This window comes from Rothia sp. 110740021-2, from assembly GCF_054263775.1.
In genome coordinates, this window is the sequence record NZ_JBSZFE010000001.1 from 1095761 (window position 1) to 1153431 (window position 57671).

Sequence of the window (57671 nt, forward strand, 5' to 3'; positions counted from 1 at the left end):
CCTTGCAGCGTGCTCAGGCAGCTTCTAGCGCGGCTGCTGCGCAGGCGAGCGCCTCGGCAACCGCTTCTGCGACCGCAACCCCGGCAGCTACCGCTTCGGCTACCGCGCAGTAGCCCGGTACCCACGTTTTACGTCACATTTTTATACCGCGCTCGCCGCTTATATGGCTTAGGCGGCGGGCGCACCCACTATTTCGATGTATTTCGAACCAATCAAAGGAGACACCCATGTCTTTCGGTCAGCGTAACCTCGACCGCGAAAAGCCTGAAATCGATTTCCCCGAGGGCGACGCGCCCACCGAGCTGGTCATCACCGACCTGATCGAGGGTGCAGGCGCTGAGGTTGTTGCCGGCTCCCGCGTGCTCACCCACTACGTTGGTGTGGCATTCTCCACCGGTGAAGAGTTTGACGCGTCCTGGAACCGCGGCGAGCCGCTGCCGTTCCAGGTGGGCGTTGGCCAGGTTATCCGTGGCTGGGATGAGGGTCTGCTCGGCATGAAGGTCGGCGGCCGTCGTCGCCTGGAGATTCCCGCCGACATGGCGTACGGTGACCGCGGCGCAGGTTCGGTCATTAAACCCGGTGAGTCCCTGATTTTCGTGGTGGACCTGCTGGACGTCCGCTAAGGACTAGCCAGGTTCTCGCATAAGAGACATCTAGCCCGGTGCTTTCTCCCGATTGTGGGAGGGGCACCGGGCTTTTGCCTGCCCGACTTTATGTACCGGGTTTTGTGTACCGTGGTTTTGGGCGTCGGGCTATCAGCGCATCCGCGAGATTTTATACCCGCGTGTTTCTGCCTCAGCCACCCCATACGCTACGTAAGTGCTGCGGAACACACAGGTTATGATGGAATCATGTCCACCGCAGCTCAGCTTTACATGACTCTTCACCGCCTCGCCACCGCCGCCGAGACACCCGACACCGCAACCCGAACCCAGGGCATCAGCCGCAACGAGCTACTGACCCTGCTCGGTATTAGCACACGCGCTAACGGCTCCCTCAACGAGGCCCAGGAACGCGCCTTTGAACGAGCCAAGCAGACCCTGCGTGATGCCGGCGCGCACATCACCCACGTGACCACGGATCTGGGGGAGCGCTACCGCCTCGAACCCAGCAACGCCGCAAAGCTGCCCGCCTGGAACCCCACTGCTGAGGAGTTCCGCCTCATCAACACCATCCTGCGAGGCTGGGAAGGCACCGAGCTACAAGATGATGCCTACCGCATCCTGCGTAAGATTGCGCTCACCAGCAAGAACCTCACTGACGAGGCACTCGCCGCAGCGAAGATCCAGGACCCGAAGACCGGCAAGCGTCAGCGCGCGAAGAACCTGCACACCTACCGTGAGCCCCTTCAGCGCATTTACTTTAGCGATAACCCCCACCTAAATGAACTGTTTACCGCCTACGCGGAGCGTAAGACGGTCACGTTCACCTATCAGACGGCTGCCGGTGCAACCCGTATGCAGGAGAAGGTCAGTGTTGCCGGTATTGGTTACCGTTACGGCACCTGGTACTTCGTCGGGTACTACACCGAGAGTGCGGAACGTAAGGAGTACACATTCCGTGCTAGCCGTATTCAGAAGCTCACGATGCTCTCGCGTATCGATTCGACCCCCATCAACACGACGTTCAACGCTAAGAACTGGCTAGAAGACATCAGGGGATACGAAGAGTACCTGTCCGTCGTGGAGGTCAGCGCCGATTCCACACTTTCGGAGCCTTTCACCGTGCCCTCGTACGGCACGATTGATAGCGCTGTGGCGGCAACCAGCTACAGCTGTGTGATTGAGCCGCCCGCTGAATCAGACTCTTCTGATTCGAGCTCCGATGCTGCCTCTACCCGCCAGCGTGACAGCTACGCCGCCCAGCAGCAGCTCTTGCGCACCCTCACCGACCTGCACAGCGGCGCAGTTGAAGACCCCGGCACCTGGGCAGATATCAACCAGCGCAACCGTAACAACTCCCTCGACGACCTTGTGGACCTGCTCCTGGGTCTGCACCGTGCCGACCGCTGGGCGAGCGCCCACGATGAGGCACCCATGCCGTTGAACCAGCTCAACGCCCTCTACAGCGTGGACACCGACAAGAACCGTGCCCTCGGCAAAACCATTGCCGAGATTTTCGCTCAGGTAGACACATCTCCTTTCAACACTGTTCCCTTCGAGTCTGACCCCAAGGACCCGGACGCCCTCAAGCCCACCTACATTAACCTGCTACCGGACTTTGGCGGCGCCACCCCGAACACGCTGCTGAACTACGCGCGCCTTACTGACACTGAGCTCGCGATTCTTATCTTTACCCTCTCGGCCGCAGATATTCTGCACCAGGCGGATGCGCGTCTGGGCACTATCCGTGTGGCGCTCGCCGCCGCGTACCCGAACGCGCCCGTTTATGCGCAGCACCTGTGTTTTGCCCCGGAGGACCCTTTGCTGCAGGAGGCGACTGCCGCCCTGAGCAGCGGCAACGCCGTGACTATTGGATACGGTACCTCTGAGCGTGCCGCGGATCGTCTGGTGGACCCGTATGCGTTGGTGTTGCACCGCGACCACATGTATCTGCATGCGTGGTGCCGTACCGCTGAGGAACGCTACTATACCGCGCGCGGTGAAGAGGTCCCTGAGTATGCACCTGAGGCTTTTGCTAACGCAGCCACCGGGGAGGTTGCAGGCAACGAGGCGGGGGAGAAGCCCCCTACTTTCTGGCGTAACTTCCGCCTCACCCGTATCAACCATATTCACGAGGCGGGTGAGGGTCGTACCCACCCGGTCACCGGTGACACTGTCCCTCATTGGCACGCACAACAGCACAACACTCAGAGCAACCCCTTTGCTGAGTTGCGGATTCATCCGACCGAACATATTCCCAGCGGTGAGCCGCTCGATACTCTCACCACAACGTACATGCGCCGAAGCACCCACCACGTGAAGAAGGCTTCACGCACCCAATACGTGCGCATCCACTACTACAACAATGCCCACGGCGCTGGCGATAAGAACATCCTCGACACCGTCATCGCGCACCGAGGTGCCCTCGAATTGGTCGGTCCTGCCCACCTGCGCGCGGCGCTGCTTGACCAGTTGCAAACCCTCAACGCGAGCAGCCGCAAGGGTGCGCCCACAGGTGCGCCCACAGAAAAATAGAACTTCACCCACTAGCAAAAACACCCTAAAAACCCTTTCAAGGAGCCAAAACATTAACCTAATACTTGTATAATGGTGCTCATGTCTTGGTGGTTCTGGATTTTGCTATGGGGCGCGCTCATCATCTGCTCGCTCCTCTATTTGGCATGGTTCACCTACAAAGCACTCACTCGCGGTTTCACACTCCTTGACGAAACCGTAACCTGGGTCGAGTCCATCGAGGGACAATTCGACGCAGCGCAAGCGAACGCAAGTCGAAAACTCCCACGAGACACCACCCTCGGGGTATTCACACCCATCACCGAGGCATACAATAACTACGAACAAGGTAAGCAGACACGCAGGTCTGAGCGGATCAAGCGACGGGTCTCCCGACGAGATCGACTCGGCCAACCTCAAAACATCGGAGACCTGCTTTAACTAGAAAGGCACACCATGGGCCAGATTTTCAGCCACCCCGCGACCATCATCGTCGTTATCCTCCTCATCGTCCTCCTCTTCGGCGCACCCAAGCTGCCCGGCATGGCACGTAGCCTCGGCCAGTCCATGCGCATCTTCAAGACCGAAGTTGAGGGCCTGAAGAACGACTCCAAGAAGGACCCCCGCGCGAAGGACGGCGAAGAGGTCGTCACCGCTGAGGTCGTAGACAACGGCAAGACCGAAACTAAGTAACGGTCTCGCCCCCGACGCACCAAACCCGTGCCAGCCCACCGGCCGGCACGGGTTTTGCGGCACCACCTCATAAACACCCCACCAGCCCCCTCAGCCGAATCATACACGGCACCGATACCCAGAGGACACCACGTGGCAACACCCGACCAGGACGTGCGCAACCGCAAACTCAACCCTGAAGCGCGCATGGAACTCAAGGAACACCTACGCGAATTCCGCGACCGCCTCATCAAAGCGGCTATCGCAACCATCATCGCAGCCATCATCGGTACGGTCTTCCTCTACCAGCCTTTCATTGAAATGATCTCTGCGCCCCTGCAACAGATCAATTCAGAAACCGGCCGCAACGCAAACCTGAACTACGGTAGCGTCGCATCTCCTTTCGACCAGCTGCTTAAGGTCGGTATGTACATTGGCCTGGTCATCGCTTCTCCCGTCTGGCTCTACCAGGCACTGCGATTCCTGCTGCCGGCACTGCACACCAAGGAAAAGAAGTACCTCTTCGGCTTCCTCACCGCATCTATTTTCGCGTTTGCCTGCGGTGTCGCCATCTCCTACTTCACCCTCCCCGGCGTGGTCTACGCACTGCTGAAGTTCACCCCCGTCAACGAAAGTAACTACATTGACGCGGGCGTGTACATCTCCTTCATCCTGAAGTTCGTTGTGACGTTCTCCTGCGCCTTCATCATCCCGGTGATTCTGGTTGGCGTTAACATGCTCGGCCTCATCCGAGGCAAGACCATCCTGAAGTCCTGGCGTTGGGTCGTCGTCCTCGTCGCAGTGATTGCAGCGCTGACCGCACCCGGTAGCGACATCATGATGATGTTCGTACTCATGGCGCCGCTGCTGATTTTCTTCTTCGCAGCAATCGGCATCTGCATGATCAACGACAAGCACCGCGACCGCAAGCTTGCCAAGCTGGCGCAGGGTTCAGATCAAGCAAGCCTAAACACCGCAACCAGCAGTCAAGACCTAGCGAAGATGGGTTACTTTGAGGAAGAGAAGACTTCCTAACTAAATAGAGTTTGCTTTGAGCAACGTCGCTGCAACGGGCGGGATACAGAGAACCTGTATCCCGCCCCTTTTCGCATGTTCCACAAAACCGCATCCCTCTCGCACGCCACCGATGCGCTCGCTGTTCGCCCATACCGGATTAGTACCCGTGCAGGATGCTTTCTGGAGACTCGCGGCAGGCGAACCGTTACACTGGACATACTATGAGCAAGCACCACGCACAGCACACATCCGACGCACACACTTCTAACGCACAGACTCCGGCGCAGCACACCGACTACGCTGCCGCCTACACCACATCCCGAGAGCGCGCCGCCTACGCAAAGACTACCCTCGGCGCTTTTGAGGCGTCCCTAGATTTTCCGCTGGATGATTTTCAGCGTCAGGCGTGTGCCGCCGTGGAGGCTGCCCGCTCCGTCCTCGTTGCCGCACCCACCGGTGCCGGTAAGACCATTGTGGGTGAATTCGGCATATACCTGGCGCTACGCCGCGGCATGAAAGCGTTCTATACGACCCCCATTAAGGCGCTGAGCAACCAGAAGTACCACGACTTTGTGCGCGCGTACGGTGAAGATTACGTGGGTCTGCTGACCGGCGATACGAGCATCAACACGGAAGCACCCGTGGTCGTGATGACCACCGAGGTCCTGCGCAACATGCTCTACGCCAACTCGACCACACTAACCGACCTAGGCTACGTGGTGATGGATGAGGTGCACTACCTCGCGGACCGTTTCCGCGGCGCAGTATGGGAAGAGGCAATTATTCACCTTCCCGAGCATGTAAACGTTATCTCTCTATCGGCGACGGTGTCGAACGTTGAGGAGTTCGGCGCGTGGCTGGATACGGTACGCGGCGGCACGGACATTATTGTTTCTGAGCACCGTCCGGTGCCCCTGTGGCAGCACATGATGGTCGGTCACCGTGTGGTGGACCTGTTCGTACCCGAAGACAACTCCGCACAGGGCAAGACCCAGGAGCCGGAGGAGAAGCTCTCACGCAAGCAGGCGAAGAAGGCACAGAAAGCTAAGCAGTGCGGAACAACCGTAGAGTCGGGCACCAACCCCCTGCTGGCCGGTCTGCGCCTAAACCCGCAGCTGAAAGCGCTACGCCCCGGCTTCCGTTCCGCACCGGGCCGTGGACGTTACGGTGGCAAGCGTGAACGTTTCCGTCACCGTCGTGAGGGCTGGCTGAATGAGACATTCAGCAGCGGCGGCTCGAACCGTCGCGATGGCTTCAATAATAATTATTTCAGTAACGACCGGGACTTTGATGCGCGCGGTGAGCAGAAGCCCCTGCGCCCGCAGCGCATCACCCGTCCCGAGATGGTGCGCGCCCTCGACAAGCAGGGACTGCTACCGGCCATTTGCTTTATCTTCTCCCGTGCCGGTTGCGACGGCGCAGTCAGCCACTGCGTATCCGCCGATATTACACTGACCACCCCTGAACAGCAGCAGACCATCCGCGCCTACATCGCGGAAGCAACATCCCACCTAGACACCCGCGACCTGAACACCCTCGGCTACTACGAGTGGCGTGACGGCCTCATTCGCGGTATCGCCGCACACCACGCCGGCTTACTGCCACTGTTCAAGGAGGTTGTAGAAACCCTCTTCGCACAAGGCCTCATCAAGCTGGTCTTCGCCACCGAAACCCTCGCACTGGGCATCAACATGCCTGCACGCACCGTCATCCTGGAGAAGCTCACCAAATACAACGGCGAATCCCACGTGGACATCACCCCCGGTGAATACACCCAACTAACCGGACGCGCCGGCCGCCGCAGCATCGACATCGAAGGCCACGCGGTTGTCATGTGGCGCCCCGGCATGTCCCCGGAACACGTGGCAACCCTTGCCTCAACCCGCACCTACCCGCTGAACTCCTCATTCCGCCCCACCTACAATATGGCGGCAAACCTCATCGCCTCCTACGGCGCCGAACGCACCCGCAAAATCCTGGAATCCTCCTTCGCACAGTTCCAGGCAGACAAATCGGTCGTGGGCGTCGCCTCCCGCGTACGCAAAAACGAAAACGCCCTCGAAGGCTACCGCGAAGCAATGGCATGCCACCTGGGCGACTTCACCGAGTACGTCCAGCTCAGCCGCCACATCGCCGAACTGGAAAAGAAGGCATCCAAGAGCAACGAACGCCACGCACGCGCGCAGGCACACCACAGCATCCAGCAGCTATTGCCGGGCGACATCATCTACATTCCACATGGCCGCTCCCGCGGCTACGCAGTCGTCGTCACCCGCTCCGATTCGCACGCCGACCCGCGCATCGGCATCGTTACCGAGGACGCGCACCAGCGCGCCGCCTCAACTCGCGACTTCGAAGGCGCCATCGAACCGGTCTCACGCATCAAAATCCCCAAGCGCCTGAGCCTCAAAACCGCCAAGGAACGCCGTGATACCGCAAGCCGCATGCGCCAGGCACTCTACGACGGCCGCGCCCCTCGAGCGCTCGCACAGCAGAACATCCCGGCTCGTCAGAACAGCGTTGACGCACAACTGGAGGCTCTGCAGGCTCAGCTGCGTAACCACCCGTGCCACGGCTGCTCCGACCGCGCGAACCACATGCGTTGGGCTGAGCGCTGGCAGAAGCTCAACTCTGAAACGGAAGGGTTGCGCCGTCAGATTGCCCGCCGCACCAACACGATCGCGCAGGTCTTCAACCGCATTGCGCGCCTGCTGGAAAGCTACGGCTACGTCGAGCGCACCGCGGATAACGAATTATCGCTAACTACCGGCGGCCAGGCTCTGCGCCGCATCTACGGCGAGCGCGACCTGCTGACCGCTCTGTGCCTAGACGCGCACTTCCTCGATGGACTGGAACCCGCCGCCATCGCGGCAACCGTTGCCGCACTGACCTACCAGGGTAAGCGCGACGCGGTGGAATACCTGGCTCACTACCCGCACCCGTCCCTGCGCGCACCCATTGCGACGATTACGCAGCGCCTTGCCGACCTGAACGCAGCTGAGGAACAGTTCAAGGTCACCCCGACCCCGACATGCGACTTCGGTCTGGTCGAACCCATGTACGCCTGGGCGAACGGCGCGCACCTCGCAAAGGCAATCGAGGACACCGGCCTTGCCGCCGGCGACTTCGTGCGCTGGGCAAAGCAGGTACTGGACGCACTGGACCAGATCGCGCACATCCGCTCACTGGACCCGGTGATTCGCGCCCGCTGTGAAGAGGCGATTGAGGCGGTCCGCCGCGGTGTGGTCGCCCTGGACGTCTAACCCGCACCTCAGTGCTACACCGTACCCAACCGGTTCGGGCTACCACCCCCGCCACTGTGCATTGTTCTGCATCATCTAAGTTCCCCCTCATCTAAGGACGAACGAACTACCGTAGGTAGCGGGGGTGCTTCTATACTCAAATGAGATGCTCAGCTGAGCTACGCGGGCACAACTGAAGTACCCGCCCTCGTGTGCGCTTTCGGCGCGCCTCAACGGTGAAAGGATTCTAATGTCTACCCGTATTTTTGTAGATGGTAGCGTGTACAGCCCGGTCGACCCGTACGCAACCGCAATGCTAGTCGAAGACGGATTCGTCCGCTGGGTTGGTTCCGATTCAGGCGCACGTTCAATTGCTGACGAGTCAGCTACCATCACCGAACTTGACGGCGCCTTACTAACCCCCGCCTTCGCGCGCGCACTGGCACCGGTCACAGGCAAGGAAGCACCCGAAATCCTCGACTACCTGCAGGCATACCGCGCAGCCGGCTACCACACGCACACCCTACTCGCCGGCATGGAGGACGTCCCCGACCTCGTCTCCGCTCTCAGCTACTACAGCGCCGAACACGGCACACCCGACATCCGCTTCATCCTCAACGCCACCGGCATTGAGACCGACGAACTAATCAGTGCCATCAAGGCACTACGCCCCCTCACCGAAGGCGAACGCGCCGTCAAGGGCCTGCAGCTGGTCGGCATCTTTGTCGCACCCACCGAGGCCCCCGCAACAGCGCAGGTAGCCGAAGACGCCGCACTCCTGCTCTCTATAGATGCATCCACCGGCTTCACCACCGCAGCCGATGCCGCACTCACCGTACGCAAAAACCACCCCTGGCTGTCCATACGCCTCGACGCAGCAATCAGCACCCCGCAAGACCCCGTCACCGACGAATACCTCACCAAACTGGCAGAAGCACGCATCAACCTCGGTCTGAGCGTCTGCGAACCCGAAGAAGATGAAGCAGCCAGCGACACCGTCCAGGCACTCCTCGCACACGCTGGGGGAGAGGCGCGTGAGTCGGTAGCCTCCGTAGCACGCCGCGCAAACGCAGTTGGCACCTCCATTGCGCTCGGCTCTGACACTCAGCTCTACGCACCCGGCACCTGGTCCCTCATCCGCGAACTCGTCAACGACGAACATGGCATCTCCGCCCGCAGCGCCTTCGCCGCCCTCACCCGCGGCGTATACCGCCTAGCACACGAAGAAAACCCCTTCACCGGCCAGCTAACCCCCGACACCCCCGCATACGTAGCACAGTGGCGCGTCGAAGCCCTCATGGTCCAGGCGCCCGACTCCCGCGTAGCATCGTGGAGTACTGACCCTCGCGCTCGCATTCCGCTGCTTCCGGTGCTGGATGAGCATGTGGAACTGCCCGTCCTGGAATCTATTTACACTGAAGGTAAATAATTTTTAGCTTGTCAACACTTTTTTAGGCGGTTTAGAGCAGTGGAGGCCCCCAATGGTTCAGTTGCTCAAATGTTTACCCGGTATAATAGATACCTAAACTGCCTGTTTTATATGCACCTGTGAGGGAGTAATATGCGCGTTCTAACTGTCATCCCAACGTATAACGAGAAGGAGAACCTGCCCATCGTGGTAGAGCGTCTTCGCAAGGCAGCACCCGAGGTGGATATTCTCGTGGTGGATGATAACAGCCCCGATGGTACCGGTCAGATTGCTGATGAGCTATCAGCTAAGGATTCCCAGATTCACGTTCTGCACCGCACCGTTAAGGACGGTCTGGGTGGCGCATACCTCGCTGGCTTCGACTGGGGTCTTGAGGCAGGCTACGACGTTCTGATTGAGATGGACGCTGACTGCTCGCACCAGCCTGAGCAGCTTCCTTCTCTGGTTCGTGCTGTGGAGGCAGGCGCTGACCTGGCTATTGGTTCGCGTTACGTTCCCGGCGGCAAGACCAAGAACTGGCCGGCTCACCGCCAGATTCTCTCTCGCGGCGCCAACCTGTACACCCGCCTGATTCTGGGTACCTCCATTAAGGACATCACCGCTGGTTTCCGTGCGTACCGTCGTGAGGCCCTGCAGCGTCTGAACCTTGAGGGTATCGACTCGAAGGGCTACGTATTCCAGGTTGATCTGGCGTGGCGTTCTGAGCAGGCTGGCCTGAACATTGTTGAGGTTCCGATTACTTTTGTTGAGCGTGAGATTGGCGCTTCGAAGATGGACGGCAACATTATCTTTGACTCTATGTCTAAGGTGACTCGCTGGGGCATGGCTAACCGCGTTCAGAAGCTGAAGAAGGCCCTGGGCAAGTAAGCCGGTAGCTTTTTGCGCAGATGCTTCTCGCGCCTAAGCTTTAAACGAAAGATAGAGGCGGATACGTAACGTATCCGCCTCTATCTTTTTACGCTTTGTGTAGCGCTCTTTCCTGGCTCATGTACCCACGGAGTCAGCGCTAAAACGGTAGAAGCCCGCTAAAGTGCGAGTTGCTCTTAGCGGGCTTCTACAGCGTTTCTACAGCATGTCTACGGTGCTTTTAGAGCGCGTAGTGCTTGCGGTAGTATTCCAAACGGCCTTCCAGAGTCTTTTCCAGCTCTTCGATGCTACGACGTTCCATGAGCATATCCCAGTGGGTACGTGCGGGCTTCCCCTCTTCGGCGTCTGCGGTGGAGTCGCCGTTGACGAGGTAGGCTTCCTTACCGGACTTTGCGGTCCATACCGAGGGGATTTCTGCTTCTGCCGCGAAGGTCACGAAAACGCGGTCACCGTCTGCGGTACGGTATTCGACGCGCTGGCGGGGCGCGGGCTGTACGTTCGATTCGGTTTCCATCGACTGGGAACCCAGGCGCATACCGCGCAGGCTACGATCGCTCATTTTTCCTCCAGTGTCGTCGGGTGCGCTCTTTGGCGCTTTAGGCGTAACGTTGGGCGGGGGAGAGCTATTCCCTCGAACGTTTACAAAACATCTATTATATCGGTAATAGTCTCCACCCGCCCAGCGTGGTGGTGTTTATTCGGCGTGATTTTTGGTAATTCACGCCTTTTTATGCGTTAGATTTCGCGTTTAGCTGTTGATGCCGTAGCTTCCGGATGCCTGCGGTGCGCTCTTGGGTGCCGCCGCTGCAGGCTTCTTCGGTGCGCCTGCCAGGTCGGATGCGGGCAGGGTGCCAAATGCGTTGCCCAGACCGCGCAGTGCATCGCCGAGTTCGGTCGGGATGAACCAGAGCTTGTTGGCGTCACCTTCGGCGAGCTTGGGCAGGGTCTGCAGGTACTGGTAGGTGAGCAACTGCTGGCTGGGGTTGGATTCGTGGATTGCCGCGAATACCTTCTGCACGGCTTCTGCTTCACCGTTTGCCCGCAGGATTGCGGACTGTGCGTCACCTTCTGCACGAAGGATCTGTGCCTGTTTTTCACCCTCTGCACGCAGGATGGCTGCGCGGGATTCGCCCTCTGCGGTCAGAATGTCGGACTGCTTCTGGCCTTCTGCGGTGAGGATTGCGGCGCGGCGGTCACGCTCTGCACGCATCTGCTTCTCCATGGAGTCCTGAATGGATGCCGGGGGCTGGATTTCCTTGATATCCACGCGGGAGACGCGCAGGCCCCAGCGTCCGGTGGTCGAGTCGAGTACCCCTCGCAGCTCCGCGTTGATCTGGTCGCGGGAGGTGAGGGTCTGCTCCAGGTTCAGGCCACCGACGACATTACGCAGAGTTGCGCTGGTCAGTTCATCCACGGCGCGAATGTAGTTGGTAATTTCGTAGGTCGCCGAGCGGGGGTCGGTGACCTGGAAGTACACGACGGTGTCGATGCCGACCACGAGGTTATCTTCGGTGATCACAGACTGCGAGGGGAAGGAAACGACCTGTTCACGCAGGTCAATCAGGGGCAGCACACGGTCAATCACGGGGATGACGATGTGCAGGCCGGGGTTGAGAACGGCGTGGAACTTACCCAGTCGTTCGACGATGCCGGCTCGTCCCTGCGGGATAACGCGCACGGTCTTTGCGAGCATCGTCAGTACAAAGAGAATGAGTAGGACTGTCAAAATAAGGCTGATAGGCATTGCTTCTCCTTATGGGTGAGTTATATGGTGTGTTTTTGTATCTGAACCTGCTTCTAGAGCCGGTATTCAGATGGGTCTTAAGCGTAGGGGAGAGGCTCTACGATTGCAGTAGCACCCTCGATGGCTCGCACCCTCGCGTGTGATCCTGCAACAAGCGTTCCGGAGGCGGTGCGCGCCGTCCAAGTGTCGCCCGATAGTACCACCAAGCCGGTTTCACTAGTCACGTCTTGAGTGACGCGCACCTCAGAACCAATGAGCGCTTCGGCATTAGTGACAGCTCCGGTGGCTGTTTTATTAAGTTTTTTCAGCAGCGGCGGGCGCAGACCAAGAACCAGAATCAGGCAGGTCACCACGAAAATAACGGTTCGAATCAACATGTTATCCACGAAGGGTGATATTGCTGCAGTGACGCCTGCGCTAATTGCCAGCATGAGAAAGAACAGGTCGAGGCTGAGCATTTCTATGACGGCGAAAACGAGTGCGAGTGCGACCCAGAGTGTCCAGGGTGTCTCAAAGAGCCAATCCACGAGTTTTCTCCTTTGATGTACATCAACCGGCGTGGTTGACACTGAATCTGTACACGAGGCAAGAACACCTTCGTGATGCGGGGTATATCCATTATTCCAGGTGGATTGAGTACTGTCGACGGTTCTGGTGACCGGGTGAGGTTAATACATGAACTGTTAAGACTTTATTTAGATACGGGGAATCTTGGGTTCATTCTAGACCTCCCTAAAAAGCCGATAATATACATTATGTAAAGTAAACCTATTTTTCACTACCCCACCGGCTGCCCACGGATGGTTTATACGTTCTAGCTGGCACGGACCAAACCGGGACTCCTGATAATGAAACTGTTGCGACTGCACTGTTCCATGCGGGAGCTCGGGATCCGCACCCCTCGCATCTTTCTCTGCGCTCAGCGCACCTCAGCTAGCCGTACACTCACATGCTCCGAACCTCTGACTCCTCAGTACGTCCCGTTAAACGACAAACACCCGAGACAAGCTCACACCATTCAGTGCGCCCCATCTCGGGTGCCTATCATCAGCTACTGAGCTTCTTTATTCTGCATGCTTATTCTGCGTGCTTAGAGCTGAACTCTACCCAGGCGTTAAGCACACGCTCTGCTGCACCGGATGCAATAGATTCGCGTGCATCAGCCAATGCCTGTGTGAAGCGAGCCTCAAAACTTTCGCCGTTGGTCGGGCGGTACGCGACCAGGCCTGCGGCAGCGTTCATCACCACAGCGTCGTGAATGGCACGCAGCGGGCTCTTCGGGGCCTCGCCCTCCCCCGCCAAAATTGCACGGAAAACGCCCGCGTTGTACTCGGCGTCGCCACCACGCAACTGCTCCAGCGGTGCGTTCTGCAGACCATACTCGGTCGGATCAAAACGGTACTCGGTCAGTTCACCGTCTACGGCCTCCCACAGGCAGCTCGTGGTGGCGATGGTCAGCTCATCCAGGCCGTCATTACCACGGAAAATCAGGGCGTGATCTCTGCGCTCCGCGAAGACGTGAGCCATCTTCTCAGCCATGACCGGGTTAGCAACACCGATAGCTGAGGACTTCACGCGAGCCGGGTTCGTCATGGGACCCAGGTAGTTGAAAGCGGTCGGAATGCCCAGCAGGCGGCGAGTCGGGCCCACGTGGCGCATTGCCGGGTGGAAGGTCATCGCAAACAGGAACGTGATGCCGGTCTCGCGAGCGCATTCGGCGACTGCGGGAATGGGCATGTCGAGGCGGATTCCGAGGGCTTCGAGGACGTCTGCGGAGCCGGATTTGGAGGTGGATGCACGGTTGCCGTGCTTGACGACGGTGGCGCCGGTGCCTGCGATGACGAGGGCTGCCATGGTGGAGATGTTGACGGTGTTTTGCTGGTCGCCGCCGGTGCCGACGATGTCTACGGCGTGGGGGTCGATGTCGACGGTTTCGGCTTTGGCGATCATGCCGGCTGCGAGTGCGCCGAGTTCTTCGGGGGTTTCGCCTTTGGAGTGGAGGGCGGTGAGGAAGGATGCGAGGATCGGCTGTTCGGTTTGGCCGGTCATGATTTGGTCCATTGCCCAGGCGACTTCGGTGTCGGTGAGGTTTTGGTGTTTGACGAGCTGGTTGAGGATGTATTTCCAGGTGATTTCGTGCGTAGTCATGTGTTAAGTGTAAAACCCCCGCCGCGTATCTGCATGGTTGGTTGCAGGATGCGAGACGGGGGTTTGTTAGGCGTGTTGCGCTTTAGTGGCGCGGGTGGGTGCCTTCGGTTTAGTGGAAGGAGTCACCGCATGCGCAGGAGCCTGCTGCGTTGGGGTTGTCGATGGAGAAGCCCTGCTTTTCGATGGTGTCTTCGAAGTCGATGGTGGAGCCGTCGAGGTAGGGTGCGCTCATCTTGTCGACGATGACTTCTACGCCGTCGAAGTTGCGGACTGCGTCGCCGTCGAGGACGCGCTCGTCGAAGTAGAGCTGGTAGATGAGGCCGGAGCAGCCGCCGGGCTGGACGGCGATGCGCAGGCGCAGATCGGTGCGGCCTTCCTGTTCGAGGAGGGTGCGGACCTTGGTCTGTGCTACTTCGGTGAGGTTGACGCCGTGGGTCGGCAGTTCGGTGGTGGTTTCACTCATTGGTGTTGTCCTTTTGTTTGGTTGGTTGCCCATGTGCGCCGCGTGTGGGTGCGTGTGGGCGTTTTAGCCTTCACGATACGCGCCCGGGTGTTTGATGTACAACCTAGGGTGTGCATAGTTCGCCGGGGGCGTGAGTGTTGGTGTGGGGGCTTGACATGTAATTCTGCTTCTAGAATACCGAAAAAGTGGGGGTTGGGGTTTGTGACCCTTCTCCCCCACTTTTTGTGGCTGTTTCTCCCCCGCGCTTCCTGAAACTTTCTATCCGAGTGGGTACAGGTTAGCAAGCGCGTTTAGCGGGCGCCGAGTGCGCTGAGCAGTAGCGCCTCCGCGAGGATTGCGTTCTTGAAGTCCGGGATGTAGAGGGACTCGTTGGCGCTGTGTGCGCGGGTATCGGGGTCTTCTACGCCGGTGACGAGGATTTGTGCCTGCGGGAAGATGTCCTTCAGGTCGGAGATGAACGGGATGGAGCCGCCCATGCCGGTCTGTACGGGTTCGACGTCCCAGGCGGCGTGCATTGCGTCGAGGGCGGTCTGTGCGCCGTCTGCGTCGACTTCGGTGGCGAAGGGCATGCCGGAGTCAACGGCGGTGTAGTTCGCCTGTGCGCCGTGGGGTGCGTGTGCTTTGATGTGTTCGGCGAGTGCGCGGTGTGCGTTTTCGGGGTTGTCGCCGGGTGCTAGGCGGGTGCTGATGCGTGCGCGGGATACGACGGCGAGGGTGTTGGAGGAGGTTGCGATGGAGGGGATGTCCATGCCGATGACGGAGATTGCAGGCTGGGTCCACAGTCGGGAGGCAACGCTACCGGTGCCTGCCAGGGGTACGGTGTCAAGGATTCCGGAGTCGTTGCGGAAGTCTGCTTCGGCGTATTCGAGTTCGGGTTCGGGGGCGCGGTGTAGGCCTTCGACGGCTACGGCGCCGGTGGCGTCGTGCAGTGTGGCGATGAGCTGTGCCATGAGGGTGTGGGCGTCGAGCATGGGGCCGCCGAACATGCCGGAGTGGATGGCGTGGCTACCGACGCGTACTTCGATGTCGCCGGATGCGACGCCGCGTAGGCTGGTGGTCAGTGCGGGTACGCCGGCGCGCCAGTTGGCGGAGTCTGCGACGACAATGTAGTCGGCGGACAGTTCCTCACGGTAAGTGTTGAGGAAGGCGACGAAGGAGGGTGAGCCTGCCTCTTCTTCACCCTCAATGAAGAGCTTCACGCCGAGCTTGAAGTCTTCGCCGAGAGTTTCGTTGAGGGCTGCGAGCGCGGCGAGGTGTACGAGGATGCCTGCTTTGTCGTCTGCTGCGCCGCGACCGTAGAGGCGGTCACCCTTGCGGGTTGCGACGAAGGGGTCGGTGTCCCACAGGTCGAGGTCGCCGGCGGGCTGCACGTCGTGGTGGGCGTAGAGCAGGATGGTCGGGTAGCCTTCTGCGGCGGGGCGGGAGGCGATGACGGCGGGCATGCCCTGCTTTTCGGTGCCGTCTGCGGTGGTGTAGGTGGCGCGTTCGATGCGTACGTTGTCGAAGCCTGCCTTGGTTGCGAGCGCGGCGACTGCTTCGGCGCTGCGGTCTACTTGGGTGAGGTCGTGCGATTCCCAGGCGATGGAGGGAATGGCGACGAGCTCGGTGAGGGTCTGCAGGTTTGCTTCGAAGTTTTTGGTGACGGTGTCGCTCAGGGCGCTGTGGTGGGTGAATTCAGTAGTCATATTTCTACCTTACCCCCACCTTGGCCCTGTCTTGGCCCCAACCGCCGGGTGGTTGGGTTCGTTTCAGTTGCTGGTGTGGGCTTGTGGGGGCGGGTTTGGTGTGTGCCGTTCGGGTATGATGGGAGGGTGTTTGGTCGTAAGAAAGAGAAGGCTGAAGCGGAAGCTGTTCAGCCGCAGGTTGTAGAGGAGCCTCAGGCTCCGGTTAATCCGAAGTTCACCCCGAAGAAGGGCCGTCCTACTCCTTCGCGTAAGGAGCAGCAGGCGGCTCGTCGTCAGCCTCTGGTTGTTAATGACCGTAAGGAGGCGAAGGCTCGTGAACGTGAGGCGATGGCGAAGGCTCGTGAGCGTCAGAATGATGCGTTGATGGGTGGCGATCAGCGTTACCTGCCCGCTGTGGACCGTGGTACGCAGCGCCGTTATATCCGTGATTATGTGGATGCGCGCCGTAACCTTGGCGATATTATGCTGGCTGTGCTGCTGGTCCTGCTCATTGGTGGCTGGATTGCTCAGGGCGTGGCGGGTACGTCTTCTGCGGCGGCGCCGATTTATTACGGTTCCGTGTACGCAATGTATGCGCTGATGATTCTGTGGGTTGTTGACTACTTCATTTTGTGGCGTGGCTTGAAGAAGAAGCTGATTGCGAAGTTCGGCGAGGTTCAGCGTGGTTCTGGTATGTACGCGTTTAACCGTGTGATGATGATTCGTCGTATGCGCCGCCCGGTTCCGATGGTGAAGTACGGTGAGTACCCGCACTAAGTCTTAGTGCCTTATAGGTACTTGGGGAGAGGTCCTGAAGGTTCAGGCCTCTCCCCTATTTTTGTGTTCTTATTTTTATGTTCTTACATGAGGAGCCACATATGCTCCGAGAAGCTACTTCTTTGAAGGTTTCCGTATAGTCTCCAGTTTGAATTGAGTAATTTTCATTCAAGACCCAAGCGCGAATCGTCTTCCAAGCCGAAAATCGACTTGTCTCGATATCCCTATTCCGGTGCCTCAGGCTTGGGGTCATTCTGGGCGGTCCCTTTGAATCAGTAGGGCGGTACTCCCCATCCGGTGCCTTTGAGCCGCCCGAGTAGCAGCGGACAGTAGACGGGGTGGCACTCGCCGAAGGCGGCTCAGATGCTGAAGCCGACTCACTAGGCACGGCGGAGGCGGTGGCTGCCGCCTCATTATTCGCCTTCTGGCCACACACCGCGAGCAAGGCGCCAAGGCCCACGAGTGCGCCGCTACCCAGCAGGCGCGACAATTCAATGCTTTATACGTCAAATAACTATGCGTGCTATCGGCGGAATAGAGGGCACACAAAAAGGGGGCACCGCCTCCACCCCAACGGGTAGAGAACGGTGCCCCCTTTCAGCACGCCGAATCAGCACACGGGGAGCAAAAAGCCCCCTGCCTGTAAACCTTTTAGCGGCGAGCGCGGCGCAGCTTCACCAGGCCACGGTTAATGTGTGCCGCCCAGAGCGGGCCCTCGTACAGGAAGGCGGTGTAGCCCTGCACCAGGTCAGCGCCAGCGTCCAGGCGCTCCTGCACATCCTCAGCGGTGGTCACACCGCCAACGGAGATGATGGCGAGGTCGTCGCCGATTTCACGCTTGAGCAGGCGCAGCACCTCCAGGGAGCGGGGCTTCAGCGGCGCACCGGAGAGGCCGCCGGCACCGATTTCCTTGACCTTGGTCATGTCGCTGGTCAGGCCCAGGCCGTCGCGGGCGATGGTGGTGTTGGTGGCGATGATGCCGTCCAGCTTCAGTTCCTTAGCCAGGGCTGCCACCTCGATAACGTCCTCATCGACCAGGTCCGGCGCGATCTTCACGGTCAGCGGTACGTGGCGGTTGGGGCATACGCGGTCTGCCTCTTCACGCACGGCGGCAAGCAGCGGGCGCAGCGACTCGATAGCCTGCAGGGTGCGCAGACCCGGAGTGTTCGGGGAGGAGACGTTGACGACCAGGTAGTCTGCCTGCGGTGCCAGGGTGCGGGTAGAAATCAGGTAGTCCTCGATAGCGTTATCGAGCTCGACGACCTTGGTCTTGCCGATGTTCACACCAATGACGGGGCGTACGGCGCCGCGGTATTCGGTTTCGAGGTCTGCGCGGGCGGCGGCTACGCGCGGGCCTGCCGCTGCGGCACCGTCGTTGTTGAAGCCCATGCGGTTGATGACCGCCTTATCTTCCACAAGGCGGAAGAGGCGCGGCTGCGGGTTGCCCGGCTGCGCCTGACCGGTGATGGTACCGATCTCGACGTGGCCGAAGCCGATACCAGCCAGCGCGGCAATGCCCTTACCGCCCTTGTCGAAGCCTGCAGCCAGACCAAACGGCGAGGGGAAAGTAATGCCCATGACGGTAGTTGCCAGTTCGGGTGCGGCCTGGAAGTACTTGCGCAGCGCGCGGGTGATGCCGACGTTACGCAGGGTCTGAACGCCCCAGAAGCCGACGTGGTGTGCCTTCTCGGGGTCCATGCCTTTGAAGAAGATGTTGAAGAAGGTCGGGTAGATGCGCATTTATTCTCCCTAGTGTTGGAGGGTGTGGGTGGTTTATGGGGCTATGAGCCGGGCGTGCCGGGTCTGTATGCCGGTTTGTATGCCTGGGGGTTACTTGTCGTTGGCGACGGCGTCAACAGCGCCACCGTAGCGGCGGTCGCGGCGCGCGTACTCTTCGACAGCTTCCCAGAGGGTGCGGCGGTCAACGTCGGGCCAGAGCACGTTCATGAAAATCATCTCGGCGTAGGCGCTCTGCCAGAGCAAAAAGTTCGAGATGCGCTGCTCACCGGAGGAACGCAGGAACAGGTCAACGTCGGGCAGGTCGGGCTCGTCCAGGTATTTCTGGATGGTCTTTTCGGTAATATTGCCGGGCTTGAGCTTGCCCGCCACTGCGTCCGCCGCGATAGCTGCCGCCGCGTCGGCGATTTCTGCGCGGCCGCCGTAGTTCACGCACATGGTGAGGGTGCAGACGGTGTTGTCGATGGTTTCACGCTCGCAGTGTTCGAGCTCTTCGATGACGTTCTTCCACAGCTTGGGTCGGCGGCCAGCCCAGCGGATGCGCACACCCCAGGTCTTGAGGGTTGCCAGCTGACGCTGCAGCACCTCGGTGGAGAAACGCATAATGAACGCAACTTCGCTGGGTGAGCGCTTCCAGTTTTCGGTGGAGAACGCGTAGGCGGTCACGTACGGGATACCCATTTCGATAGCGCCCGCAACGACGTCCAGCAGTGCCGCCTCGCCGGCGCGGTGGCCCTCGGTGCGGGGCAGGCCGCGTTCGTTGGCCCAGCGTCCGTTACCGTCCATGACAACAGCAACATGCTGCGGAATGAACTTCTTCGGAATCGGCGGCGGGGTTGCCCCGGTGGGGTGTGCCGGCGGGGGTACGGGCTGGGTGCGTGCCATGTGTGCCTTTCTTCCCTGGCGGGTTCTCCCCCGGGGTCGTTTGCCTAGATATGCGCCAGATATAAACCTGGTGTGCTGTTAGCTATTTTACCGTGACACAGCGCGCATGGGCGGGTGCTTCAGGGGTTATTTTGCGTCCTGGTTGACCCATGTTTGACGCACCCATGTGCATCTGCGCTGTGCCGACTGTTCCGGGTGGGTTCTGGCGGGTCTTTGCTATGCCGACCGGTCTTTACTGAGCCAATTTTTACTGCCCCGGTTTTACGGTGCAGGATTCTCCGCTTCGAGGGCACTCGCCGTTTTGAGGGGGTGTTCAAGCAGGTTCTGGGTGGTTTTCAGGTAAAGTCCCAGAACTTTGGAGGCAACCGGCACGGGTGCGGTGTCAATCGTCGCCCAGGCGCGCGGATCCGCCGATGCGGTGGCGAGCGCATAGCCGAGCTCTTCGGCGCGCAGGCCGGTTAGGGGTGTATCGGTGGCGGGTGCGCATTGGGGGCAGAGGACCGTGTGGTGCCCGTAGGTGTGGGCGGTGTGGAAGGCAATGTACCTGCCGCTTCCGCTTGTAGTACCGGGGGTGCTACTGTCTGCTCGGTTATCGCCCGGGTAATCTGCGTTCACGAGCGGGTTGCCGCATCGGGTGCAGTTTTCACCGATGAGCGGCCAGCCGGCGGCGTTCATGCTGCGCGCCAGGTAGCGGGTCAGAATCCTCTGCGGTACATGTTGGCCGTGCGCGAGCGCGGCAAGCGCCCCGTGGGTCAGGGTGTAGATGTCGGCGGTGCTGTCGGTATCTTTGGTGAGTGCTTCCGCCAGTTCGGCGATGGTAGAGGCGCATGTGTACGCATCGTAGTTCGCCATGATCGGTGCGGTGTAGGCGTGCAGGGTTACCGCCTGGGTGATGGTGTGCAGGTTGGTGCGGCCGCGGCTGAAGGACAGGTCGGTGTACATGAACGGTTCGAGTCGTCCACCGAACTTGGAGGTGGGTTTGCGTACGGCTTTGGCGACGGCGTGGGTGATTCCGCCGTCGCGGGTGAGCATGATGATGATGCGGTCGGTTTCGCCGAGTTTTTGGGTGCGGAGGATGAGGGCGGCGTCGCGCCAGGTGCGGGGTTCGCTCACGGGTTTCTCCGTTCTCGGTACATGCTCTGTGGATGTGTGGTGGATTCTCAGTCGGTGTTCGGCGGCCGCTCAGTAGACGCTCGGTAGGCGTTGAGGGCAAAAGCTACGCGGATGTTGCGGGTACGGTTCGACCCCTGCCTCGTTACCCCGTGTAGGGGTACCGGTCAGGGGTCGGTCCGTAACGTATATGTGAGGCGCTATTTAGTCCTCGTAGTCGATATCGTCGTCAATGTCGTCTTCATCGTCGAGGATTTCTTCCAGGTCGTCCTCATCTTCGTCACCGTAGACGCTGAGGGGGGTGACCTCGTTGTAGGCCTCGAAGAGGGAATCTTCGTAGGCTTCGAAGGCGTTGGCGATTTCTACGTATGCCTCATCGACGGCGGGGTCGTGCTCGCCGGTTCGGTTTACGACGGTGGTCAGGTGCGCCTCCAGTGCGTCAAGGAGGCGGGTGAGTTCGGTGCGAGGATCAATGCTCATGCCATTAATTCTACTACTTACGCGTCTATGGTGTGCTCCCGGCGGTCATACAGCGGTTTAAATGCGGGACCGTGAACGGGCACGGCAGGTAAAACGGTAGCTAGATAGCTAGAATCGCGGCGATAGTAGCAAACGCCAAAGCCAGAGCGGTATAGCCAGGTTGGTAAAACCAAGTGTGCATGCAGCACATCAAGCACCGCATAGAAATATCTCCAGACACAGCGAACCCGCCGCCCCCAGTTCCCCCACTCCTGAAGGGGGCATGTGCCGTGTGCGGCGGGTTCTTCTGTCGGTTAGCTCAGCTATACGCTGCGCCTACTGAATGTTTACTTCTTGCGGATCATGAACCCGAGAGAATTAGAAACCGAGGGAAGCTGCGGATGCGCGGATTGCCTCAGCGGATGCCTTCAGCTGTGCCAGCTCAGCCTCGTTCATGGGGACCTCGAGCACGCGCTGGATGCCCTCACGGTTCACGATGGTGGGCAGGGACAGTGCAACGTCCTTGAAGCCGTACAGCTCGCCTGCAATGGTGGTGGAGACGGGCAGGACTGCGTTCTGGCCGCCGAGGAATGCCTCAGCGATACGTGCACCGGAGATACCGATTGCGTAGTTAGTGGAGCCCTTGCCCTCGATGACCTTGTATGCTGCGCGCATTGCTTCGGTTGCCAGTTCTGCACGAACCTCTTCTGTGAAGACGAGCTTGCCGTCCTGCTCCCACTCGGAGAGAGGAACCATACCGATGTTTGCTGCGGACCAGATGGGGAACTCGGAGTCGCCGTGCTCACCGACCACATTTGCGTGAACGCTCTTGATGGAGACGCCAGCCTTGTTAGCAATCAGCCAACGCAGGCGGGAGGAGTCCAGAACGGTACCGGAGGACAGCACGCGGTTTGCGGGCAGGCCGGTAATCTTCTGGGCAACAATGGTGAGAACGTCACAGGGGTTAGTGACGAGCATGATGATTGCGTTGGGTGCTACGGACAGGATGTTCGGCAGCAGCTTCTCGAGGATTGCGACGTTTGCGCCTGCCAGTTCGAGGCGGGGCTGGCCGGGCTTCTGGCGAGCACCAGCGGTGATGATGACCATGTCGCAGTCGCGCAGCAGTTCGATGTCGTCGCCACCGGTTACGGTTGCTTCGTGTGCGAACATTGCGCCGTGTGCGATGTCCAGTGCTTCAGCGTGTGCGCGCTTGCCGTCGATGTCGTACAGGACGATTTCGTCTGCGGAGCCGCGGACCATAGCTGCGTATGCGGTTGCGCTACCGACGCCGCCTGCACCGATGACGCCGAGCTTGGTGGGGTTGTTGACACCGTTCATTGCTGTATGCCCTCTTTCGTGAGAGTTATCCGTGTGGTGCGAGAGGATTCTCGCGTGGTTTATAGGGAAGCGGGTGTGTGCCTCGGGGTTGAATTTCCTTAGGTGGTCGTTCTTCTCCGGTGGGCTCGCTCCGTTATGTTCTATTATGCCGCAAATTCTGCGTTTTGTGTTGGGTTATTTTGCTTTTTTCGATAGGTGCTGGTGACTTTATGGGCTATGAGGGGTGTTTTTCACTCATAAAACCAAATAATGACGTTCTGACCTTTTGAGCAAGCTCACATGCCGCTAAAGTAGCCCTCTACATCCACGGCACCGCCGGAAGCCTCAAAATCAGCACGAACCACCTGCGCCAACTCGTCGTCAACCAGGAAATCCAAAGCCACAGAAGCCAAACCGAACGCCGCATCCAGGGCAGCATCAACCGCCGCCGGAGTGTCCGCACAGTGCGCGAACTCCACCGTATGCATGCCGGTACCCTCGGGTGCGATCTGAATCAGAGGGTGAATGCCGGGCACACGCAGGCTCACATTACCAAAATCGGTAGAAGCCGCCAAGGTGTCGCTAACCGTGCCGGGTGGATACGGGTGGCGACCCACCGAACGCTGAGCCGAAACCCAACGCTTCAACAGCGGACGGTTCGTACGCACCGGCATGGTCATCGGTGAAGAATCCCAGGTCACCTCCGCACTCACACCAGCCATGAGCGCCGCACCGCGCAGCACCTCCTCAACCCGTCGCGACAGTGCACGCAGAGTCGGCGCATGCTTAGAACGGATATTAATATGCAGGCTCGCGGTGGCAGGAATCAGGTTCGGCGCGTCCCCACCGTGGTCAATAATCGCGTGGATACGGTCCGAACCGGGAATCTGCTGACGCAACAAACCCAAACCCTGATACGCCAGATTCGCCGCGTCCAGGGCGTTACGACCCATAAACGGGTGCGAGGAAGCGTGCGCGCTTACGCCCGTATAGGTCACGCGACATTCGCGGCGACCCAACCACGCCTGATCGGCCACATCCATAAAGTAGGGGTGCACCATAATCGCGGCATCCACCTGCTCAAACGCGCCGGCGCACGCCATCAGCTCCTTACCGGCATCAGACTCTTCGGCAGGCGTGCCGTAGTAGAGGACCCTACCGCTGAATGCCTCGGGGCCGGCGGCGAGCGCATCCACCAGGGCGAGGAAAGCACCCAGCCCGGATACCGCAATAACGTTGTGACCGCAGCCGTGGCCGATGCCAGGCAGTGCATCATATTCGGAGAGAATCGCAATGGTGCGATGTTTGGTGGGGTCGTAGTCGGCACTGGTGAGTTCCACCTTGAACGCGGTACCCAGGCCGAAGGCAGGGTACTCGATACTGAGGTTCGGGTACGCTTTGCGGACCGCATCAACGAGCGTTCGGGATGCGAAATACTCCTCGTAGGCAGTCTCAGGATGCGCGTGAATCGCCTTGAGAATTGCGGTCAAAGAATCCGCACGAGTGGCTACAGATGCGGCCAGGTCGCGGCGAATATGCGCCAGCCCACTGTCTTCATCAAGACGGTGACCGCGCCCCTTTCCGTGACCCTGGCGCTCGCCGCGGCTACGCTCCTGCTCAGGATGCGCAAGCCCACGCTTGTGGCGGTGCTCAGCGGCACGCTTACACTGCTCAGTTTCAAGGGCAAGGATCTCGGAGTACTCGCTACCGCGCACGCAATCAGCATCGGGCGCATCATAGTGGCGGGTTATTGCGGCAGGTCGGTTCGGTGTCATTCGACCGGAACTGTCAGAAGTGGGCTGGGTGTGGGCGGCGGTGCCCTGTGCGTTCGTGTCAGTCATGCTTCCACGCTACCGTCTGCGCTCGCCGGGCGCTAGATGGTCAGGCGTGATGGAGTCGAAAACATCCAAAAAGAAATATCTGTCACATAAAAGAAAATTTGTATATATCCTATGAATCTTTGATTCATTGGAGTAGCGTTAAACACATGGGAGCGACAATCCAGCCGCACCCATCACCATCCGGCGCTAGCGATGCGAATGCCGGCAGGACAGTTCACAACCGGTCCAGACCATGTCGTTTGGGCCTCTGTCAATACCGTGACAGACCCATGGATGCGAACCGTACCAGCATGCACACACCGCGGTGAGCGCCACAACCACGCTAAGGAGCTCCATCCCATGAAGGCAGCACGCTTCTACGACCGCCACGACATCCGCATTGAAGATATCCCCGCACCCGAAGCCGCTGCGGGCGAGGTTCTGGTTAAGGTCGCCTGGTGCGGCATTTGCGGTACCGACCTGCACGAATACCTGGACGGCCCCATCTTCTGCCCCCAGCACGGTCACCCCCACCCCATTTCTGGCGAGGACTCCCCCGTCACCCTCGGTCACGAATTCTCCGGTGTTGTTGAAGCACTGGGCGAAGGCGTAGACGACCTGCAGGTTGGCGACCACGTTGTTGTCGAGCCCTACATCATTCGCGATGATGTCTACACCGGCCCCGATTCCAAGGACTACCACCTGTCTAAGGACATGAACTTCATCGGCCTGGCAGGTCGCGGTGGTGGTCTGTCCGAGAAGGTTGCCGTCAAGCGTCGCTGGGTTCACAAGATTCCTAATAACATTCCCCTGGACGAGGCTGCACTGATTGAGCCCCTGAGCGTTGGCTACCACGCTGTTGAGCGTGCAGGCGAGTTCGAAGAGGGCGCATTCGCGCTGGTCACCGGTGCTGGCCCCATCGGTCTGCTAACCTCCGCAGTTCTGAAGGCTAAGGGCGCTAAGGTCATCATCTCCGAATTGTCCCCGCTGCGCCGCCAGAAGGCTCTGGACTCCGGTGTTGCTGACTACGCTTTCTCCCCCGCAGAGACCGACGTTCTCGCTGAGATTCACAAGCTGACCGACGGCCGTGGCACTGACATCGCCTTCGAGTGCACCTCCGTTCAGCCCGCACTGGATCTGATTCTGGATGCCCTTAAGCCGACCGGCAAGGTTGTCATCGTCTCCATTTGGGGCAAGCCCGCTTCCCTGGATGTGCAGAAGATTGTGCTCAAGGAGCTCGATATCCGGGGCACCATCGCATACGTGAACTCCCACCCGGAAACCATTAAGCTCGTTGAGTCCGGCAAGATTAACCTCAAGCCCTTCATCACCGGCAAGATTGCCGTGGAGGACCTAATTGACAAGGGCTTCGACACCCTGATCCACCACAACGAGACCGCTGTGAAGATTCTGGTCACCACTGACCCGGAGCGTCTGGCTGAGTAATACAGTTTCAGCTGATATAGCTGTTCTTCTAGCTTCCCTAGCGTAGCTAGTGTGGGGTGAGATTCCCTTCAAGGAGCCTCACCCCACTACTTTTTTGCGCGCTGATATATTTTGAGTGCTTCTTTGTGCCAGAAGTTTCTGCGCCTATTTTTGCAGCCCGAAAGTTTTCAGTCTGAAAGGTTTCAGCCGAGGTCTTCCCGAAAGGCGCAGGCCAGTAAACTGCTGGTGAAATTGTCCAGACATACAAAAATCCCCGGTTCCGAAGAACCGGGGATTATCTGTGCGCGAGGGGGGACTTGAACCCCCACCCTCTAATACGAGGACTAGCACCTCAAGCTAGCGCGTCTGCCTATTCCGCCACCCGCGCAGGTGACTTTCGAACGTTTTCCTTTCGGTGCCGCTCGAAGCAACACGTAATACTATACGGACTTTCTGGATACTCTGCAAATCGAATGAACATGTTCTATATCACATATTCAGGGTTGATTGATTCCCCGCATCCTGGGTGATCTTCTCGCACCGCGAGTAATATGACCGGCACGCCCACTCAACTGCCATATTTGCGGTCATAACGACTAGAATAAAAAGCATGAATAATGAGAACCTCTCCCGCGAAGAAGCCGCAGAACGTTCGGCTCTCATCAGTGTCGACACCTACGACGTGCATGTCGACCTGACTAATGCCAAGGACCCCGAATTCGAGTCCTACCCTACCGTCACCACCGTCCGATTCTCCTGCAACACCCCCGGCGCAGAAACTTTCATCGACTACATCCACCACAGCGTCGACTCCGTTAAGCTCAACGGCACCGAACTACCCCTGGCTGATGTCGTCGACGGCGCACGCATCACCCTGCCCAACCTGCAGGCAGAAAACGTGCTCACCATCCACGGTCGCTCCTACTACTCCCGCTCCGGCGAAGGTATGCACCGCTACTTCGACCCCTCCGACGGTCGCGTCTACCTGTACACCCAGTACGAGCCCTCCGACTGCCGCCGAGTCTTCCCGAACTTCGAGCAGCCCGACCTGAAGGCAGTCTTCAACTTCCGCATCACCGCGCCTAAGGACTGGGTCGTCAGCTCCAACGGCGTACTCGAAAGCCAGGTCGTAGACCCCGCCGACGACTCCATCACCAAGCGAGTCTTCTCCCCCACCGCAAAGATCTCCACCTACATCACCGCAATCGTTGCCGGCGAATACTTCACCGCAACCACCACCTACAAGCCCAAGAGCAAGGTCAACAGCGGTGACATCCCCCTGGTCGCATACTGCCGCCAGTCCCTCAAGCCGCACTTCGACTACGACCACATCTTCAAGGTCACCGAAAACGGCCTGGACTTCTTCCAGGACCTCTTCGACTACCCCTACCCGTACCCCAAGTACGAGCAGGCATTCGTACCTGAATACAACATCGGCGCAATGGAGAACCCCGGCCTGGTCACCTTCACCGAAGATTACATCTTCGTCTCCGGCGCAACTGAGGACGACCTCGAAGGCCGAACCAACACCATCTGCCACGAAATGGCACACATGTGGTTCGGCGACCTCGTCACCATGAAGTGGTGGGACGATCTGTGGCTCAAGGAGTCCTTCGCAGACTTCATGGGCACCCTCGGCGCTAAGGAAGCCAACAACTTCAACGACGCATGGGTCACCTTCGCGAACAACCGCAAGGCATGGGCATACATGCAGGACCAGTTGCCCACCACCCACCCCATCGTCGCTGACATCCCCCACCTGGAAGCAGCATCGCAGAACTTCGACGGCATCACCTACGCAAAGGGCGCATCCGTGCTCAAGCAGCTGGTCGCCTACGTCGGCTTCGACACCTTCATCGAGGCAGCACGCGTGTACTTCAAGCGCTTCGAGTGGGGCAACACCTCCCTGAACGACTTCCTGCAGGTACTCAACGAGGTATCCGGCCGCGACATGCAGGCATGGGCTAACGCATGGCTGCAGACCTCCGGCGTGTCCGCACTGGGCACCAAACGCGTCTACGGCGAAGACGGCAAGCTCACCGACCTGATCCTCACCCAGGAACTGCCCGCACAGCAGCCCGCAGGCCTGGGCCGCCCCCACGTGGCAAAGCTGGAAACCTTCGCGCTGACCGACGGTAAGCTCACCTCCACCGGCCTGCTCTCCCTCGAGTACCCGGCAGAGCCTGTCTCCGAGCACCGCGTGGAGCTCACCGAGGAGCAGAAGAAGCTCGTTGGCGAAGCTGACCTGCTCATGCTCAACGCAGAAGACCACACCTACGCCAAGGTCGCCCTGACCGACGAAGACGGCCTGCAGGCAGCTATCGAAGGTGTCTCCACCCTCGAATCCGCACTTTCCCGCGGCCTCATCTGGGGCTCCCTCTGGGAGAACGTGCGCGATGCACGCCTGCCCGTCACCACCTACGTCGACGCAGTCGTACGCAACGTCTCCAAGGAACCGAGCGCATCCCTGCTGGGCACCATGGTCAACAACGCACAGGTCGCTATCGCAACCTTCTCCGCACCCACCGGCCGCGAGCGCCTCTACGACGCTCTCTACGACTCATTCGCAGCAGCACTGGCACAGGCTAAGCCCGGCTCCGACGAGCAGCTGATTCTGCTGCGCGCCCTGATTTCGGTCTCCACCAACGCGACCAAGGGTGAAGAGCTCTGCCGCGATATTGCCCGCGGTGCTTTCGAAGACACCACCGGCGATATTGCTGACGCAACCGGCATTCCTTACGACCAGAACCTGGGTTGGAGTGCACTGGGTGCGCTCGCAAGCCGCGACCTGGTGACCGTTGAGGATCTGGACCGTGCGGCTAAGTACAGCCCCTCCTCGATTTCTTCGAATGGTTACGCGTACGCGATTGCGGCCCTGCCCTCTGCTGAGCGTAAGGCTGCCGCGTACAAGACCATCATGGAAGATGAGTCACTGTCGAACGACGCTCTGGCTTCGACCATTAACGGTTTTGCTCGCGGTCCGGTTGAACTGCGTGAGTCCTACTACGACTCCTACTTTGAGGCTCTGCTGCCCCTTTGGGCGTCCCGTTCAATTGGTATGGCGACCCGCATTGTGCGTGGCCTGTACCCGAAGGCTCCGTACAACACCGGCTCCACCGAGGGTCTGGGTGTTGAGGGTAACCCCTCCGTCGCGCTGGCTCAGCGCTGGTTGGAGGCGAACCCAGAGGCTCCTTCGGCTCTGCGTCGTCTGGTTCTAGAGGCGCAGGATCACGGCCATCGTTCAATTGTGGCCCAGAAGTTCAACGTTTCCCTACAGGACTAAGTTGCATGGTTTGAGTAGCTGAGCGGGGTGCTATGACCGCCCTGTGAGGCTCTCAGGCTAATTGATGTAGACCACCGCTTGGCACTTACCCGGTTGTAAACCGGGTGGTGTTTGGGCGGTGGTCTTTTTCGTGGCTTTCTCAGCCAAAATTTTTGTTTTGGGAGTGTCCACACGGAGGGGTCGCGGCTCTTTAGTGCGTTGACGTGAGCCAGTGTTACCGGGACTGATTCCCCCAAACACCAAACTATATGCACCCGGTGCTAAAAGACAGATAAATGTCACCCGTTTTTGTGAGCTGTCCGCTCTGAAAGCATGAGAGAATAGACTAGGTATCCGCTCGCTTAGATATATCAGAAGGAGTTTTCAGTGGTCGATTACGCACTCGGTGACCGCGGTAGCGTTGACGTCGTCACCGATGATTACTATGAAGCAGAAACCCTCCAAATTTTTGAGGAACTGCACATCGACCGTGAACGGATCTGGTACGGTGAAGCGCGCCTTGTTCCCGAATCGGATAACCCCTACGAGCCCAATAGCATCGCCGTCTACATTGACGAATTCAAGGTAGGCCGTATGAGTGTGGAGGACTCCGCCGCGTACTGGGATTCCATTACCCGCGTGGTCGCCTCTGGCTACGAACCCATCGCGCACCTGCAGCTCTCCGCTGTTGCCGTACGCGCTGAAGGCGGCGGCATGCACGTGAAGAGCACCGGCGTGCTCTCCCTGTCCGCACCCGGCTCTCTCTTCCCCCTCAACGACGCGCCGACCCGCGCAACCCTGCTGCCCCAGGGCCCGTCAATGAAGGTGCTCGATGAGAAGGAGCACTCCGAATACCTGCACAGTATCCTGCCGCCCAGCGGTGAAGGCCGCGTAATCCTGACCCTGGAAGCAAATCAGCTCAAAACCTCCGACGGGCGCTTCGTCGACAGCGTTGAGGTGCGCCACGACCGCAAGCTCGTGGGCCGCCTGAGCACCCAGATGTCCGAGCAGCTGACGCCCGTCATCCGTTACGCATTTGAGAATGACCGCCTTACCAGCGCCTGGGGTACTATTCGCGGTAACACCCTGGAACTATCCCTGACCGTTCAGGCTGCACGCCCCGCCGATATTCCACAGGAGTGGTACGAGACTCTGCCCAATAACGTTCCGGCACTGCTACCCGCTGGTGAAGAGTACGAGGTACCCGCCGCATTCGTGCCCACCGAAGGTGAGCGTCACTACCTGGAATCCTCCGCACAGCAAGCACCGAAGAAGCGTCGTGGTTTCATGAGCTCCCTGACCGGCGGTTCCGCCGCCTCTGAGCCGACCCACTATGAGCCCGCCGCCGAGAAGCCGATAATCGAGTACAGCTTGGAAGAAGAGGAGTACTACGAACCGAACGAGCGTGACCGCCTGCTGAACCTGATCAAGGGTGCAGGCCTCGCCGTTCTGGTCGCCGGCCTGATTTCGATGCTGTGGACCCCGATGCTCGGCATCCTCATCGCTATCATGGGTGGCGCTGTTGCGGCTGTGGCATTCTACTTTGGTCGTCAGCCCTACTACGAAGCCTACGATAACGAAGAGGCTACTGAGCAAGAGGAAAAGCCTGAATCGAAGGCATAAGCTCCTCCCCTCAGAACATACGCACAAAGGGCGGCTACCCACCATTATGGTGAGGTAGCCGCCCTTTCACGTACACAGTTTCTCCAGGAACGGTTAAACACAGCGGGGGTGGAAGCTTATACAAGCTTTCCCGCGCAGGAGTCAAATCTTAATCCTGACCGTAAGTAGCCAAGAACTGATCCATCGTATCATTCCGCAGTGCGCTTGCCAGGTGGGCATTTGCAGCCTGGTTAACCAGAATGATTGACTGACCGTCGTAGGACCAACCCGGGCCTGCGTTCGGCAGGGTGGTCATACGCATCGTAGTGTCACCACTGGTCAGCACCGGAGCCGCAATCTGGGCAATCTGCGCAGCGTTCAGGCCGGAATCCACACGCATATAACCAGAAATAGACTCAACGGAAGACTGGAAAGTGCCCACACTGCTCAGCGCACCCTTAACCTTCATCGTGTTGTATAGGCCGCGCAGGAATGCACGCTGGTTACGGACACGCTGGTAGTCACCGTCAGCGAACTGGTAGCGAGCACGCACGAACGCAAGAGCCGCACCACCATCCATATGCTGCACACCCTGCTTGAAAGACCAGGCATTGATGTCGAAGTCGAACGGTACCTGGACATCCACACCACCGACCGAGTTCACAAGAGCCTTGAAGCCCTCAAACTCAATTTCAGCCACGTGATCAATCTTGATACCAACCAGGCTCTCAACGGTCGCCACCTGCAGAGAAATACCGCCGTAGTTGAGTGCAGCGTTAATCTTCGCCGCACCGTAACCGGGGATGTTCACCCAGGTATCACGCATGATTGAGACCAGGTACACGCCCTTGCCATCAGCCGGAATGTGCATGAGCATGATGCTATCTGCACGGGAGCCGCTCACCTGAGCTGCTTCAGAGCCGGAACGAGTATCACTACCGAGTAGCAGAATATTCTTACCCGGGCCCTTGACAACTCCGTAGTTGTAGCCGTTATCGAGGATGCCGTCGCCGTCCTTATCGTGCTCGCTGGCATTATCTGAGTTGGTATCCCCCGGAGCCTTCAGCTCCGTTACGTTGAGCTTCTTAGCCTCTCCAAGCTGCTCCCTAATTTTTCTGAGGTCTTCGTCCACTTTAGTGATGGAGTCGAACTTCTCGGTCTTGCTATCCCAAGTGTGGCCAGCACGCCAGATAAAGAAACCAATACCGAGGGTAATAACCAGCAGAAGAATCAGCAGGATCAGCAGGGCACGCTTGACCCATTTCTTCCTCTGCGACGGTTCAGAATGCGCGTCGCTCATTAAGTTGTCCTTTGTTTGAGATGGTGATACGCGAGACGCGCAGCGCATCCAGCGAAGTCTCTAGAATACAGAGAGCCGGAGAATACCCGCCGATATGGGGCGGTGCTGGAGGGCACAGAAAATGCACAGCTCGCAAAATACTTACTCATTGTAACGCTGTCAGCTGGTCTACGCACCCGTAAGCGAAAGGTTTTACATTACAACTTTCCTCCCGTTTGGGCGAATATTTTAGATTGCACCGTAAAATGCGCAATGCCCCGCCTCCTTGAAAACCAAGGAGAACGGGGCATTAATCTCGCTAAAAAGCAAAGCTGGGAAAGAAGATTTACTTCTTACCGAAGTTGCCGAAGCGTGCGTTGAAGCGCTCGACGCGACCTGCGGAGTCCATGATGCGCTGTTTACCGGTGTAGAACGGGTGCGACTCGGACGAGATTTCAACCTCGACGATCGGGTACTCGTTGCCGTCTTCCCACTTCTCAGTCTTGTCCGAGGTCATGGTGGAACGGGTCAGGAAGACCTTGCCGGATGCGAGGTCGCGGAACAGAACCAGGTTGTAGTCCGGGTGGATTTCTGCCTTCATTGATATACCTTCTTCTGCTACTGGATTTTGCCAGTAGCCCTTATATAGATGGAGTAGGTTTTTCGATGTGCAGCTATCGAGAAAATCTCAGAGCGCATCACCATTGTGCCCGCGTAGGGCGCGCACAACCCATTAAGGGTACCATCTTCACGGATTAAATCCCAGTACGTTCCCTCACAGGCACCAACCCACACACCGCAAGGGCACCCGAAGAAGGCACTCACGGGGGTTACTAATCAGATCAGAACCCAGGCTATGAACGCGGGCGGGTCTCCCAGAACGCCACGGCGCTCGCCGCCGCAACATTCAAAGAATCCACACCGTGCGACATCGGAATCATCACTGTATCGCCACACGCCGCCAAGGTGCGGAACGACAGACCGTGCCCCTCCGTGCCCAGAATCAGCGCAAGCTTCTCATCCCGGCGAGCAGACAGCTCCTCCAGGGTCAGCGAGTCCTCCTTCAGAGCCAACGCCGCGCTCTTAAAGCCCAGCTCGTGCAAAGTCTGCAAGTTATCAGGCCACGACTCCAAGCGAGCCCACGGCACCTGAAAAACAGTACCCATCGACACGCGAATCGAGCGGCGATACAGCGGATCAGCGCATCGCGGAGTCACTAGCACAGCATCCACGTTCAGCGCGGCAGCCGAACGGAAAATAGCTCCCACATTCGTGTGGTCCACAATGTCTTCCAAAATCGCCACGCGAGAGGCACCTCGCAACAACTGCTCCAGAGGCTGCGGCGCCGGACGAGCCATCGCCGCCAACGCGCCACGATGCAGATGAAAACCGGTCACCTGCTCCAGTTGCTCCTCACTACCCACATACGCGGGAGTGTCAGGATGGGCGCGCAAAACATCCGCCAAATCATCAGCCCACTTCTCACTCATCAGGAAAGAAACAGGCTGATGACCTGCAGCGAGCGCACGACGAATCACCTTCGAAGACTCCGCAATGTAAATACCCCACTGCGGCTCCATGGCGCTACGGAGCTTCACATCAGTCAGCTGCGTGTAGTGGCGTAACGCCTGCTCGGGTGCCTGCGCCAGAGCCGTGACCGATTCGATGGCGTAGACACGCTCGGCACGCTCAGCGATCTGTTCGGCGCTCAGCTGCTTCGGGGCACGGCTCATGCGCGCTTAAACGCGGAGTAACGACCCGCGGAGGTGACGGTCAGAGCCAGGTCCATATCGTAGGTTGCTGCGAGGTTCGCCTCGGTAATGGTGGACAGGATCGGGCCGGCAGCGACCACGCCACCGTCACGGACCAGCAGGGCGTGGGTGAAGCCCGCCGGGATTTCCTCGAGGTGATGGGTGATGAGCACGGTAGCCGGTGCGTAGGGGTCAGCAGCCAGCACGGTCAGACGCTCAACCAGGTCCTCACGACCGGAGATGTCCATGCCGGAACCGGGCTCGTCCAGCAGCAGCATTTCGGGGTCAGTCATGAGGGCGCGGGCAATCAGTGCACGCTTGCGCTCGCCGTCGGAGAGGGAACCGAAGGTGCGGTCAGCGAGGGTATCGACGCCCCACTCAGCCAGCAACTCGGTGGCACGATCGTCGTCCATGACGTCGTATTCTTCCTTCCAACGGCCGGACACAGCGTACGCTGCGGTCACGACAACGTCGGAAACCTTCTCGTTGGCGGGAATCTGGGTAGCTGAAGCACCGGAGGACAGACCAATGCGCGGGCGCAGGTCGAACACGTCAACAGCGCCGAGGGTCTCGTCAAGGATCTCAACCTCGCCGCTGGTCGGGTGCAGGCGGGCTGCCGCAATCGAAAGCAGAGTGGACTTACCGGCGCCGTTGGGGCCCAGAACGACCCAGCGTTCACCTTCGTTCACAGTCCACGAAACGTTGTTAAGGATGGGGCGGCCGCCGCGAATCACGGAGACATTCTGAAGGTTGAGTACGGTGCTCATGGTTCTTCTTCCAGTGAGTTAGATGGATGGGATGCGCCCCCACCCCGCAACCTATACCGGGTTATCGGAGCGGTTGGTGCATAGTGCGCGGGCACCCCACATTGGGTTCTTCGCGCAAAGTCTTAGGGGCTATAGGTGCCGATGCGTAAGGGGCGGCCGCCTTATCAAATGTACCTTGTCAGAGGGGCGGGCGCATCCGCACCGGCATCTATAGCAGCTAAATTTATTAGTCGATGAAGCCGCGTGCGCCGCCAACCAGCTCAACGTGGCCGGTCTCAACGTCTGCGGTGACCATCTTCGCGATTTCCTGCGCGAACTCGTTGACGGTGTAGAGCTTGCCTGCGGTCTCGCGGCGCTGTTCAATAGCGCCGGGGTGCAGGCGGTTCAGCAGGGTTGCGGTGACGGTGCCTTCAATCATGTCAGCGGACACAACGACCAGGGAGATACCCTTCTCAGAGAGTGCGGGAATCTCGGCGATCAGTGCATCTTCACCGGCACGCTTGGATTCTGCAACGGGCTTGTACTCGTCCATGGTCTCAACTTCGCGGATAAAGTGCGCCTGGTGGCTGGTTACGAACACGATGCGTGCGCCTTCGGGCATCTTCTCTGCAGCCAGGCGTGCCAGGTTCAGCTGTGCGTCACGGTTCAGGCGCATTGCGTAGTCTTCGCCCATACCGGATTCCATACCACCCGACGCGTTGAGGATCAGGTAGTCCAGGGAACCGAAGGTCTCCACGGCAGTGTTAACGAGATTCTGCAGGTCCTCGTTGTTGGTCACGTCAGCTTGCACTGCGATTGCCTTGCCAGCAGCCTCTTCAATAGCCTTGACGACCTTGTTCGCGCGCGGTGCCTTAGAGCGGTAGTTCACCACAATATTCGCGCCCTCAGCGGCGAGAATCTGTGCGGTGTCTGCGCCAACGCCGCGGGAGGAACCGGTAATGATGATGGTCTTGCCGGTCAGCTGTGCCATAGTTTTATGTCCTTAAGTCTAGAAAGGGTGCGCCCACGCCCGGGCGTTTCATGTAGTCCGTACCAGGTGGGGTTAGTGCCCCATGCCCAGGCCGCCATCAACGGGGATGACAGCTCCAGAAATGTAGCTAGCTTCATCGGAGACGAGCCAGCGAATCACGCGAGCGACCTCTTCCGCCTCAGCGAAGCGACCAGCCGGGATGGACGCCAGGTAGTTCTTCTTAGTTTCCTCGGGCAGAACATCAGTCATAGCGGTGTTAATGAAGCCCGGTGCCACCACGTTAGCGGTGATGTTACGGCCGCCCAGCTCACGGGTGATGGAGCGTGCCATACCAACCAGTGCAGCCTTAGATGCGGAATAGTTGACCTGGCCAGGGGAACCGTACAGACCCACCACGGAGGAAACCAGGATGATGCGGCCGCGCTTGAGCTTCAGCATGCCCTTGATGGCGCGCTGAACCACGCGGAAAGAACCGGTGAGGTTGGTGTCGACCACATCGGTAAAGTCGGATTCCTTCATGCGCATCAGCAGCATGTCGCGGGTGATACCTGCGTTGGCAACCAGCACCTCCACGGGGCCGAATTCTGCTTCGATTTCCTTGAATGCTTCGTTAATGCTGTCGGCATCGCGTACATCTGCCTTGACGGCGAAAAATTCTTCGGGGGCTTCACCGCTACGGTAGGTGATGCAGACGTTGTGTCCTGCTGCCTGGAATTCCTTGGCAATTTCGTAGCCGATGCCTCGGTTGCCGCCGGTGACCAGCACGGTCTTGGGAGTGTTCTCGCTCATGAGCTTCCTTGATGAGTCGACCCCTCGCGATCAGAGCCGATGCAGCGGCTCCACGGTTGGGGTGTGGACGGATGGACAGTCGAACCTTATTTTACCGCGTTTTAGCACAAAGGTGCCGCAGGCTACACTCCACTCTTGAACGTTGAACACCCACTCCCCTTCTTTTACATGCCTCATCGGGCGAGTACACTGGCTGAAGCGGAACAGCCCGCACCTCCCTTTCCACTGAATCGCGTGGGCACGGAATACCACCGCATGTTGAAGCGCAAGAGTAAGGATAAGAAAACATGGATCTGCTCGGTTCACTTTCACAGAACGCACAGCCCGAGTACGCCAAGTGCTCTCGCAAGGGCTGCCAGCAGGCGGCAGAATTTCAGCTGCTCTGGAACAACCCGAAGGTGCACACCCCCGAGCGTCGCAAGGTCTGGTTGGCGTGCTCCGAGCATGTGGGCTGGCTGGAGAATTACCTGCGTGAGCGTGAGTTCTGGAAGCAGACTCTTCCGTTTGAAGGGTAGTGTCATCGAAAGGTAGCACTGCTTGAGTAATAACCCTACCTATCGAAAGTAATTTCGATATATGCTATATTTGTTCTAATGAGTTCGGGGGAGCATCCCGGCACCTAGGCAATCACACTCGCTGAGCAATCACACCAAGGAGGCACCTCCCCATGATGGGCTATTCGCACACTGTCAGTGCCACAGCTGGCTGGCTAGTGCTCGTCGAGACGGGAGTGGTGCAGGTTCCCGATACCCCCACTCTCATTGTGACCACCCTGGCTTGTGCCGGTGCCGGCATGCTGCCGGATATTGACCACCACAACGGCAGTATCGCCAACTCCATTCCGCCCATTTCACGCTGTGTGGCACGCATTGTCGGGGCAGTCAGTGGCGGACACCGCAAGGGAACACACTCTATTTTGGGCCTGGTAGTCTTCTGGGCAATTGCCTATTTCAGCGCCAACCTGAGCTACAACGGAATCCCCTGGGCTTCACTACTTCTTGCTGCATTCTCGGGCGGTCTAGCCTTGCGCGTGCTCGGTGCACCGGGTGGATGGATCGGTGCCGTTGCCCTCGGGTACGCCGCCTATACAACCGATTCGCTGGCACTGCTCCCCTGGGCTATTTCTGTCGGCGCCACCATTCACCTGATGGGCGACCTGCTGACAACCCGCGGCCTACTGCCCCTCTACCCCATCGTTATCAAGCCCCTAGTGGCTTCTCCCCTATGGAAAAAGAGCGGCTACATAGCACTGCCACTCCTGGGTGATGCTGGCAGCGTACGCGAGAAGGCGCTCGTTCTAGCGCTGACCGGGTACGTCGCCTGGTACGCGGCAGCCATGATGGGCTTTACCGAATACCCCCTGCAAATGTTTGGGCTGGGTATTCACGCCGCATAACTAAATTCTCAATGAGGACAGAAAAGCGCCCCGTCACTTCCCTACGGAAGCGGCGGGGCGCTTTTCTAATCCTTATCCCGACCTATCGGGGTGAGAGATTAAGCGTCCTGGATGGGCCAGAAGACGTCAACCTCAACGTTCTCTTCACCGGAGGTGGGGTACTTCTCGAACTCAGTGTTGTGCATTGGCAATTCTCCTTCGTGAGCGGGCGGGAATCTCTTCTCCCCCGCGTTAGCTCACCATCGACAGTGAGCCCTATATGTTCGCATTTGCGTCCTCGCAACCGCGGGAACAGTTACAAGTCTACGCCCCATACATGTTGTGTTTCTACTATTTTTCCCACAATGTATGTAGAGACACATGAAAAATTCAAAAAGCCCACACAGACCCCCTGAAATACCGCCCAGGAGCTTTTCTTTCCCTCAGAATAACCCACAAGGCAACATTATTTCCCGTCAAATAGGCTGCAAGTTTCATATGCCAGAACCCACAAATCACATGCATGGGAACGCAATAACAGCATATACGCTCAGAAAACAATACAAACCCACGGGTCAGGTCATATTTTTCGGCGCTATTCACGAGAAAAATACCGACAATATATCTCCACAACATATTTTCAGAACACAAAAAATACGCCGCGAACGATAAAACAACGCCTAATACACACAAAAAAGGCCCCGGCGCTACACGGCACCGGAGCCTCCCCAGGCTTTTACGCCAGCAAATAGTGCTTTACGCTAGCGAAATCAAATCCTGGTATTCCTTCGACCATAAATCCTCCACCGCATCCGGCAGAAGCAGCACACGCTCAGGATCCAGCGCCTCCACTGCACCCTCATCATGAGAAACCATCACAATGGCGCCCTGGTACGCCTTCAACGCGTTTAGAATCTCCTCACGTGAGGCGGGGTCCAGGTTGTTAGTCGGTTCATCGAGCAGTAGCACGTTCGCACTCGATGCCACCAGGGTCGCCAGGGACAGACGGGTCTTCTCGCCGCCGGAAAGCACACCAGCAGGCTTATCCACGTCATCACCGGAGAACAGGAACGAACCCAGAATCGTACGCACGCGGGTGTCATCCAGATCCGGCGCGGCAGACTTCATGTTCTCAAAGACAGTGCGGTCACCATCAAGAATTTCGTGTTCCTGCGCGAAATAACCCAGCTTCGCGCCGTGACCGTACACAACCTCACCCGTATCTGGCTGGGTTGAGCCAGCCAGCATGCGCAACAGAGTGGTCTTACCGGCACCGTTCAGGCCCAGCACCACCACGCGCGAACCGCGGTCAATCGCCAAATCAACGTCCGTGAAAATCTCCAAAGAGCCGTAGGACTTCGACAGGCCCTGCGCAGAGAGCGGGGTTTTACCACACGGCGCCGGATCCGGGAAGCGAATCGCCGCAACCTTATCGCTCTGACGCTCCTCCTCCAGGCCACGCAGAAGCTTCTCGGCGCGCTTAATCATCTGCTGAGCAGCAACAGCCTTCGTCGCCTTGGCGCGCATCTTATTCGCCTGCTCCATCAGAGCATTCGCCTTCTTCTGTGCATTCGCACGCTCACGCTTGCGGCGGTGCTCATCCTGCTCACGCTGAAGCAAGTAGTTCTTCCAGCCCATGTTGTACTGGTCAATTACGCAGCGGTTCGCGTCCAGATAGAAGACGCGATTGACGACCAGCTCCATCAGGTCAACATCGTGGCTAATAACCAGCAATCCACCAGAGAAGTTCTTCAAGAAGTCACGCAACCACAGAATAGAGTCGGCATCCAGGTGGTTCGTCGGCTCATCCAGCAGCATGGTATCTGCGTTGGAGAAGAGAATACGCGCCAGCTCCACGCGGCGACGCTGACCACCCGACAGTGTAGACAGCGGCTGGGCGAGCACACGCTCCGGCAGGTCCAGGTTGGAGGTGATGACCGCCGCCTCCGACTCCGCCGCATAGCCGCCACCGGCAATGAACTCAGCCTCAAGACGGTCGTAGCGGCGCATACCCTTAGCGCGCAGCGCCGGGTCTTCGCTCGCCATGTCTTCCTGCGCCTGACGCATCTTGCGTGCCACACCGTCCAGGCCACGCGCTGAGAGGATGCGATCACGAGCCAGCTGGCTCATGTCATCCACCTTCGGGTCCTGCGGAAGGTAGCCGATAGTGCCGCTGCGGGTCACCGTACCGTCAGCGGGCAGGGTCAGACCGGCAAGCACCTTAGTCATAGTGGTCTTACCGGCACCGTTACGGCCCACCAAGCCAATCTTGTCGCCCCTATCGATGCGGAAGGTAACCTCTTCCATGAGCAGGCGCGCGCCTGCACGCAATTCGAGGTTCTGTACAGCAATCATGGGTGCCTTTCCGGATGGCGGTCTGGTGTGCGGATTGATAGTGCTCTGTAGGCGGGATTCACCGGGCTAAAAGCGGCGAGCGTGCGGAGCACCTCATCAATTTTAGTGCAGGTGTGCCGAGTGCGCATGTGGGGCACCTTTTGTTTTTGTGGTGTGAGGTGTACTATACATACCGAACACTATTCATAGAGCATTGTTCAAAAACTGGGTTGTAACAAGCAAATCAACCACCGCTACCCTCAACTCTCAACTCTGCAGAAAAATCTGCAGAGCAATATGTACCAAAGGAGTACTACCCCAATGACCGATTCCATACGCGAATCAGCCCAGGCAACCCAGGTACCGCGCAGTAACGTAGCAGCAAAGACCTCTCTCGCCACCGACCTCTCCCTCATCGCAGTATTCGCGGGCTTCATCGCCGCGCTCGCCATCATGCCCGCCGTCAGCTTGGGTGGCGTTGCGGTTCCCTTCACCTTCCAGACCCTCGGCATTTACATCACCGCGCAGGTCCTCGGTGGTAAGCGTGCCACCGCCTCCGTAGCGCTGTACCTGCTGGTTGGTTTTGCTGGCCTGCCCATCTTCGCTAAGGGCGGCGCCGGTTTGGGTTCGCTTGCGTCTCCGAGCGCAGGATACCTACTGGGCTTCCTGCCCTTCGCCGCTATTGCCGGTACCCTCGCCTACCTGTTCACCCGCAACACCCGTTCGGTTGGTGCGACCTTCCTCATGGCTCTGATCGCGAACTTCTGCGGTTTTGTGGTTCTGACCGCCTGCGGTATCGCCGGTATGATGGTGAACGCCCACATGACTTTTGACGCCGCATTCAGCGCGGCAATGGTATTCGTTCCCTGGGATCTGGTGAAGTCCACGATTGCGGTTCTGGTTGGTTTGTCGGTACGCCGCGCCTTCCCGTCCCTGGCTTCTACCCGGCGTTAAAGGCACACAATATGCCGCACGAGAGGATAGCTATGTTTTTTCGCCGCTCCACGCGCCAGCCTGCACCGCAGCAGGTACAGGGCGAGCAGACAGTGAGCACCTCTTCCAGCATGCCCGCCCTTGAGCTTGAATCGGTGAGTGTTTTCACCGAGCTGCCCGAAGGCGGGCATCGCCGTATCCTCAAGGATGTGAGTCTGCGGTTCACGGCGAAGCGTATCGCGGTGCTGGGTCTGAACGGTAGTGGCAAGTCCACCCTACTGGGGCTTTTCAATGGGCTCACCTACCCGGATGAAGGTATTGTGCGCGTGAACGGTGTCGACACCCTGGAGACACCGAGCCGCGGCTCGAAGGGTGCTCGCGGTAATTCGCAGGGCGCTTTTGAGGGTGTGGGCATGCTCTTCGCCCAGCCGGAGGCGCAGCTGATTATGCCCACCGTTGCCGAAGATATTGACCTGAGCCTGCGCCGTGCCGCAGCCGTTGAAGGTAGTGCTCTCAGCGGTGAGCAGCGCCGCGAACGGATTCGTGAACTGCTCCGTGAGCGCGGCCTCGAACGTCTGGAGGACCAGAGCGTTTTCACCCTCTCAGGAGGCGAAAAGCAGCTGGTTGCTCTCACCAGTGTGCTGGCGGCACGCCCGCAGATTCTTCTGCTTGACGAGCCGACTACCCTACTGGATTTGCGCAATCGCGCTCGGCTGCTGAAGCATTTGGAGTCGCTGAATCAGATGCTGGTGCTCAGCACACACGACCTGGATTTGGCGGCGTCCTGCGATGAAGCCGTGATTATTCATGACGGCCGTTTGCTCGCTCAGGGGGATGCGGCGCAGCTGGTGCAACAGTACCGCACCTGGTGTGCCGAGGGGTTCCCCAACGAAGGCGCTACCGAAGATCTGGACTCGGCAGGAGGCGCGCATGGGCGCTAACACGCCGCGCGTGAATCCTCGCCCCGCCTCCCAGGGCTCGGATTTCAACCCCGGTACTATGCTGGTGGGTTTCTACCAGCCGTTGAATACGCCGGTGCATCGGGTGCCGCTGTGGCTCAAGGGCACGCTCTTCTTTGGGTTGTTCCTGCTATTGGCGGTGACCAGCTGGCAGGTGGCGTTGGTGGCGCTGGTGGCGTCCACGCTCTGCGCGTTGTGGGCTGGTGTGCCTGCCTCCCAGCTGTGGCTGGTGGTTCGCATGCTGTCTCTGCTGCTACTGATCATGGTCGCCTATTACGTGTTTACGGATCAGTACGCCTCCGGCGCGGATGCTATCGCGACCATGCTGACCGCTTTCTACGCTTCCCGTGCCCTGCTGGTGAGCACTCCCCTGCCGGTTCTGATTGACGGTTTTGTGAGGCTCTGTTCACCGCTGCGTTTCGTGGGTCTTTCTCCCGAGCGTCTGGGTCTGCTGATTGCGTTGATGATTCGGTCAATTCCGGCGCTTATGGACCGTTGGGGTGCGTTGCGTAGGGCGGCGATGGCGCGTAATCTGCCCAAGCGCATGTATTGGCGGCTGCTGATTCCGTGGGTGGTGCAGGCGGTGGATTATGCGACGGCGACCGCGAAGGCGTTGCGAGCGCGGCACGTGGATGAGCTGAAATAGTACAGTGACATAACGCGACAACCTGGGACGAACCCGCGCAGACATCCGAAAAGGGGTGGGGTGAACCGTTTAGTTCACCCCACCCTTTCGCATTTAACTCGGGTTTATTTTCAGATGCTTTTAGGGAGTTTCAACCACCAGGGCTGCGGGGAGTTGCTCCCACCACAGATACCAGTCGTGCTGGCCGTAGAGCGCCTCCACGAGCTTGTCGAAGCCGCGATAGACACGCACCGGCATCGCCGAGGAAACCATCGTGTGCTCGACCGCCAGGATTTCTGCATCGCGGCGGGTGGCGACCGGTACCGGTGTGTAGAACTCTATGAAGTCCGAGGCGATAACAGCCGGGTAGGCATCATCGCGTTCAAGCCAGTAGAGGGCGATGAGCAGCAACGTTTCGGGGCTGGGGCTGGAGTCCCACCCGCCGAAGGGTAGATAGGCAAACACCCCGGAGGCGTCCCGCAGCGGCAGGTCCATGATGAGCAGTTCCGCGGCGCTGTCAATGTCGGTGGATTTGACCTTCTCATTGATGATGCCGGCGGTCAGTTCGAAAGGATACTCTGCTTTCAGGGGCGTGCTAATATCCTCTTCGTCGAGTTCGCCGTTTTTCATGAGGCGGCAATACGTCTGTCGGTAGGCGTTCTCGTTCAGGCGCCGGAAAGCTTCGTGCGCAGCAACTTCTACACCGAACTGGTCCACGTAATGATGCTGGTCGGTGAGGAGGTCATGTGCGTACCGTTTGATGGTGTCGGCGGTGAGGTCCTGCACGGGGGTTAAGGTACGCAGGGATACGTTATTCTCGATGGTCCCGAGCAGGGTCGGGTCGAGGGCAACCACGATGGGGGTTGTTCCCCGGTTCTTGCCCTCGTGGAGGTGTTCGAGGTATCGCCGGTTAAGTTCGGCTCGTGGGGCGCCGTGGCGGATTCGCTCGTGTGGGTAGGGATACAAGGCGATGAAGCGCTCATAGAGCTCTGCCATGGTTTTCTCCGATGTTTGGTTGCCCCCAGTTTATCGCCTATTTTCGCACAAAAATATGGGTTTTTGGATGTTTCAGCAGGGCGCGGAGGGCACGCGATTTTTTCGTGTGATGAGTGTGTATCGGTGTGTGCTAAACACGCTTAAACTGCCTTTGTGTTGGGCGGTTTGCGCACCTGTTTTCGCCAGAAAAAGTTAGAAATTTTTCGCCACCATATGAGATTTTGGGCGAGTTACACCGGGCGGTGTCAAAGGGTTCGGCGGACACTTTTGTGGAGGTGGCGGGCGCCGCCTGAATGCCTGTTATCAACCGCAGATACACGGCAGAAAGGGCACCAAACCCACAATTTCAGAAGGAAAAACACCCTATTTTCTTCTTCGGCGCGTCATATTTGACGTATTAAGAGCGTCTCGGGCGAGTTCCGCCGCTGCCGCATAGCTGCTGGAGTAAAGTGTTGGTACCAGCTACCACCCGTGCCGCATTGGTACGGAAAACGACGCTGGGACCATCAACTCGCAGGAGTTCAAACCAACGGAGGTTCTCATGTCGAATAACTACTACAAAGAGATGGTTCGCCTGGCAGACAGCATCGCTGATAAGGCGCATGAGGGGCAGACTGACCATAATGGCTGGCCCTATATCTCCCACCCCCGCCGTGTGGCTCTTGGGGCGCGTAAGCTTGTGTGTGAGTTGGCTGCCGCAACTCACCCTGATACCTCTTTGGAGGAGCTGAAGGCTGAAGCGCAGATTGTGGCGCTGCTGCATGACACGGTGGAGGATACCGGCGTTTCCCTCGCATATCTGGCCCGTCACTTCTCGGCGCGTATTGTGGATGCGATTGATGCCTTGACCCACCGCCCGGGTGAGTCGCGTGAGTCGTATCTGAGCCGGGTGCGTGTGAATGATTTGGCTCGTCTGGTGAAGCTTGCCGATATTGCGGATAATACTGACCCGCAGCGTTTGGCTCTGTTGCCGGAGCCGACCCGCTCGACCCTGATGATTAAGTACGAACACTCGCTAAAGCTACTGCACCTGAACGACTAGGTTCAAAGCTGACCATATAGAAGCCGCCCGGTATGGAATGTGTTCCATGCCGGGCGGCTTCTATGAATCATCTATTGAATTAGCTCAGGTGAGAGACTGCGTACTCCGCTTCTTCCTCGGTGAATCCTTCAAACGAGGAAGTCAGCTGAGAACGGATTGCTTCAGGAGACATGTTCATCGTCTTCTGGTAGCTTTTCGCCTTTTCCAGGGCGTTTGCGTTCCAGTCAGCCTTCATGTTGTCTACAGCGTACTGAGCTGCTTCAGGAGTGAACTTTTCAAATTCACTGGTGAGCTGGTTGTAGATACCCTGCTTGGACATGTGCATGGTGCGAGAATAAGACTCCGCCTTCTTCAAAGCAGACTTATATTCGCTAGGAACGCTGTTATCGTTCTGCTTTGCGTTAGATTCCGCCCCAGCTACGGTAGAAGACTCAGTACCAGTTCCCTGAGAATTCTCATTAGTAACAGAAGAAGAATCAGCAGCTGCCGAAGACGAAGAAGCACTCGTAGACTTGCTGGAGCCACCGCCCATTATTGAAGCGCAACCACCAAGAAGAACAAGAATAACGAGAGTGATAAACCACCAACGGAGGTAGAAGGGCTTCTTCTTAACGTAGACAGAACCGTCAGCGGCAATAATCTTTTGTGCCATGATTTCCTTTCGGCTTTCCTCAAGCAACCGTTGCATGAGAGCCTAATATGATGTGAGTGTATGATTCACAAGGAAATATACTCGCCCCCCCCCAAAGTCAAAGCGTCCTAGTTGTTTCAGCAAAATACATCACTACCATTATTAAATTACTTTTAAATCTGGGATTAAGACCACACATTCACTTCATGTAAAAACGCACAAAAATACCCGCCCGGTGCCGAAGGCATACACCTTCCGCACCGGGCGGGTATCTTATCTGCGAGTCAGGAGCTTAGATGTTGAAGCCCAGCGCGCGCATCATATCGCGGCCGTCCTCAGTAATACGCTCCGGACCCCACGGCGGCATCCAAACCCAGTTCACACGCCAAGAATCAACCAGGTTATCCAGGTTAGCCTGAACCTGCTCCTCAATAACCTCCTGCAGCGGGCACGCTGCGGTGGTCAGAGTCAGGTCCAGAATGAGGGTTCCATCCTCATCCCAGCGCAGACCGTAGAGCAGACCGAGGTCAACAATATTGACGCCGAGCTCCGGGTCAATGACCTCCTTGAGGGTTTCCTCAATTTCTTCCTGAGGAACACGACCCTGCACAGTCTCAGTCATAGTTCTATCTTTCTGTCAGAATCCGGTAAGGAGAAGAAGCTTACTTCTTACCCACGTAAGCTACGTAGCCCTCTTCTTCCAGGCGGTCAGCCAGCTCGGGGCCGCCCTGGTCAACCATCTTGCCGTCCACGAACACGTGCACGAACTGCGGCTTGATGTAGCGAAGGATGCGGGTGTAGTGGGTAATCAGCATGACGCCCATGTCGTTCTCGTCGTGCGCACGGTTCACGCCCTCAGAAACGATCTTCAGTGCGTCAACGTCCAGACCGGAGTCGGTCTCGTCCAGGATGCCGAACTTGGGCTTGAGCAGCTCCAGCTGAAGGATCTCGTGGCGCTTCTTCTCACCACCGGAGAAGCCCTCGTTCACGTTACGTGCGATGAACGCGGGGTCAATCTCCAGGTTCTTCATGGCTTCCTTAACGTCCTTGGTCCAGGTACGCAGGGAGGGAGCCTTGCCGTCCACAGCGGTCTTAGCGGAACGCAGGAAGTTGGACATGGTCACACCGGGGATCTCAACCGGGTACTGCATAGCCAGGAACAGGCCTGCGCGTGCACGCTCGTCCACGCTCATCTCGGTGATGTCCTCACCGTCGAGCAGGATCTGACCGGAGTCAACCTGGTACTTGGGGTGGCCAGCAATGGTGGAAGCCAGAGTGGACTTACCGGAACCGTTCGGGCCCATGATTGCGTGAATCTCGCCCGAGTTGATGGTCAGGTTAACGCCCTTCAGGATGGGCTTGGTGGTTTCGTCGTCGAGGATAACCGAGACGTGAAGGTCCTTGATTTCAAGAGTAGACATTGATTTCTCCTGGTAAAGCTTAGTTATTGCTGAGGGCGAGCTCTGCCTCAAGGGCCTCGGTGAGCTGCTCTTCAAGTTCGGGAACACGAATCTGCTGAATGATCTCGTTCAGGAAGCCGCGCACGACCAGACGGCGTGCCTCTGCCTCCGGAATACCGCGAGCCTGCAAGTACCACAGGTGCTGCTCATCGAGCTGGCCGGTGGTGGATGCATGGCCGGCGCCCTCAATTAGGCCGGTCTCAATCTCCAGGTTCGGCACGGAATCGGCGCGGGGGCCAACTTCCAGCAGCAGGTTACGGTTCAGCTCGTAGGTGTCGGTGCCTTCTGCATCCTTACCAATCAGAACGTCACCAACCCATACGGAGTGTGCACCCTTGCCCTGCAGCGCGCCCTTGTAGGTCACGCGGGACTTGCAGTTGGGTACGGAGTGGTCCACGAACAGGCGGGACTCAATGTGCTGACCTGCATCTACGAAGTACAGACCGTACATTTCAGTCTCAGCACCGGGAGCGGTGAACTTGGTGGAGGGGGTCACGCGCACCAGGTCGCCGCCGAGGGACACCACAACGTGCTTGAAGCGTGCGTTGCGGCCCAGCTTAGCGTAGTGTGCGGAGGCGTGGATTGCGTCGTCAGCCCACTGCTGCACGGAAACAACATTCAGCTCAGCCTCGTCGTTCACCACAAACTCAACATTCTGTGCCAGGACGGTGGAGCCAGTGTGGCGCAGAACCACAACAGCCTTCGAGAAGGGCTTAGCCTCAATCACGATGTGCTGCGCGGCAGGCTCGTTGCCGGTGCCGGTGACGTCGATTTCCACGTGCTCAGCCAGTTCAGTTTCGGCGGGGATGGTCACCACGGTTGCTTCGGTGAAGCTGGACCACGCGTTCGCTGCCACACGGTCCTCAGGGATACCTGCGGAGCCGATGCGTGCATCCTCACGGGAGACGGTCTCAACCTGAACCTGCTCGGATGCAGTAATCTGCGGTGCCGGTGCGGTGCCGGTCAGCTTCTCCAGGTGCAGGCCACCCAGACGCTTCAGCGGGGTGAAGCGCCAGTCCTCTTCACGACCGGTCAGGGGTGCGAAGTCCTCCACCTTGTAGGAGGTCTTACGCTCTGCACGGGATGCTTCGAGTACCTTCTGGATGTTGTTCGGGTTTGAGCCCTGGTGGTGTTCCTCGGTGGCACGCAGCAGGGTGTCATCGTGGGCGAACTCGGTGGCGAGCTTCTCGCCCTCCTGGTCCATGCCGGGGATGATCGGGGAGTGGTAACCCAGGGTTTCTTCGTTGGTCGGCATTAGCCCACAGATCCTTCCATCTGAAGTTCGATCAGGCGGTTCAGTTCGAGTGCGTACTCCATCGGCAGCTCACGTGCGATGGGCTCAACGAAGCCGCGGACAATCATTGCCATTGCTTCTTCTTCGCTCAGGCCGCGCTGCATCAGGTAGAACAGCTGGTCCTCGGAGACTCGGGAAACGGTCGCCTCGTGCCCCATGGTCACATCGTCCTCGCGCACATCCACGTAGGGGTAGGTGTCAGAGCGGGAGATGGTGTCCACCAGCAGTGCGTCACAGACCACGGAAGACTTGGAGTGCTTAGCGCCCTCACGAACCTGAACCAGGCCGCGGTATGCGCTACGGCCGCCGTTACGTGCCACGGACTTGGACACAATGGTCGAGGAGGTATTCGGTGCAATGTGAACCATCTTCGAGCCGGTGTCCTGGTGCTGGCCCTCGCCCGCGAATGCGATGGATAGGGTCTCACCCTTAGCGTGCTCGCCGACCATGTAAACAGCCGGGTACTTCTGGGTGACCTTGGAGCCAATGTTGCCGTCCACCCATTCCATGGTGGCGCCCTCGTGCGCAACCGCACGCTTGGTCACCAGGTTGTAGACGTTGTTCGACCAGTTCTGGATGGTGGTGTAGCGAACGCGTGCGTTCTTCTTCAGCACAATCTCAACCACTGCGGAGTGCAGGGAGTCGGACTTGTAGATGGGGGCGGTGCAGCCCTCAATGTAGTGAACATAGGAGCCTTCGTCCGCAATGATCAGGGTGCGTTCGAACTGGCCCATGTTCTCAGTGTTAATGCGGAAGTACGCCTGCAGCGGGATCTCCACGTGAACTCCCGGGGGAACGTACACGAAGGAGCCACCGGACCATACGGCGGTGTTCAGTGCGGAGAACTTGTTGTCGCCAATCGGGATGATGGAGCCGAAGTATTCCTTGAACAGTTCAGGGTATTCGCGCAGACCGGTGTCGGTGTCGACGAAGATCACGCCCTGCTGCTCCAGGTCCTCACGGATCTGGTGGTACACAACCTCAGACTCGTACTGTGCAGCCACACCCGCGACGAGGGAGTTACGCTCCGCCTCGGGAATGCCCAGGCGCTCATAGGTGGTGCGGATGTCCTCGGGCAGCTCCTCCCAAGAGGTCGCCTGACCCTCGGTCGAGCGCACGAAGTACTTAATGTTGTCGAAGTCGATTTCGGAAAGATCCGCACCCCAGGTGGGCATAGGCTTACGCTCGAAGAACTTCAGCGCCTTCAGACGCATATCCAGCATCCACTGGGGTTCGTTCTTCTTTGCAGAGATGTCACGCACGACGTTCTCATCCAGGCCGCGCTTTGCTACCTGGCCTGCTTCGTCGGAGTCTGCCCAACCGTACTCGTAGTTGCCAATGCCCTCGAGTTCGGGGTTCATCTCCAGGATCTCTGAAATGACGGTGTCGTTGGCGTTCTGCCCAACTTTCTCAGTCATTACGGCCTTTCTTCGATGGTTATTACATTTCTCGCCGGCACCTGCCGGTTACAGGTGCGGTAGTTGAGGGGGCTGACGCCGCACTCAACCACAATGCGTGATGCGGTGTGGTTGCGGGCGGGGTTCAGCGTGCGGGTCGCACCCTTGAGGGGTTCATCGGGGTGCGCCGCTGGGTACTGCGTGATCGTTACACGGAAGGTTCCTCTGCGGATTCTTCTGTGTTCTTCTCACTCTCGGCGGTGACGCGGTTCAGGGGCACGTGCGTGGTACACACATGAGCACCCGAAGCCATGGTTGACAGCCTACGGACATCAACGCCGAGCAGGTCAGAAATAATCCCGGTTTCCTGCTCGCAGAACACTTGAAAGTCTCCAGCGAGGTCGCGTACCGGGCAGTGCCCCTGACAGAGCTGAATACTTGCAAGGAAATGCTCGGGAACGGTGCGTCCTGCAGGAGGTGCGGTAACCTGAGCGGTTGCCACAAAGCCGTCCTTGCTCATTGCCTCTGCGAGCGCCTGTGCTCGGGCTGCTACATCGTCACCGGCGGCTTCTACGATGGGGCGGTAGCGGGCTTCCATGTCTGCGGCGCGGGCGGATGCGAAAGCTTCGAGAGCTTCCTGTCCGACCGTGTCGCGGAGCATTTGCAAGGCATTGCGGGCGATGAGGAGGTAATCGTTGCCGAGGCGTTCGTGGCCCTGAGGGGCGATAACGTAGCGGCGGGCGGGTCGTCCAGCTCCGGCGCCGTGCTTTTTGATGGGCGCGACCTCAATCATATTGTTGGATTCGAGGGCATCGAGGTGGCGGCGTACTGCTGCGGGGGTGAGACTGAGGAGCTCACCGAGGGTTGCGGCGGATACGGGGCCGTTGTTGAGGACTTCGCGTAGGACACGGTCCCTGGTGCGTTCTTCTGCCTCGGCTTTGCGTTTGGATGTGCGTGCCGCGGAGGACTTTGTACTGGAAGCACCAGTAGAGCCCGAGGCGGCGGTTCGGGCGCCGTTTCGGGTCTGCGCCTCGTTCATTGAGGCACGCTGAGGGGTCTTATTCACGGAATACACAAATAAAGTATGTCCTAATTAGTTTTTCTTTGGCTAGTTAGGTACCCCTACTTGCTAACTTTTCTACCTTAAGGTGAAGTTTTGAGTCGTACCGAGCGTGCTTTAAACGTGAGTTAGGGCATAAGATGAAGGAACACACACTCTCATTCATCGAAAAAATCGAAAGTGACAGTTTATGGAGACCACCACCGCGGGCCAGCAGAATCACCCGGGGCGTGCATCCGCCGCACCAACAGCACACACTGAGCACCACACAGAGCCCAGCGCCTCACCCACCGCACGACGACGCACCGTCGCTGAAGAACCGGCGCTGAGCATTAAAGACCTCATCAAAGAGTTCAAACCTTCACGCGCCTTCCGCACCAAATACCCCGAACGGCTCACCGCCAGCGGGCTCTACCGCGCCGTCAACAAGGTCAACCTGCGCGTCTTCCCCGGTGAGGTGGTTGTCCTACTCGGAGCCAACGGTGCCGGTAAAACCACGACTCTCGCTTGCGCGCAGGGTCTACTTAAACCCACCCGCGGTACCGTACGCCTCCTCGGAGAAAACCCACTGCAGGCGGACCCAGAACTGCGCGCTAAGGTCGGCATTATGCTCCAGGACGGCGGCCTGCCCAACGCCATGCACCCCATTCCGTTACTGGAACACATCTCGACCATGTACACCGACCCGTACCCGGTCGAAGAGCTCGCAGAACGCCTTGGTATTGACACATTCAACGGCACCACTATTCGCCGCCTCTCGGGTGGTCAGAAGCAGCGCGTCTCCCTTGCCGCAGCCCTCATCGGCCGCCCGGACGTGCTCTTCCTCGACGAGCCCTCCGCGGGCCTGGATCCGCAATCACGCAACGTCGTCTTCGACATCATTCGTGAACAGCGTGAACTCGGCACCGCCATTGTGCTCACCACGCACCTGATTGACGACGCACAGAAGCTCGCCGACTACGTGTACATCATTGAAAACGGCGCCACGGTTCAGGAGGGTACCGTTTCCGAGCTCATCGCCAGCGACGGCACGAACCGTCTGCAGTACAGTCTGAACGCGCCCACCCTCACCTGTGAGCAGCTACTGCCCGCGCATCTGCGTGCCGGTGTGGAGCTCATCGAGAAGGTGCCCTACACCCCGGCTCGTGACGGCACCCCATCCGTGCCCGGCGAGTATGAGCTGGTCGGTGCGCTACGCCCCGAGCACCTGGCGGCATTCACCGCGGCACTCGCCGAGCACTATCTCATGCCGATTTCTCTCACTATGGAACCGAAGACTCTTGAGGATGTCTTCCTCGACATTTCAGGACGTGATATCCGATGAGCAACACCGCACGCACCGACAACAAACGGACTGCTCAAAACCCGATAGAAGAGAACCGCGCAGAGGGGAACCTAATGGAAGAACACGCCGCGAACCTCCGCCCCAAGGTCTCTTCTATTGACGAAGATGAGGAGTACATTCCCCCGCGTGCGAACTACCCGCTCGTGCGCGTGATTGAGCAGGGCCGCTACGAAACCATGGCGATGCTACGCAACGGCGAGCAGCTGATGCTCAACATTATTTTTCCCGTCATGGCGCTCATTGCCCTGCGGTTCACCGGTCTGATTGATGAATACGCGAACTCGGTGGGGGTCTCCCGCATGGATGCGGCGGTCCCCGGCGTTCTGGCGCTCTGCGTGATTTCTACGGCGCTGTCGGGTCAGGGCATTGCTACCGGTTTTGACCGTCGCTACGGCGTGCTGCGGTTCCTGGCGACCACTCCCCTGGGCCGTGACGGCCTGATTATGGGCAAGTGTATTGCGGTGCTGGTGGTCGTGGCGATTCAGTTCACCCTGGTTGCGGCGCTCGGGTACGGCCTGGGGTGGCGCCCGGACGCTATCGCCCTCTCGCGCTCCATCATCACGATGATTATGGGTGCTGGCGCATTTACGGCGCTGGGTCTGCTCATTGCCGGTACGGTGCGTGCGGAGGCGACCCTCGCCATCGTGAATATTGCCTGGGTAATTCTTGCCGGTGCCGGCGGTGTCGTGTTCCCGCTGAACTCCTTCCCTGACTGGTACGCCGGAATTGTGGCCTGGTCACCCTCGGCAGCTCTGGGTGATGCGTTGCGCGGCAACTTCATTCAGCACCAGTGGCTTGCCGACCCTCACTGGGTCATCATCGTGTGGACCGTGGTCATTGGATTTATTGCCTCACGCAAGTTCAAGTGGTCCGACTAGCAGCAGCGTAAATGCAGACAATACAAGAGCAGACAGCGCTTCTTGTCATCACAGGTTAAAAGCAGGTTAAAAAGGTGGGCGCCGGATATGTTCCGATCATATCCGGCGCCCTATACACTGACCTTTCGTCCCTTAGATCGCGTACAATACACACGCTACGGGACGAAATAAAAGCCCTCTTCTCCAGAACCTTTTATCTCACAACCACAGTAAGATAATCGACGGTTTCCACGCGGAAGAGGGGCTTCAATCACCGAGATGTAGACCGACCCAACCACTGTTTCGGTCTACAACTTTGCTACTCAACCTTGACATGAGCTTCACCAATTACACAAAAATGTTACGAAACTGAACAATATTCAGCCACAAGCTCAGAAATGCAGCTCAGATATACACCGCGAACTCCGCGCAGCCCCCCCCACAACCTGCACCATAACGGCGCATCACCCCCGCTTTACCCTCGCATTACCCCCCCATCCCCGTATCATCCTGTGAATGTCTGCATTCACACATCGGATCATCCCGCCTCCTGAACTATCCTGTTAAAACAAAAGGGTCGAAACAAACCTCCCAGCTCACCGCACCTACCGGGGTACCTCCCGGCGCGGGAATAAGCACGCCCGAAGGCACGTTACACCCAACGGACAGCGCGCTAGCACAAGCCTGCTGGCGCATCCACTCACATTGTGAAAGGACACCCACGTGGCAGAGAACTTCCAGTGGACAGAAACCGACCAGCGCGCCGTAGATACCGCACGTATCCTCGCTGCAGACGCCGTAGAAAAGGTCGGATCCGGTCACCCCGGAACCGCAATGAGTCTGGCTCCGGTCGCATACCTACTCTTCCAGAAGATCATGAACCAGGATCCCGCCGACGACCGCTGGGAAGGCCGTGACCGCTTCATCCTCTCCCCCGGCCATACCTCCCTCACCCTGTACACTCAGCTGTTCCTCGGCGGCTACGGCCTGGAAATGAGCGATCTGGAAGCCCTGCGCACCTGGGGTGCTCTCACCCCCGGCCACCCCGAATACAAGCACACCAAGGGTGTAGAAATCACCACCGGCCCGCTCGGCCAGGGCCTGGCATCCGCCGTTGGCTTCGCCTACGCACAGCGCCGTATGCGCGGCATGTTCGACCCCGAAGCAGCACCGGGCACCTCCCCCTTCGATCACCACGTCTACGTCATCGCCTCCGAGGGTGACGTTCAGGAAGGCGTCACCGCCGAGGCGTGCGCGCTCGCAGGTCACCAGGAGCTCGGCAACCTGATTGTCGTCTGGGACCGCAACCACATCTCCATTGAGGAGGACACCGACGTTGCATTCACCGAGGATGTAGCAAAGCGCTACGAGTCCTATGGCTGGGATGTTCAGCGAGTGGACTGGACCCGCACCGGCGACTACGTTGAGGACGTCGCAGAACTGTACGCCGCTATTGAGCGTGCGAAGGCTGTCACCGACAAGCCCTCCTTCATTGAGCTGCGCACCGTCATCGGCTACCCCGCCCCCACTAAGCAGAACACCGGCGCAGTACACGGTTCCAAGCTCGGCGCCGATGAGGTTGCTGCCACTAAGGAACTGCTCGGCTTTGACCCCGCCAAGAGCTTCTTCATTGAGGAGAACGTGCTGGCACACACCCGCCAGCTTGTTGAGCGCGGCGCAGCGGCGCACAAGGCATGGGACGAGAAGTTCGAGGCATGGGCCAAGGCAAACCCTGAACGCTCCGAACTGTACAGGCGCCTCGTTGCAGGCGAACTGCCCGCAGATTACAAGGGTGCTTTCCCCGTGTTCGAGGCTGGCACCTCCGTGGCAACCCGTGCGGCATCCGGCACTGTCATCAACGCTATTGCTGACACCTTCCCCGAACTATGGGGCGGCTCCGCTGACCTCGCTGGCTCAAACCTGACCACTATCAAGGGTGCAGAGTCCTTCAACCCGGCATCGCGCAGCACCGAAGACTGGACCGGCAACCCCTACGGCCGTGTGCTGCACTTCGGTATTCGTGAGCATGCTGCCGCAGCAATCGTTAACGGTATTGTGCTCTCCTCCCCCACCCGCGCATTCTCGGGCACCTTCTTCGTGTTCTCCGACTACCAGCGCCCGGCTGTTCGCCTCTCCGCACTGATGGGCGTTCCCTCAGTGTACGTGTGGACCCACGATTCCATTGGTGTGGGCGAGGACGGCCCCACCCACCAGCCGATCGAGCACCTCTCCGCCCTGCGCGCTATCCCCGGCTTCGACGTGGTTCGCCCCGCGGACGCTAACGAAACCGCCGTCGCATGGCGCACCATCCTGGAGAAGTCCGATCGCCCCGCAGGTATCGTACTCTCCCGCCAGAACCTGCCCGTCTGGGCTCGCGAAGACGTGCATGCAGACGCTGAGGGCGAAAAGTTCGCTTCCGCTGAGGGCACCGCACGCGGCGGCTACATCATGGCTGATACCGAGGGCACCCCGGACGTCATCCTGATCGCTACCGGTTCTGAGGTTGAGCTGGCCATTCAGGCCCGCGCAACTCTCTCAGAGCAGGGCATCGCCGCTCGCGTGGTTTCCATGCCTTCGCGTGAGTGGTTCGCTGAGCAGGACGCAGAATACCGCGAGTCGGTTCTGCCCTCCTCGGTTGCCGCCCGTGTCTCCGTTGAGGCTGGCCTGGCAATGAGCTGGTACGACCTACTCGGCACCGCCGGCCGCGCCGTATCTATAGAGCACTTCGGTGCCTCCGCCGATGCAAAGACCCTGTACCGCGAATTCGGTATCACCTCGGAAGCTGTCGTGGCTGCCGCTAAGGAATCCATCGAGGCAGCAAAATAAAACTTTGTCCACCACATCCGTCTAAGTATGCACCCTCTTAGGGCACATATATGAGGTGGTTGTGGTGAACGACGGGTAGGCTCCGGCTCATATTACTGAGCCGGAGCCTACCCAACCCCGGCAGTTTTTTACCGTTATCCAATTGTTATTTCTGACAAAGAATCGAAGGTTTTCACATGTCTGAGTCCACTCAGAAGCTTTCCGACGCTGGCGTCTCCATCTGGCTTGACGACCTCTCCCGTGAGCGTCTTACCAGCGGCAACCTCGCCGAACTCATCGAGACCCACAATGTCGTCGGTGTGACCACCAACCCCACCATCTTCGCTGGTGCGCTCGCCAAGGGTGCCGCATACGCTGAACAGATGCGTGAGCTTGCCGCAGTCGGCGCAAGCGTTGAAGAGGCAGTCTTCGCCGCAACCTGCGACGACGTACGCGTAGCCTGCGACGTATTCGCACCCGTCTATAAGGCATCCAACGGTTTTGACGGTCGCGTCTCCATCGAGGTTGACCCCCGCCTGGCACGCGACGCCGAAGGCACCGTCAAAATGGCACATGAACTCTACGAGCGTGTGGGCCGCGAAAACGTCATGATCAAGATTCCTGCAACCCAGGAAGGCCTGCGTCCCATCGCTGAGACCCTGGCTGCTGGCATCAGCGTGAACGTGACCCTGATTTTCTCCCTGACCCGCTACCGAGAGGTCATCAACGCCTACATGCTCGGCCTGGAGCAGGCGCTGGAAAACGGTAAGGACCTGTCCACCATCCACTCGGTCGCATCCTTCTTTGTCTCCCGCGTAGACACCGAAATTGATGCGCGCCTCGAAGCTGCCGGCGGCGACGCTGCGCAGCTCAAGGGCAAGGCAGGTCTGGCAAATGCACGCCTCGCCTACGAGGTGTTCGAGGAAATGTTCTCCTCCCAGCGTTGGGCACGCCTGCAGGCACACGGCGCGAACGTACAGCGCCCGCTGTGGGCATCCACCGGTGTGAAGGACCCTTCGCTGCCGGACACCCTGTACGTCACTGGCCTGGTCGCACCCAATACCGTGAACACCATGCCCGAGGCAACCCTGAACGCTGTTGCTGACCACGGTGAAATCACCGGCAACACCATCGTGCCGAATTACTCCGAATCCAACAAGGTTCTGGACGCTATTGGTGCCGCAGGTGTCTCCTACACCGAGGTCGTAGAGAAGCTCGAGGTTGAGGGCCTGTCCAAGTTCGACGTTTCCTGGGAAGAACTGCTGCAGACCGTCCGTAAGGCGCTTGAGCAGGCCAAGTAACCGTACCCATTAGCTGCTGACATTCAACAGCTGCTCAACTGTAGCGCGCTACCTACCGCTACGGATACGCACCACCTCACGTATATGTTGGTAAGCACCCAACCCACCCGGATTCTTGCAGAGATTCTCACCGGGCTTCACCGCCCGAAGCGTCCCAGAGAATTTAGGCGGGTTAGGTGCTCCTCATATCGTCCCGTCAAAACCGGTACAATACAGGGTACACACCTTCCAGAATGCGGCATCCCCTCCGTGCGAATAAGGTACGAACCGCGCGCCGCACGAACCAACCAAGGCAATCAAAGGAATATATTGTGACTAACGGTCATGAAGCGAACCCCCTCAGGGATACTCGCGACCGCCGCATTACCCGCATTGCGGGGCCGTCCGCGCTCGTTTTCTTTGGCGTAACCGGTGACCTGGCCCGCAAGAAGCTGCTTCCGGCAGTATACGATCTAATGAACCGCGGTTTGCTCCCCCCGAGCTTCGGCCTCGTCGGCTTCGGCCGCCGTCCCTGGAGCGATGACGACTTCCGCGCCTACGTGCGTGAATCTGTTGAGGCAAACGCCCGCACCCCCTTCCGTGAGGATGTGTGGAACCAGTTCCAGCAGGGCATGCGATTCGTTGAAGGTGCCTTCGACGACGACGCAGCCTATGAACAGCTCAAGAGCACCCTCGCAGAACTCGATGAGCGTGGTGCCCACGGCAACCACGCATTCTACCTGTCGATTCCCCCAAAGGCATTCGAGCAGGTTCTCACCAAGCTCGCTGAACACGACCTCGCATCCGGCGATAACGACACCATCAACCCCGTCGACGGTTGGCGCCGCGTGGTCATCGAAAAGCCCTTCGGTCACAACCTTGAAAGCGCACGCGAACTGAACTCCATCGTGGAGGCAGTCTTCCCGCCCGACGCAGTGTTCCGCATCGACCACTACCTCGGCAAGG

Annotated in this window: 49 protein-coding genes and 1 tRNA gene (2 of these 50 running past the window's edge); 23 read left to right on the forward strand and 27 right to left on the reverse strand. The window is 58.8% G+C overall.

Translation table 11 applies throughout. The annotated features are described in order from the left end of the window. The 8 genes from ACUXHH_RS04525 to ACUXHH_RS04560 form a co-directional block, all read left to right on the forward strand. On the forward strand, window positions 1-113 hold the 3' end of the coding sequence (locus tag ACUXHH_RS04525; RefSeq protein ID WP_279754925.1) for an FKBP-type peptidyl-prolyl cis-trans isomerase. It extends 943 nt beyond the left edge of the window; only the last 113 of its 1056 coding nucleotides appear in the window; the start codon falls outside the window, past its left edge; it ends in the stop codon at window positions 111-113. Window positions 114-227: 114 nt separating this feature from the next. Next, the gene (locus ACUXHH_RS04530) at window positions 228-623 is read left to right on the forward strand and encodes an FKBP-type peptidyl-prolyl cis-trans isomerase (RefSeq protein ID WP_279739918.1); all 396 of its coding nucleotides are present in this window, start codon (window positions 228-230) and stop codon (window positions 621-623) included. Window positions 624-851: 228 nt separating this feature from the next. Next, a complete protein-coding gene (locus ACUXHH_RS04535) occupies window positions 852-3137 on the forward strand; it encodes a helix-turn-helix transcriptional regulator (protein ID WP_458390906.1) in 2286 nt (761 codons plus the stop codon). A 435-nt stretch (window positions 3138-3572) separates the two neighbouring features. After that, a complete protein-coding gene (tatA, locus tag ACUXHH_RS04540) occupies window positions 3573-3809 on the forward strand; it encodes a Sec-independent protein translocase subunit TatA (RefSeq protein WP_254756005.1) in 237 nt (78 codons plus the stop codon). Window positions 3810-3941: 132 nt separating this feature from the next. After that, window positions 3942-4823, forward strand: a complete 882-nt coding sequence (gene tatC / locus ACUXHH_RS04545; protein WP_458390907.1) for a twin-arginine translocase subunit TatC — start codon at window positions 3942-3944, stop codon at window positions 4821-4823. Between the two features lie 203 nt (window positions 4824-5026). Further along, a complete protein-coding gene (locus ACUXHH_RS04550; RefSeq protein WP_458390908.1) occupies window positions 5027-8068 on the forward strand; it encodes a DEAD/DEAH box helicase in 3042 nt (1013 codons plus the stop codon). Between the two features lie 229 nt (window positions 8069-8297). Then, window positions 8298-9476 (forward strand): amidohydrolase, encoded by a 1179-nt coding sequence (locus ACUXHH_RS04555; RefSeq protein ID WP_458390909.1) that lies wholly within the window; start codon window positions 8298-8300, stop codon window positions 9474-9476. Window positions 9477-9608: 132 nt separating this feature from the next. Beyond that, window positions 9609-10343, forward strand: coding sequence for a polyprenol monophosphomannose synthase (locus ACUXHH_RS04560; protein ID WP_279739897.1), 735 nt, complete (start codon window positions 9609-9611; stop codon window positions 10341-10343). Between the two features lie 220 nt (window positions 10344-10563). Here the strand turns inward: ACUXHH_RS04560 and ACUXHH_RS04565 are convergent, their stop codons facing one another. From ACUXHH_RS04565 to ACUXHH_RS04590, 6 genes are all read right to left on the reverse strand, one after another. After that, window positions 10564-10902, reverse strand: coding sequence for an RNA polymerase-binding protein RbpA (locus ACUXHH_RS04565; protein WP_279739894.1), 339 nt, complete (start codon window positions 10900-10902; stop codon window positions 10564-10566). Window positions 10903-11091: 189 nt separating this feature from the next. Then, complete coding sequence (locus ACUXHH_RS04570) at window positions 11092-12087, reverse strand: SPFH domain-containing protein (protein ID WP_279739892.1); 996 nt, start codon at window positions 12085-12087, stop codon at window positions 11092-11094. A gap of 77 nt (window positions 12088-12164) precedes the next feature. After that, window positions 12165-12614 carry an NfeD family protein gene (locus tag ACUXHH_RS04575; protein WP_458390910.1) on the reverse strand — a complete coding sequence of 150 codons (450 nt, stop codon included), beginning with the start codon at window positions 12612-12614 and terminating at the stop codon, window positions 12165-12167. A 550-nt stretch (window positions 12615-13164) separates the two neighbouring features. Next, a complete protein-coding gene (trpD, locus tag ACUXHH_RS04580) occupies window positions 13165-14235 on the reverse strand; it encodes an anthranilate phosphoribosyltransferase (protein ID WP_458390911.1) in 1071 nt (356 codons plus the stop codon). A gap of 109 nt (window positions 14236-14344) precedes the next feature. After that, the gene (locus ACUXHH_RS04585; RefSeq protein WP_005506039.1) at window positions 14345-14698 is read right to left on the reverse strand and encodes a HesB/IscA family protein; all 354 of its coding nucleotides are present in this window, start codon (window positions 14696-14698) and stop codon (window positions 14345-14347) included. Between the two features lie 290 nt (window positions 14699-14988). Continuing rightward, window positions 14989-16383, reverse strand: a complete 1395-nt coding sequence (locus ACUXHH_RS04590; protein WP_458390912.1) for a M20/M25/M40 family metallo-hydrolase — start codon at window positions 16381-16383, stop codon at window positions 14989-14991. A 126-nt stretch (window positions 16384-16509) separates the two neighbouring features. On the opposite strand from ACUXHH_RS04590, the gene ACUXHH_RS04595 reads away from it, so the two are divergent. Beyond that, on the forward strand, window positions 16510-17139 hold the full coding sequence (locus ACUXHH_RS04595) for a DUF3043 domain-containing protein (RefSeq protein WP_314077792.1): 630 nt from the start codon (window positions 16510-16512) through the stop codon (window positions 17137-17139). A 651-nt stretch (window positions 17140-17790) separates the two neighbouring features. On the opposite strand, the gene ACUXHH_RS04600 is transcribed toward ACUXHH_RS04595, so the two are convergent. The 6 genes from ACUXHH_RS04600 to ACUXHH_RS04625 all read right to left on the reverse strand — a co-directional run bounded on the left by ACUXHH_RS04600 (window position 17791) and on the right by ACUXHH_RS04625 (window position 24488). Next, window positions 17791-18879 (reverse strand): quinone-dependent dihydroorotate dehydrogenase, encoded by a 1089-nt coding sequence (locus ACUXHH_RS04600; protein WP_458390913.1) that lies wholly within the window; start codon window positions 18877-18879, stop codon window positions 17791-17793. Between the two features lie 90 nt (window positions 18880-18969). After that, complete coding sequence (locus ACUXHH_RS04605; RefSeq protein ID WP_005509086.1) at window positions 18970-19761, reverse strand: isoprenyl transferase; 792 nt, start codon at window positions 19759-19761, stop codon at window positions 18970-18972. 261 nt (window positions 19762-20022) lie between these two features. Beyond that, complete coding sequence (recO, locus tag ACUXHH_RS04610; RefSeq protein ID WP_458390914.1) at window positions 20023-20874, reverse strand: DNA repair protein RecO; 852 nt, start codon at window positions 20872-20874, stop codon at window positions 20023-20025. Between the two features lie 201 nt (window positions 20875-21075). Continuing rightward, window positions 21076-21351: a hypothetical protein gene (locus tag ACUXHH_RS04615; protein WP_458390915.1), complete on the reverse strand. Its 276-nt coding sequence runs from the start codon at window positions 21349-21351 to the stop codon at window positions 21076-21078. A gap of 357 nt (window positions 21352-21708) precedes the next feature. After that, the gene (locus tag ACUXHH_RS04620; RefSeq protein WP_279790344.1) at window positions 21709-22668 is read right to left on the reverse strand and encodes an L-lactate dehydrogenase; all 960 of its coding nucleotides are present in this window, start codon (window positions 22666-22668) and stop codon (window positions 21709-21711) included. Between the two features lie 275 nt (window positions 22669-22943). After that, the gene (locus ACUXHH_RS04625; protein ID WP_458390916.1) at window positions 22944-24488 is read right to left on the reverse strand and encodes an amidohydrolase; all 1545 of its coding nucleotides are present in this window, start codon (window positions 24486-24488) and stop codon (window positions 22944-22946) included. Window positions 24489-24827: 339 nt separating this feature from the next. Between ACUXHH_RS04625 and ACUXHH_RS04630 the strand changes: the two genes are divergently transcribed. Then, window positions 24828-25913, forward strand: a complete 1086-nt coding sequence (locus ACUXHH_RS04630) for a 2,3-butanediol dehydrogenase (protein ID WP_279790348.1) — start codon at window positions 24828-24830, stop codon at window positions 25911-25913. Window positions 25914-26194: 281 nt separating this feature from the next. Here ACUXHH_RS04630 and ACUXHH_RS04635 read toward each other — a convergent pair. Continuing rightward, window positions 26195-26280, reverse strand: a tRNA-Leu gene (locus ACUXHH_RS04635). Between the two features lie 222 nt (window positions 26281-26502). On the opposite strand from ACUXHH_RS04635, the gene pepN reads away from it, so the two are divergent. Both pepN and ACUXHH_RS04645 read left to right on the forward strand, forming a co-directional pair. Continuing rightward, the gene (gene pepN / locus ACUXHH_RS04640) at window positions 26503-29175 is read left to right on the forward strand and encodes an aminopeptidase N (RefSeq protein WP_458390917.1); all 2673 of its coding nucleotides are present in this window, start codon (window positions 26503-26505) and stop codon (window positions 29173-29175) included. A 366-nt stretch (window positions 29176-29541) separates the two neighbouring features. Beyond that, window positions 29542-30777: a hypothetical protein gene (locus ACUXHH_RS04645; protein WP_279739865.1), complete on the forward strand. Its 1236-nt coding sequence runs from the start codon at window positions 29542-29544 to the stop codon at window positions 30775-30777. 148 nt (window positions 30778-30925) lie between these two features. On the opposite strand, the gene ACUXHH_RS04650 is transcribed toward ACUXHH_RS04645, so the two are convergent. The 6 genes from ACUXHH_RS04650 to ACUXHH_RS04675 all read right to left on the reverse strand — a co-directional run bounded on the left by ACUXHH_RS04650 (window position 30926) and on the right by ACUXHH_RS04675 (window position 36312). Next, entirely contained in the window at window positions 30926-32056 is a 1131-nt protein-coding gene (locus ACUXHH_RS04650) for an LCP family protein (RefSeq protein WP_279739862.1), read from the reverse strand. Window positions 32057-32381: 325 nt separating this feature from the next. Next, entirely contained in the window at window positions 32382-32636 is a 255-nt protein-coding gene (locus ACUXHH_RS04655; protein ID WP_005506069.1) for a type B 50S ribosomal protein L31, read from the reverse strand. A gap of 253 nt (window positions 32637-32889) precedes the next feature. Beyond that, the gene (locus tag ACUXHH_RS04660) at window positions 32890-33768 is read right to left on the reverse strand and encodes a TrmH family RNA methyltransferase (RefSeq protein WP_279739850.1); all 879 of its coding nucleotides are present in this window, start codon (window positions 33766-33768) and stop codon (window positions 32890-32892) included. Then, the gene (locus ACUXHH_RS04665; protein ID WP_279739847.1) at window positions 33765-34553 is read right to left on the reverse strand and encodes an ABC transporter ATP-binding protein; all 789 of its coding nucleotides are present in this window, start codon (window positions 34551-34553) and stop codon (window positions 33765-33767) included. The genes ACUXHH_RS04660 and ACUXHH_RS04665 overlap by 4 nt, the downstream gene beginning before the upstream one ends. Window positions 34554-34779: 226 nt before the next feature. Beyond that, complete coding sequence (locus ACUXHH_RS04670; RefSeq protein WP_279739845.1) at window positions 34780-35523, reverse strand: SDR family oxidoreductase; 744 nt, start codon at window positions 35521-35523, stop codon at window positions 34780-34782. Window positions 35524-35595: 72 nt separating this feature from the next. Next, the gene (locus ACUXHH_RS04675) at window positions 35596-36312 is read right to left on the reverse strand and encodes a beta-ketoacyl-ACP reductase (protein WP_279739843.1); all 717 of its coding nucleotides are present in this window, start codon (window positions 36310-36312) and stop codon (window positions 35596-35598) included. Window positions 36313-36599: 287 nt separating this feature from the next. Here ACUXHH_RS04675 and ACUXHH_RS04680 point away from each other — a divergent pair, with 287 nt between their 5' ends. Further along, window positions 36600-36827 (forward strand): acetone carboxylase, encoded by a 228-nt coding sequence (locus ACUXHH_RS04680; protein WP_279739841.1) that lies wholly within the window; start codon window positions 36600-36602, stop codon window positions 36825-36827. Window positions 36828-36979: 152 nt separating this feature from the next. Then, a complete protein-coding gene (locus tag ACUXHH_RS04685) occupies window positions 36980-37708 on the forward strand; it encodes a metal-dependent hydrolase (RefSeq protein WP_279739838.1) in 729 nt (242 codons plus the stop codon). 735 nt (window positions 37709-38443) lie between these two features. Here the strand turns inward: ACUXHH_RS04685 and ACUXHH_RS04690 are convergent. Beyond that, window positions 38444-40042: an ABC-F family ATP-binding cassette domain-containing protein gene (locus tag ACUXHH_RS04690; protein ID WP_279739836.1), complete on the reverse strand. Its 1599-nt coding sequence runs from the start codon at window positions 40040-40042 to the stop codon at window positions 38444-38446. A 300-nt stretch (window positions 40043-40342) separates the two neighbouring features. On the opposite strand from ACUXHH_RS04690, the gene ACUXHH_RS04695 reads away from it, so the two are divergent. Genes ACUXHH_RS04695 through ACUXHH_RS04705 form a run of 3 tightly spaced genes read left to right on the forward strand, consistent with a single transcriptional unit; the run spans window position 40343 to window position 42559 of the window. Then, window positions 40343-40975: a biotin transporter BioY gene (locus tag ACUXHH_RS04695; protein WP_279739835.1), complete on the forward strand. Its 633-nt coding sequence runs from the start codon at window positions 40343-40345 to the stop codon at window positions 40973-40975. 32 nt (window positions 40976-41007) lie between these two features. Continuing rightward, window positions 41008-41895 (forward strand): energy-coupling factor ABC transporter ATP-binding protein, encoded by an 888-nt coding sequence (locus tag ACUXHH_RS04700; RefSeq protein WP_279789114.1) that lies wholly within the window; start codon window positions 41008-41010, stop codon window positions 41893-41895. Beyond that, entirely contained in the window at window positions 41885-42559 is a 675-nt protein-coding gene (locus ACUXHH_RS04705) for an energy-coupling factor transporter transmembrane protein EcfT (protein WP_314078953.1), read from the forward strand. Before ACUXHH_RS04700 ends, ACUXHH_RS04705 begins: the two co-directional genes overlap by 11 nt. A 120-nt stretch (window positions 42560-42679) precedes the next feature. On the opposite strand, the gene ACUXHH_RS04710 is transcribed toward ACUXHH_RS04705, so the two are convergent. Next, window positions 42680-43534 carry a DUF4253 domain-containing protein gene (locus tag ACUXHH_RS04710; RefSeq protein WP_279754903.1) on the reverse strand — a complete coding sequence of 285 codons (855 nt, stop codon included), beginning with the start codon at window positions 43532-43534 and terminating at the stop codon, window positions 42680-42682. A 541-nt stretch (window positions 43535-44075) separates the two neighbouring features. Here ACUXHH_RS04710 and ACUXHH_RS04715 point away from each other — a divergent pair. After that, window positions 44076-44576, forward strand: a complete 501-nt coding sequence (locus tag ACUXHH_RS04715) for an HD domain-containing protein (protein ID WP_458390918.1) — start codon at window positions 44076-44078, stop codon at window positions 44574-44576. A gap of 79 nt (window positions 44577-44655) precedes the next feature. On the opposite strand, the gene ACUXHH_RS04720 is transcribed toward ACUXHH_RS04715, so the two are convergent. The 6 genes from ACUXHH_RS04720 to ACUXHH_RS04745 all read right to left on the reverse strand — a co-directional run bounded on the left by ACUXHH_RS04720 (window position 44656) and on the right by ACUXHH_RS04745 (window position 50433). After that, entirely contained in the window at window positions 44656-45228 is a 573-nt protein-coding gene (locus ACUXHH_RS04720) for an Ltp family lipoprotein (protein WP_458390919.1), read from the reverse strand. A 271-nt stretch (window positions 45229-45499) separates the two neighbouring features. Beyond that, window positions 45500-45829 (reverse strand): metal-sulfur cluster assembly factor, encoded by a 330-nt coding sequence (locus ACUXHH_RS04725; protein ID WP_279739823.1) that lies wholly within the window; start codon window positions 45827-45829, stop codon window positions 45500-45502. Between the two features lie 40 nt (window positions 45830-45869). After that, window positions 45870-46628, reverse strand: coding sequence for a Fe-S cluster assembly ATPase SufC (gene sufC / locus ACUXHH_RS04730; RefSeq protein ID WP_005506105.1), 759 nt, complete (start codon window positions 46626-46628; stop codon window positions 45870-45872). 19 nt (window positions 46629-46647) lie between these two features. Next, on the reverse strand, window positions 46648-47922 hold the full coding sequence (gene sufD, locus ACUXHH_RS04735; RefSeq protein WP_458390920.1) for a Fe-S cluster assembly protein SufD: 1275 nt from the start codon (window positions 47920-47922) through the stop codon (window positions 46648-46650). Then, window positions 47922-49379, reverse strand: coding sequence for a Fe-S cluster assembly protein SufB (sufB, locus tag ACUXHH_RS04740; RefSeq protein ID WP_049337647.1), 1458 nt, complete (start codon window positions 49377-49379; stop codon window positions 47922-47924). Before sufB ends, sufD begins: the two co-directional genes overlap by 1 nt. A 187-nt stretch (window positions 49380-49566) precedes the next feature. Then, window positions 49567-50433, reverse strand: coding sequence for a helix-turn-helix transcriptional regulator (locus ACUXHH_RS04745; RefSeq protein ID WP_279739812.1), 867 nt, complete (start codon window positions 50431-50433; stop codon window positions 49567-49569). Between the two features lie 175 nt (window positions 50434-50608). Between ACUXHH_RS04745 and ACUXHH_RS04750 the strand changes: the two genes are divergently transcribed. The 5 genes from ACUXHH_RS04750 to zwf all read left to right on the forward strand — a co-directional run. Then, complete coding sequence (locus tag ACUXHH_RS04750; RefSeq protein ID WP_458390921.1) at window positions 50609-51742, forward strand: ABC transporter ATP-binding protein; 1134 nt, start codon at window positions 50609-50611, stop codon at window positions 51740-51742. Next, the gene (locus tag ACUXHH_RS04755; protein WP_279754900.1) at window positions 51739-52641 is read left to right on the forward strand and encodes an ABC transporter permease; all 903 of its coding nucleotides are present in this window, start codon (window positions 51739-51741) and stop codon (window positions 52639-52641) included. The genes ACUXHH_RS04750 and ACUXHH_RS04755 overlap by 4 nt, the downstream gene beginning before the upstream one ends. Before the next feature lie 702 nt (window positions 52642-53343). Next, a complete protein-coding gene (gene tkt / locus ACUXHH_RS04760) occupies window positions 53344-55446 on the forward strand; it encodes a transketolase (RefSeq protein ID WP_279739805.1) in 2103 nt (700 codons plus the stop codon). 176 nt (window positions 55447-55622) lie between these two features. Then, complete coding sequence (tal, locus tag ACUXHH_RS04765; RefSeq protein WP_458390922.1) at window positions 55623-56726, forward strand: transaldolase; 1104 nt, start codon at window positions 55623-55625, stop codon at window positions 56724-56726. A 311-nt stretch (window positions 56727-57037) separates the two neighbouring features. Next, window positions 57038-57671, forward strand: the 5' end (the start) of a protein-coding gene (gene zwf / locus ACUXHH_RS04770) for a glucose-6-phosphate dehydrogenase (RefSeq protein WP_279754898.1). Its footprint extends 914 nt past the window's final position; only the first 634 of its 1548 coding nucleotides appear in the window; the start codon lies at window positions 57038-57040; the stop codon falls past the right edge of the window.

Bases quoted from the DNA above. Each gene is read 5' to 3' on its own strand.
- ACUXHH_RS04530 (WP_279739918.1), top strand. From the start codon at position 228: ATGTCTTTCGGTCAGCGTAACCTCGACCGCGAAAAGCCTGAAATCGAT.
- ACUXHH_RS04535 (WP_458390906.1), top strand. From the start codon at position 852: ATGTCCACCGCAGCTCAGCTTTACATGACTCTTCACCGCCTCGCCACC.
- tatA (WP_254756005.1), top strand. From the start codon at position 3,573: ATGGGCCAGATTTTCAGCCACCCCGCGACCATCATCGTCGTTATCCTC.
- ACUXHH_RS04550 (WP_458390908.1), top strand. From the start codon at position 5,027: ATGAGCAAGCACCACGCACAGCACACATCCGACGCACACACTTCTAAC.
- ACUXHH_RS04555 (WP_458390909.1), top strand. From the start codon at position 8,298: ATGTCTACCCGTATTTTTGTAGATGGTAGCGTGTACAGCCCGGTCGAC.
- ACUXHH_RS04560 (WP_279739897.1), top strand. From the start codon at position 9,609: ATGCGCGTTCTAACTGTCATCCCAACGTATAACGAGAAGGAGAACCTG.
- ACUXHH_RS04565 (WP_279739894.1), bottom strand. From the start codon at position 10,902: ATGAGCGATCGTAGCCTGCGCGGTATGCGCCTGGGTTCCCAGTCGATG.
- ACUXHH_RS04570 (WP_279739892.1), bottom strand. From the start codon at position 12,087: ATGCCTATCAGCCTTATTTTGACAGTCCTACTCATTCTCTTTGTACTG.
- trpD (WP_458390911.1), bottom strand. From the start codon at position 14,235: ATGACTACGCACGAAATCACCTGGAAATACATCCTCAACCAGCTCGTC.
- ACUXHH_RS04585 (WP_005506039.1), bottom strand. From the start codon at position 14,698: ATGAGTGAAACCACCACCGAACTGCCGACCCACGGCGTCAACCTCACC.
- ACUXHH_RS04590 (WP_458390912.1), bottom strand. From the start codon at position 16,383: ATGACTACTGAATTCACCCACCACAGCGCCCTGAGCGACACCGTCACC.
- ACUXHH_RS04600 (WP_458390913.1), bottom strand. From the start codon at position 18,879: ATGCGCATCTACCCGACCTTCTTCAACATCTTCTTCAAAGGCATGGAC.
- ACUXHH_RS04605 (WP_005509086.1), bottom strand. From the start codon at position 19,761: ATGGCACGCACCCAGCCCGTACCCCCGCCGGCACACCCCACCGGGGCA.
- ACUXHH_RS04615 (WP_458390915.1), bottom strand. From the start codon at position 21,351: ATGAGCATTGATCCTCGCACCGAACTCACCCGCCTCCTTGACGCACTG.
- ACUXHH_RS04620 (WP_279790344.1), bottom strand. From the start codon at position 22,668: ATGAACGGTGTCAACAACCCCACCAAGCTCGGCGTCATCGGTGCAGGC.
- ACUXHH_RS04625 (WP_458390916.1), bottom strand. From the start codon at position 24,488: ATGACTGACACGAACGCACAGGGCACCGCCGCCCACACCCAGCCCACT.
- ACUXHH_RS04630 (WP_279790348.1), top strand. From the start codon at position 24,828: ATGAAGGCAGCACGCTTCTACGACCGCCACGACATCCGCATTGAAGAT.
- pepN (WP_458390917.1), top strand. From the start codon at position 26,503: ATGAATAATGAGAACCTCTCCCGCGAAGAAGCCGCAGAACGTTCGGCT.
- ACUXHH_RS04650 (WP_279739862.1), bottom strand. From the start codon at position 32,056: ATGAGCGACGCGCATTCTGAACCGTCGCAGAGGAAGAAATGGGTCAAG.
- ACUXHH_RS04655 (WP_005506069.1), bottom strand. From the start codon at position 32,636: ATGAAGGCAGAAATCCACCCGGACTACAACCTGGTTCTGTTCCGCGAC.
- ACUXHH_RS04660 (WP_279739850.1), bottom strand. From the start codon at position 33,768: ATGAGCCGTGCCCCGAAGCAGCTGAGCGCCGAACAGATCGCTGAGCGT.
- ACUXHH_RS04665 (WP_279739847.1), bottom strand. From the start codon at position 34,553: ATGAGCACCGTACTCAACCTTCAGAATGTCTCCGTGATTCGCGGCGGC.
- ACUXHH_RS04670 (WP_279739845.1), bottom strand. From the start codon at position 35,523: ATGGCACAGCTGACCGGCAAGACCATCATCATTACCGGTTCCTCCCGC.
- ACUXHH_RS04675 (WP_279739843.1), bottom strand. From the start codon at position 36,312: ATGAGCGAGAACACTCCCAAGACCGTGCTGGTCACCGGCGGCAACCGA.
- ACUXHH_RS04680 (WP_279739841.1), top strand. From the start codon at position 36,600: ATGGATCTGCTCGGTTCACTTTCACAGAACGCACAGCCCGAGTACGCC.
- ACUXHH_RS04685 (WP_279739838.1), top strand. From the start codon at position 36,980: ATGATGGGCTATTCGCACACTGTCAGTGCCACAGCTGGCTGGCTAGTG.
- ACUXHH_RS04690 (WP_279739836.1), bottom strand. From the start codon at position 40,042: ATGATTGCTGTACAGAACCTCGAATTGCGTGCAGGCGCGCGCCTGCTC.
- ACUXHH_RS04695 (WP_279739835.1), top strand. From the start codon at position 40,343: ATGACCGATTCCATACGCGAATCAGCCCAGGCAACCCAGGTACCGCGC.
- ACUXHH_RS04700 (WP_279789114.1), top strand. From the start codon at position 41,008: ATGTTTTTTCGCCGCTCCACGCGCCAGCCTGCACCGCAGCAGGTACAG.
- ACUXHH_RS04705 (WP_314078953.1), top strand. From the start codon at position 41,885: ATGGGCGCTAACACGCCGCGCGTGAATCCTCGCCCCGCCTCCCAGGGC.
- ACUXHH_RS04710 (WP_279754903.1), bottom strand. From the start codon at position 43,534: ATGGCAGAGCTCTATGAGCGCTTCATCGCCTTGTATCCCTACCCACAC.
- ACUXHH_RS04715 (WP_458390918.1), top strand. From the start codon at position 44,076: ATGTCGAATAACTACTACAAAGAGATGGTTCGCCTGGCAGACAGCATC.
- ACUXHH_RS04720 (WP_458390919.1), bottom strand. From the start codon at position 45,228: ATGGCACAAAAGATTATTGCCGCTGACGGTTCTGTCTACGTTAAGAAG.
- ACUXHH_RS04725 (WP_279739823.1), bottom strand. From the start codon at position 45,829: ATGACTGAGACTGTGCAGGGTCGTGTTCCTCAGGAAGAAATTGAGGAA.
- sufC (WP_005506105.1), bottom strand. From the start codon at position 46,628: ATGTCTACTCTTGAAATCAAGGACCTTCACGTCTCGGTTATCCTCGAC.
- sufD (WP_458390920.1), bottom strand. From the start codon at position 47,922: ATGCCGACCAACGAAGAAACCCTGGGTTACCACTCCCCGATCATCCCC.
- sufB (WP_049337647.1), bottom strand. From the start codon at position 49,379: ATGACTGAGAAAGTTGGGCAGAACGCCAACGACACCGTCATTTCAGAG.
- ACUXHH_RS04750 (WP_458390921.1), top strand. From the start codon at position 50,609: ATGGAGACCACCACCGCGGGCCAGCAGAATCACCCGGGGCGTGCATCC.
- ACUXHH_RS04755 (WP_279754900.1), top strand. From the start codon at position 51,739: ATGAGCAACACCGCACGCACCGACAACAAACGGACTGCTCAAAACCCG.
- tal (WP_458390922.1), top strand. From the start codon at position 55,623: ATGTCTGAGTCCACTCAGAAGCTTTCCGACGCTGGCGTCTCCATCTGG.